Source organism: Pseudomonas sp. FG98 (genome assembly GCF_057808595.1).
This window is the reverse complement of the sequence record NZ_JBMDIJ010000023.1, coordinates 1-57,671: the sequence shown is the minus strand read 5'-3', so window position 1 is coordinate 57,671 and position 57,671 is coordinate 1. Positions and strand designations below refer to the sequence as shown.

General features: G+C 64.4%; 47 protein-coding genes (1 of these 47 running past the window's edge). 27 read left to right on the top strand and 20 right to left on the bottom strand.

What is annotated here, in order from left to right:
* Positions 1-1,544, bottom strand: the 5' portion of a protein-coding gene (locus ACODSK_RS16015; RefSeq protein WP_489017449.1) for a methyl-accepting chemotaxis protein. 373 nt of this gene lie to the left of the window's left edge; the window shows 1,544 of its 1,917 coding nt (coding positions 1-1,544); its start codon is at positions 1,542-1,544; the stop codon falls past the left edge of the window.
* Between the two features lie 206 nt (positions 1,545-1,750).
* Entirely contained in the window at positions 1,751-2,623 is an 873-nt protein-coding gene (ypfJ, locus tag ACODSK_RS16010; RefSeq protein ID WP_489017447.1) for a KPN_02809 family neutral zinc metallopeptidase, read from the bottom strand.
* Positions 2,624-2,819: 196 nt separating this feature from the next.
* Here ypfJ and pcaH point away from each other — a divergent pair, with 196 nt between their 5' ends.
* Together pcaH and pcaG are read left to right on the top strand one after the other, a co-directional pair.
* Positions 2,820-3,539: a protocatechuate 3,4-dioxygenase subunit beta gene (pcaH, locus tag ACODSK_RS16005; protein WP_489017445.1), complete on the top strand. Its 720-nt coding sequence runs from the start codon at positions 2,820-2,822 to the stop codon at positions 3,537-3,539.
* Positions 3,540-3,550: 11 nt separating this feature from the next.
* Positions 3,551-4,156, top strand: coding sequence for a protocatechuate 3,4-dioxygenase subunit alpha (gene pcaG, locus ACODSK_RS16000; protein ID WP_489017444.1), 606 nt, complete (start codon positions 3,551-3,553; stop codon positions 4,154-4,156).
* 134 nt (positions 4,157-4,290) lie between these two features.
* On the opposite strand, the gene ACODSK_RS15995 is transcribed toward pcaG, so the two are convergent.
* Positions 4,291-4,599 (bottom strand): putative quinol monooxygenase, encoded by a 309-nt coding sequence (locus tag ACODSK_RS15995; protein WP_489017442.1) that lies wholly within the window; start codon positions 4,597-4,599, stop codon positions 4,291-4,293.
* A gap of 60 nt (positions 4,600-4,659) precedes the next feature.
* Here ACODSK_RS15995 and ACODSK_RS15990 point away from each other — a divergent pair, with 60 nt between their 5' ends.
* Complete coding sequence (locus tag ACODSK_RS15990; protein WP_489017440.1) at positions 4,660-5,064, top strand: VOC family protein; 405 nt, start codon at positions 4,660-4,662, stop codon at positions 5,062-5,064.
* Here ACODSK_RS15990 and ACODSK_RS15985 read toward each other — a convergent pair whose 3' ends face one another.
* A complete protein-coding gene (locus ACODSK_RS15985) occupies positions 5,065-6,780 on the bottom strand; it encodes an FAD-dependent oxidoreductase (protein WP_489017439.1) in 1,716 nt (571 codons plus the stop codon). It abuts the gene before it with no gap.
* A gap of 163 nt (positions 6,781-6,943) precedes the next feature.
* Between ACODSK_RS15985 and ACODSK_RS15980 the strand changes: the two genes are divergently transcribed.
* The 3 genes from ACODSK_RS15980 (at position 6,944) to ACODSK_RS15970 (ending at position 9,652) form a co-directional block, all read left to right on the top strand.
* Complete coding sequence (locus ACODSK_RS15980; RefSeq protein WP_489017438.1) at positions 6,944-7,720, top strand: IclR family transcriptional regulator; 777 nt, start codon at positions 6,944-6,946, stop codon at positions 7,718-7,720.
* A gap of 238 nt (positions 7,721-7,958) precedes the next feature.
* On the top strand, positions 7,959-8,774 hold the full coding sequence (locus ACODSK_RS15975) for a sugar phosphate isomerase/epimerase family protein (protein ID WP_489017436.1): 816 nt from the start codon (positions 7,959-7,961) through the stop codon (positions 8,772-8,774).
* 17 nt (positions 8,775-8,791) lie between these two features.
* Entirely contained in the window at positions 8,792-9,652 is an 861-nt protein-coding gene (locus tag ACODSK_RS15970; RefSeq protein WP_489017435.1) for a DMT family transporter, read from the top strand.
* A gap of 61 nt (positions 9,653-9,713) precedes the next feature.
* On the opposite strand, the gene ACODSK_RS15965 is transcribed toward ACODSK_RS15970, so the two are convergent.
* Positions 9,714-11,051, bottom strand: a complete 1,338-nt coding sequence (locus ACODSK_RS15965; RefSeq protein WP_489017434.1) for an MFS transporter — start codon at positions 11,049-11,051, stop codon at positions 9,714-9,716.
* A gap of 287 nt (positions 11,052-11,338) precedes the next feature.
* On the opposite strand from ACODSK_RS15965, the gene quiC reads away from it, so the two are divergent.
* Together quiC and ACODSK_RS15955 are read left to right on the top strand one after the other, a co-directional pair.
* Positions 11,339-13,255, top strand: coding sequence for a 3-dehydroshikimate dehydratase QuiC (quiC, locus tag ACODSK_RS15960; protein ID WP_489017432.1), 1,917 nt, complete (start codon positions 11,339-11,341; stop codon positions 13,253-13,255).
* Positions 13,256-13,456: 201 nt separating this feature from the next.
* Positions 13,457-14,125, top strand: a complete 669-nt coding sequence (locus tag ACODSK_RS15955; protein WP_489017431.1) for a TetR/AcrR family transcriptional regulator — start codon at positions 13,457-13,459, stop codon at positions 14,123-14,125.
* Between the two features lie 40 nt (positions 14,126-14,165).
* Here ACODSK_RS15955 and ACODSK_RS15950 read toward each other — a convergent pair whose 3' ends face one another.
* Complete coding sequence (locus ACODSK_RS15950; protein ID WP_489017429.1) at positions 14,166-15,026, bottom strand: shikimate dehydrogenase; 861 nt, start codon at positions 15,024-15,026, stop codon at positions 14,166-14,168.
* A 157-nt stretch (positions 15,027-15,183) separates the two neighbouring features.
* On the opposite strand from ACODSK_RS15950, the gene ACODSK_RS15945 reads away from it, so the two are divergent.
* Positions 15,184-16,335 (top strand): alkaline phosphatase family protein, encoded by a 1,152-nt coding sequence (locus tag ACODSK_RS15945; RefSeq protein WP_489017427.1) that lies wholly within the window; start codon positions 15,184-15,186, stop codon positions 16,333-16,335.
* A gap of 96 nt (positions 16,336-16,431) precedes the next feature.
* Here ACODSK_RS15945 and trmA read toward each other — a convergent pair whose 3' ends face one another.
* The 3 genes from trmA to ACODSK_RS15930 all read right to left on the bottom strand — a co-directional run bounded on the left by trmA (position 16,432) and on the right by ACODSK_RS15930 (position 20,321).
* The gene (gene trmA / locus ACODSK_RS15940) at positions 16,432-17,517 is read right to left on the bottom strand and encodes a tRNA (uridine(54)-C5)-methyltransferase TrmA (protein WP_489017426.1); all 1,086 of its coding nucleotides are present in this window, start codon (positions 17,515-17,517) and stop codon (positions 16,432-16,434) included.
* Positions 17,514-18,809, bottom strand: coding sequence for an NCS2 family permease (locus ACODSK_RS15935; RefSeq protein WP_489017425.1), 1,296 nt, complete (start codon positions 18,807-18,809; stop codon positions 17,514-17,516). The genes trmA and ACODSK_RS15935 overlap by 4 nt, the downstream gene beginning before the upstream one ends.
* A gap of 279 nt (positions 18,810-19,088) precedes the next feature.
* Complete coding sequence (locus ACODSK_RS15930; protein ID WP_489017424.1) at positions 19,089-20,321, bottom strand: MFS transporter; 1,233 nt, start codon at positions 20,319-20,321, stop codon at positions 19,089-19,091.
* Positions 20,322-20,701: 380 nt separating this feature from the next.
* On the opposite strand from ACODSK_RS15930, the gene ACODSK_RS15925 reads away from it, so the two are divergent.
* Genes ACODSK_RS15925 through ACODSK_RS15915 form a run of 3 tightly spaced genes read left to right on the top strand, consistent with a single transcriptional unit; the run spans position 20,702 to position 23,314 of the window.
* Complete coding sequence (locus tag ACODSK_RS15925) at positions 20,702-22,135, top strand: cytochrome ubiquinol oxidase subunit I (RefSeq protein ID WP_489017423.1); 1,434 nt, start codon at positions 20,702-20,704, stop codon at positions 22,133-22,135.
* Positions 22,136-22,138: 3 nt separating this feature from the next.
* On the top strand, positions 22,139-23,146 hold the full coding sequence (cydB, locus tag ACODSK_RS15920) for a cytochrome d ubiquinol oxidase subunit II (protein ID WP_489017422.1): 1,008 nt from the start codon (positions 22,139-22,141) through the stop codon (positions 23,144-23,146).
* 12 nt (positions 23,147-23,158) lie between these two features.
* A complete protein-coding gene (locus tag ACODSK_RS15915) occupies positions 23,159-23,314 on the top strand; it encodes a DUF2474 domain-containing protein (RefSeq protein ID WP_489017421.1) in 156 nt (51 codons plus the stop codon).
* Between the two features lie 119 nt (positions 23,315-23,433).
* Here ACODSK_RS15915 and ACODSK_RS15910 read toward each other — a convergent pair whose 3' ends face one another.
* Both ACODSK_RS15910 and ACODSK_RS15905 read right to left on the bottom strand, forming a co-directional pair.
* Complete coding sequence (locus tag ACODSK_RS15910; RefSeq protein ID WP_489017420.1) at positions 23,434-24,558, bottom strand: methyltransferase; 1,125 nt, start codon at positions 24,556-24,558, stop codon at positions 23,434-23,436.
* Positions 24,559-24,643: 85 nt separating this feature from the next.
* The gene (locus tag ACODSK_RS15905) at positions 24,644-25,354 is read right to left on the bottom strand and encodes an autoinducer binding domain-containing protein (RefSeq protein ID WP_489017419.1); all 711 of its coding nucleotides are present in this window, start codon (positions 25,352-25,354) and stop codon (positions 24,644-24,646) included.
* 243 nt (positions 25,355-25,597) lie between these two features.
* Between ACODSK_RS15905 and ACODSK_RS15900 the strand changes: the two genes are divergently transcribed.
* Complete coding sequence (locus ACODSK_RS15900) at positions 25,598-26,374, top strand: ferredoxin--NADP reductase (protein WP_489017417.1); 777 nt, start codon at positions 25,598-25,600, stop codon at positions 26,372-26,374.
* Positions 26,375-26,473: 99 nt separating this feature from the next.
* Here ACODSK_RS15900 and mscL read toward each other — a convergent pair whose 3' ends face one another.
* Positions 26,474-26,887, bottom strand: a complete 414-nt coding sequence (mscL, locus tag ACODSK_RS15895) for a large-conductance mechanosensitive channel protein MscL (protein WP_489017415.1) — start codon at positions 26,885-26,887, stop codon at positions 26,474-26,476.
* A gap of 169 nt (positions 26,888-27,056) precedes the next feature.
* Between mscL and radA the strand changes: the two genes are divergently transcribed.
* From radA to ACODSK_RS15855, 8 genes are all read left to right on the top strand, one after another.
* Positions 27,057-28,427 (top strand): DNA repair protein RadA, encoded by a 1,371-nt coding sequence (gene radA / locus ACODSK_RS15890; protein WP_489017414.1) that lies wholly within the window; start codon positions 27,057-27,059, stop codon positions 28,425-28,427.
* 83 nt (positions 28,428-28,510) lie between these two features.
* Complete coding sequence (locus ACODSK_RS15885) at positions 28,511-29,014, top strand: RNA polymerase sigma factor (RefSeq protein ID WP_489017413.1); 504 nt, start codon at positions 28,511-28,513, stop codon at positions 29,012-29,014.
* 68 nt (positions 29,015-29,082) lie between these two features.
* Positions 29,083-30,084 carry a FecR family protein gene (locus ACODSK_RS15880; RefSeq protein WP_489017411.1) on the top strand — a complete coding sequence of 334 codons (1,002 nt, stop codon included), beginning with the start codon at positions 29,083-29,085 and terminating at the stop codon, positions 30,082-30,084.
* Positions 30,085-30,413: 329 nt separating this feature from the next.
* Entirely contained in the window at positions 30,414-33,089 is a 2,676-nt protein-coding gene (locus ACODSK_RS15875; RefSeq protein WP_489017473.1) for a TonB-dependent receptor, read from the top strand.
* A gap of 87 nt (positions 33,090-33,176) precedes the next feature.
* Complete coding sequence (locus ACODSK_RS15870; RefSeq protein ID WP_489017410.1) at positions 33,177-33,779, top strand: heme acquisition protein HasA; 603 nt, start codon at positions 33,177-33,179, stop codon at positions 33,777-33,779.
* A gap of 169 nt (positions 33,780-33,948) precedes the next feature.
* A complete protein-coding gene (locus ACODSK_RS15865; RefSeq protein WP_489017409.1) occupies positions 33,949-35,718 on the top strand; it encodes a type I secretion system permease/ATPase in 1,770 nt (589 codons plus the stop codon).
* A gap of 43 nt (positions 35,719-35,761) precedes the next feature.
* Positions 35,762-37,042 (top strand): HlyD family type I secretion periplasmic adaptor subunit, encoded by a 1,281-nt coding sequence (locus ACODSK_RS15860; RefSeq protein WP_489017407.1) that lies wholly within the window; start codon positions 35,762-35,764, stop codon positions 37,040-37,042.
* The gene (locus tag ACODSK_RS15855) at positions 37,042-38,388 is read left to right on the top strand and encodes a TolC family outer membrane protein (protein ID WP_489017406.1); all 1,347 of its coding nucleotides are present in this window, start codon (positions 37,042-37,044) and stop codon (positions 38,386-38,388) included. Before ACODSK_RS15860 ends, ACODSK_RS15855 begins: the two co-directional genes overlap by 1 nt.
* Here the strand turns inward: ACODSK_RS15855 and ACODSK_RS15850 are convergent.
* The 4 genes from ACODSK_RS15850 to ACODSK_RS15835 form a co-directional block, all read right to left on the bottom strand.
* Positions 38,298-39,122, bottom strand: coding sequence for a copper chaperone (locus ACODSK_RS15850; protein WP_489017404.1), 825 nt, complete (start codon positions 39,120-39,122; stop codon positions 38,298-38,300). The two genes, ACODSK_RS15855 and ACODSK_RS15850, sit on opposite strands and share 91 nt — an antisense overlap.
* A gap of 8 nt (positions 39,123-39,130) precedes the next feature.
* Entirely contained in the window at positions 39,131-40,681 is a 1,551-nt protein-coding gene (locus ACODSK_RS15845) for a tyrosinase family protein (RefSeq protein WP_489017403.1), read from the bottom strand.
* Positions 40,682-40,848: 167 nt separating this feature from the next.
* Complete coding sequence (locus tag ACODSK_RS15840; RefSeq protein WP_489017401.1) at positions 40,849-42,372, bottom strand: nucleobase:cation symporter-2 family protein; 1,524 nt, start codon at positions 42,370-42,372, stop codon at positions 40,849-40,851.
* Positions 42,373-42,635: 263 nt separating this feature from the next.
* Positions 42,636-43,001, bottom strand: a complete 366-nt coding sequence (locus ACODSK_RS15835) for a PilZ domain-containing protein (protein WP_489017400.1) — start codon at positions 42,999-43,001, stop codon at positions 42,636-42,638.
* A gap of 198 nt (positions 43,002-43,199) precedes the next feature.
* Between ACODSK_RS15835 and ACODSK_RS15830 the strand changes: the two genes are divergently transcribed.
* The 4 genes from ACODSK_RS15830 (at position 43,200) to ycaC (ending at position 47,518) form a co-directional block, all read left to right on the top strand.
* A complete protein-coding gene (locus tag ACODSK_RS15830; RefSeq protein WP_489017398.1) occupies positions 43,200-45,266 on the top strand; it encodes a carbon starvation CstA family protein in 2,067 nt (688 codons plus the stop codon).
* Between the two features lie 15 nt (positions 45,267-45,281).
* Positions 45,282-45,479 (top strand): YbdD/YjiX family protein, encoded by a 198-nt coding sequence (locus tag ACODSK_RS15825; protein ID WP_489017397.1) that lies wholly within the window; start codon positions 45,282-45,284, stop codon positions 45,477-45,479.
* 81 nt (positions 45,480-45,560) lie between these two features.
* On the top strand, positions 45,561-46,532 hold the full coding sequence (yjiA, locus tag ACODSK_RS15820) for a GTPase (protein WP_489017396.1): 972 nt from the start codon (positions 45,561-45,563) through the stop codon (positions 46,530-46,532).
* 359 nt (positions 46,533-46,891) lie between these two features.
* A complete protein-coding gene (gene ycaC, locus ACODSK_RS15815) occupies positions 46,892-47,518 on the top strand; it encodes an isochorismate family cysteine hydrolase YcaC (protein ID WP_330078103.1) in 627 nt (208 codons plus the stop codon).
* 181 nt (positions 47,519-47,699) lie between these two features.
* On the opposite strand, the gene glyA is transcribed toward ycaC, so the two are convergent.
* The gene (gene glyA, locus ACODSK_RS15810; protein WP_330073921.1) at positions 47,700-48,953 is read right to left on the bottom strand and encodes a serine hydroxymethyltransferase; all 1,254 of its coding nucleotides are present in this window, start codon (positions 48,951-48,953) and stop codon (positions 47,700-47,702) included.
* Positions 48,954-49,072: 119 nt separating this feature from the next.
* On the bottom strand, positions 49,073-52,921 hold the full coding sequence (locus ACODSK_RS15805) for a bifunctional diguanylate cyclase/phosphodiesterase (protein WP_489017394.1): 3,849 nt from the start codon (positions 52,919-52,921) through the stop codon (positions 49,073-49,075).
* Positions 52,922-53,253: 332 nt separating this feature from the next.
* Here ACODSK_RS15805 and ettA point away from each other — a divergent pair, with 332 nt between their 5' ends.
* Together ettA and gdhA are read left to right on the top strand one after the other, a co-directional pair.
* Positions 53,254-54,921 (top strand): energy-dependent translational throttle protein EttA, encoded by a 1,668-nt coding sequence (ettA, locus tag ACODSK_RS15800; RefSeq protein WP_489017392.1) that lies wholly within the window; start codon positions 53,254-53,256, stop codon positions 54,919-54,921.
* A 258-nt stretch (positions 54,922-55,179) separates the two neighbouring features.
* Entirely contained in the window at positions 55,180-56,517 is a 1,338-nt protein-coding gene (gdhA, locus tag ACODSK_RS15795) for an NADP-specific glutamate dehydrogenase (protein ID WP_489017391.1), read from the top strand.
* Here gdhA and ACODSK_RS15790 read toward each other — a convergent pair.
* A complete protein-coding gene (locus ACODSK_RS15790; RefSeq protein ID WP_489017390.1) occupies positions 56,514-57,017 on the bottom strand; it encodes a GreA/GreB family elongation factor in 504 nt (167 codons plus the stop codon). The two genes, gdhA and ACODSK_RS15790, sit on opposite strands and share 4 nt — an antisense overlap.
* Before the next feature lie 70 nt (positions 57,018-57,087).
* Entirely contained in the window at positions 57,088-57,435 is a 348-nt protein-coding gene (locus ACODSK_RS15785; protein ID WP_489017389.1) for a hypothetical protein, read from the bottom strand.
* Positions 57,436-57,671 lie beyond the last annotated feature (236 nt).

Below are 57,671 nucleotides of genomic sequence, written 5' to 3'. Positions count from 1 at the left end.
TGGGCCAGCCCGCGTACTTCGTCGGCGACCACGGCGAAACCACGCCCGGCTTCACCGGCGCGAGCCGCTTCGATGGCGGCGTTCAACGCCAGCAGATTGGTCTGCTCGGCCACCGACTTGATCACGTCCATGACGCTGCCGATCTTCTGGCTTTCCTGTTGCAGCTGGGCCATGGCCTCGGTGGAGCGCTGGACTTCACCGGCCAGCTTCTCGATCTGGGCGATGGCCTGGTTAACCACCTGGTCGCCGGCACGGGCCTGGCGGTCGGCATCGGTGGCGGCTTCCGAGGCGTGCTCGGCGTTGCGCGCGACTTCCTGCACGGTGGTGGCCATTTCATGCATGGCGGTGGCGACCTGGTCGGTCTCGGTCTTCTGGCTGTTGACCCCGGCACTGGTCTGCTCGGTAACCGCCGACAGTTCCTCGGCAGCGCTGGCGATCTGGGTGACGCCATCGCGAATGCCGCTGATCAGATCGCGCAGGGTCGTGCCCATGCGCTGGATGCCTTGTTGCAGCACACCCAGCTCGTCGCGGCGGGTGACCCGTTGTTCGTGGGTCAGGTCGCCGGCAGCGATGCGCTCGACCACGCCCATGGTTTCGCGCAACGGGCGAACGATCTGGCGGGTGATGATCAGCGCGGCGGCAATGCCGACCAGCAGCGCCAGCAGCGTAGCGATCAACTGCAGGCTGCGGGCGCTGGCGCTTTCCGAGTCGCGGCGGTCGAGCTGGATCTGGTACAGGGCTTCGCTGTTCTTGACGATGTCGTAGCCCTGGGTGGTCATTTCCTTGCGCGCCAGGGCGATGTCGGTATTGGCTGCCTTGACCCGGGTGACTGCGTCGCGATAGGCCAGCACCGACTGCTCGAACTGCTGCAGGCGCGCGCCTTCGTCAGGCAGTACGCGGGTCAGTTGGCGGGCCTGCTCCAGGGCGCTGTCGAGCTGGCGCAGGGTAGCCTGTTCGGTCTGCTCGGAAGGCTCGGACATGTAGCGGCGCACTTCCAGGCGCACCAGGATCAGTTGCTCCTTGGCGGCGCTGACGGCCTGGTACTGCTGCAGGCGGCCCGGGGCATCGGGGTTGGCCAGCAGTTCCTTGCCGATCGATTCGATCAGGCCCAGGGCGCTGTTGGCGGTCGTGCCCATGTTGTCGCGGGCGGCGTTGGCGGCTTTGTAGGCGGCGCGCATCTTGTCCAGCGATACCTGGTACTCGGCGCTGGTGCGCGCCTGTTGTTCCAGCAGCTTGACGTTTTCCGGGCTCTTGAAGGTCTTGAGCAGGTGCTGCTGTTGCTGGACGAATTCGTTGAGCTTGACCTGCACGTTGGCGGCGGTGGCGTCGTCGCCGTTGGCCAGCATGTATTGCAGGCGGGCGACCCGCAGTTCGGTCAGGTTGCTGTTGAGGCGGGTGATGTCGCTCATCCAGTTGCTGCGCTGGATAAGACTGCCGAGGCTGGTCCAGCCGGTGAGTGCCAGCAGGGCGGTAAGCACCAGGACCAGGCCGAAGCCAAGGCCGAGCTTGAGATTGACGCTGATGTTGGCAAACCAACTGTTCATGGGTTCCCTCCAGGAAAAGGTGTGATCGGCGGTCGCTGATGGTTGTTTTTCTTGGAGGCCAGCGGGCATTGAGGACGCTTTATCGGCGTAAAGACGGCGAGCTGAAACGCTTTTTCAAAAAAACCGACGGAAATGCTCAACAAAATGTGACAAGCCCCGCAAAGGCGGGGCTTGTCAGGGGGGGCTGCCAGGTTATGGATGCCGACTCAGAGCACCTTGGCCTTGAAGGTATCGCACTGGTTGATATCGCCCTTGTCGAAGCCGGCCTTGAACCATTTCACCCGTTGCGCCGAGGTGCCATGGGTGAACGAGTCCGGCACCACGCGGCCCTGGCCCTGCTGCTGCAGGCGGTCGTCGCCGATGGCATTGGCGGCATTCAGGGCTTCTTCCACATCCCCGGGTTCCAGCCAGTTGTGCCGCTGCTGCGCCTGGTAGGCCCAGACCCCGGCAAAGCAGTCGGCCTGCAATTCCTGGCGCACCAGCAGGCCGGTCGCGCCTTCGACGCGCTGGCCGCTGCGGCGGGCGTCGTTGACCTTGGCCGAGATGCCCAGCAGGGTCTGCACGTGGTGGCCGACCTCATGGGCGATCACATAGGCCTGGGCAAAGTCGCCGGCGGCGGCGAAGCGCTGCTCCATTTCGCGGAAGAAGCTCATGTCCAGGTACACCTGCTGGTCGGCCGGGCAGTAGAACGGTCCGGTGGCCGAGGTAGCAAAGCCGCAGGCGGAATTCACCTGGCCGCTGAACAGCACCAGTTTCGGGTCTTTGTACTGAAGGTTGGCCTGGGCGAAGATCGCCCGCCAGGTGTCTTCGGTGTCGCCGAGGATGCTGGCGACGAACTGGCTGCCCTCGTCATTGGCGGCGGGGCGTGGTTGCGTCTGGGTCGGCGTGCCCTGCTGCATCTGCCCGGCCAGTTGGCCGAGGATCTGCATCGGGTCCTGGCCGGTGAGCAGGCCGATGCCGACGATCAGCACCACCGCACCCAGGGTCAGGCCCTTGCCGCCGCCGATGCGCATGCCGCCCGGACTCTCGCCCCGAGCATCGACCACATTGTCGCTGCGTCTGCCTTTTCGCCATTGCATGGGTGTCTCTCCACGAGGGTGGTGTCATCGCCCTAAAGGGTAGCCCAACGGCGAGACATGCGGTTACACATAACCATATGGTTATGAATACCGTCGGACAATTCAGTTTTCGCCGGGGCCGGGAAGGGAGACACTTTGCCGCACCACCCGCCCGTCCTGATCGGGCTCTCCATAAATCCAAGAACAGGAGAACGGCATGTCTGCTACAGACAACAGTCGCTTCGTTATCCGTGATCGCAACTGGCACCCGAAAGCCTTCACCCCCGACTACAAGACCTCCATCGCCCGCTCGCCGCGTCAGGCGCTGGTGAGCATTCCGCAGTCGATCAGCGAAAGCACCGGCCCGGACTTTTCCCACCTGTGTTTCGGCGAGCACGACAACGACCTGCTGCTCAACTTCAACAACGGTGGCCTGCCCGTTGGTGAGCGCATCCTGGTCACCGGCCGGGTCTTCGACCAGTACGGCAAGCCGATCCCCAACACCCTGGTGGAAATGTGGCAAGCCAACGCCGGCGGCCGCTATCGCCACAAGAACGACCGCTACCTGGCGCCGCTCGACCCCAACTTCGGTGGCGTCGGCCGGGCCCTGACCGACAGCGAAGGGCGCTACAGCTTCCGCACCATCAAGCCGGGTCCGTACCCATGGCGCAACGGCCCTAACGACTGGCGTCCGGCGCACATTCACTTCTCCATCAGCGGCCCGTCGATCTCGACCCGCCTGATCACCCAGCTGTACTTCGAAGGTGATCCGCTGATCCCGCTGTGCCCGATCGTCAAGAGCATCGCCAACCCGGCTGCGGTCGACCTGCTGATCGCCCGCCTGGACATGAGCAACGCCAATCCGATGGACTGCCTGGCGTACCGCTTCGACATCGTCCTGCGCGGCCAGCGCGCCACCCACTTCGAAAACCGCTGAGGAGATCCGTCATGCCTATCGAACTGCTGCCGGAAACCCCTTCGCAGACCGCCGGCCCCTACGTCCACATCGGCCTGGCCCTGGAAGCGGCCGGCAACCCGACCCGCGACCAGGAAATCTGGAGCCAGATGGCCAAGGACGGCGCGCCGGGCGAGCACATCCTGGTGTTCGGCAACGTCTATGACGGCAATGGCCACCTGGTACGCGACTCCTTCGTCGAGTTCTGGCAGGCCGACCACAACGGCGCCTACCAGACCGACTACAACCTGGAAAACGCCTTCAACGGTTTCGGCCGTACTGCCACCACCTTCGATGCGGGTGAGTGGACCATGCAGACCATCAAGCCGGGCGTGGCCAAGAACGCCGCCGGCGTGCCGATGGCGCCGCATATCAACATCAGCCTGTTCGCCCGCGGCATCAACATCCACCTGCAGACCCGCATCTACTTCGATGACGAGGCCGAGGCCAATGCCAAGGACCCGGTGCTGAACCTGATCGAGCAGCCACAGCGCCGCGAGACCTTGATTGCCAAGCGCTGCGAAGTGAACGGCAAGACGGCGTATCGCTTCGATATCCGCATCCAGGGCGAAGGGGAGACGGTGTTCTTCGACTTCTGATGCCTGGCCTGGGCAGCTCTTTTGCTACCCAGGCCCTCATCGCCGGCAACGCCGGCTCCCACAGGTTCAGCGGTGCATGCGATCCTTGTGGGAGCTGGCGTTGCCAGCGATGAGGCCCTCAAATCCGCTACAAATCAGCCGGCCCGCTTGCCATTGAAGGCCAGCACCTCCCCCTCGATCACCTCCTGGCTCAGAATCAGCGGCTCCACCAATGGCCGGCTCACAAGAAAATGCTCTGTCAGCATATGCGCCTCGAACGCCGCCTCGCTTTCGTACACCTCGTACAACCACACCAGATCCGGATCACTGAAATCCCGGATCACATCGAACACCAGGCACCCTGGCTCATCCCGCACCGAACTGGCGGCATTGACCCGCATCGCCTCCATGAAGCGTTCCAGTCCACCAGGCTGCAATTGGGTCTTGAGTAGAAGGCTGTACACGTCGAACTCCTTTTTGTCTTATATTTGCGAAAAATTGTATACAAAAATGGAGCCGAAACCATGCCTGTCCGTCCAAGCCGCCTCAACGGCCTGCGCCATCTCGCGATCCTGGTGCCGAATCTCGAAGTCTGCGAACGCTTCTATGTGGATGTGCTGGGCATGCAGGTGCTGCATCGCGCCAACGAAGACCTGGTCTACCTGACCTGCGGCAACGACAACCTGTCCCTCGGTCGCGCCTTCGCCCCCAGCAGCGGCGTGCAGGCGGTGGATCACTATGGCTTCGTGGTCGACAGCATCGACGAACTGCACGCCTGGCATGCCTATCTCAAGGAATGCGGGGTGACCCTGCTGGACACGCCGTTCGCCCACGGCGACGGGACCTGGAGCTTCCACCTGCTGGACCCGGCGGGGAACAAGGTCCAGCCGATCTACCACCCGGCGATTTCCGGGCAGCGCTGCAACTGATCATTCGTAGGCCGTGGCCCCGGCGATATGGCGCGCGGCTATGTAGCCGAAGGTCAGTGCCGGGCCGAGGTTGATGCCGCCGGCCGGGTAGTGCCCGCCCATGATGCTGGCCATGTCGCAGCCTGCGGCATACAGCCCTTCGATCGGCTGCTTGCTTGCATCCAGCACCTGCGCGTGTTCGTTGGTGCGCAGCCCGGCGAAGGTGCCGAAGCAGCCGGCCTCGACCTTCACTGCATAGAACGGCCCTTGCTCGATGGGCGCCACGCAGGGGTTCGGCCCGTGCAGCGCATCGCCCTGCTTGCGGTTGTACAGGGTGCTGCCGCGGCCGAACTGCGGGTCTTCGCCAAGGCGGGCGTGGCGGTTGTATTCGCTGACCGTATCGACCAGCGCGCGGGCCTCGATGCCACACTGGTTGGCCAGTTCGTGCAGGCTGTCGGCGCGCTTCAGATAGCCGCGCCGCACCAGTGCGGCGGTCGGCAGCGGGAAGGGGCGGGCGATGCCGAGGCCGTAACGACGCTGGAAGGTGTGATCGCAGATCAGCCACGACTCGACCTTCTCCCCCGGCGCTGCCGCGACCATGGCGCTGACGTAGTCGTAATAGCCGCCGGCCTCGTTGACGAAGCGCTGGCCATTGCTCAGTACCCCGATGATCCCCGGCTTGCCGCGCTCGATGATGTGCGGGAAGTGGCCGCTGCTGCCGTCGGCGTAGGGCACCTTCGACACCGGCGCCCAGGCCACCGGGCTGTACAGGTCGTCGGCGACCTTGCCGCCGACGCTTTCGCCCAGGCGCAGGCCGTCGCCATTGGCGGCCTGCGGTGGCAGGGCCAGGTGCTCGTGGCCGGTGGGCGTACGCGGGAACATCGCCTTGCGCCGCTCGATATCGTTGGGGAAGCCGCCCGCGGCCAGTACCACGGCACGGGCCTTGATGGTCACCTCGCCCTTGGCCGTCTGCACCACGGCACCGACCACCTTGCCGTCCTCGTGCAGCAGGCGCCGGGCCGGTGCCGATTCCCACAGCAGCACGCCGAGGTCTTCGGCGGATTTCGCCAGGCGTGCCACCAGCGCCACGCCGTTGACCAGGTGCAGGGCGCGGCCATGGGTGACCAGGCCGAGCAGATGGCGGCTGACGCGCTTGGCCACATGCAGCAGCGAGCGCCACGAGCGGGTCAGGGTGAGGAAGGCGGTGAGGTCCTTGCCGGCCATGATCGGCATGCCCCAGAACGCGGTCTCGCGCATGGTCCGGCGCAGGCGCTTGAGCAGCTTGCCGGTCTCGCGGGCGTCATAGGGCGCGGCGATCACCGAGCGGCCGCCGGTGCCGGCGCCGGGGGTATCGCCGTGGATATCGGCGATACCGTTGCCGTCGGCGAACTGCAGGCGTGTGTGTTTTTCGAAGAAGCTCACCATGTTCGGTGCGGCATCGAGGAAGGCGTCGATCAGCGGCGCATTGAAGCGCTCGCCCAGTTCATGTTCCAGGTAAGTGCGCGGCGCCGAACGCTCCTCGACGATGCCGGCACGACGGGCCAGCGGGTTGCACGGCACCCAGGCCCAGCCGCCGGACCAGGCGGTGGCGCCGCCGAATACCGGGTCCTTCTCCACGACTATCACTTTCTGCCCGTGCCAGGCGGCGGTGACCGCTGCGCTGAGGCCGGCGGCGCCGGAACCTATCACCAGGACATCGCACTCGACGGTGCGGGATTGGGCGGGCAGAGCGGTCATGAAGGATCCTCGGGATTTTGTTTTTTGGAACTTGATTCCATAATCGCGCAATCGCGTCGACAGTGCCAAGCCTCCTTCGCCAAAGTTGGGCGAAGATCGAACAGTGGTTTGCGCTTTGTCCGGCGCTCTTTAGAATTCGCCAACATTTTCAGGGACCATGACCATGGCCGGCAGTCAGATCGAACGCGCGTTCAGCCTTATCGAAAGCCTTACCGGCGAGCCTCGCGGGCTGCCGATGCAGACGCTTTCCGAGCAACTGGACATTCCGAAGAGTGCGACCCACCGCATGCTCGCCGAGCTGATCCGCCTGGGTTATGTGCGGCAGAACCCGGAAAACAGCCGCTACCTGCTGACCAGCCGGTTGGTGGCCCAGGGCTTTCGTTACCTGGCCAACAGCGGTGCGGACATCGTCCAGCCGATCCTCGACGACCTCGCGCAAAAGACCGGCGAACTGGTGCGCCTCGGGGTGATCGATGGCGAACGCCAGACCTGGATCGCCAAGTCCCAGGGCGCCCGCTCCGGGCTCAAGTACGATCCCGACATGGGCCGTGATGCGCCGCTGTTCTACAGCGCCTCCGGGCATGCCTGGCTGGCCAGCCTGAGCGATGCCCAGGCCCTGCTGCTGGTAGAGCGCCAGGGTGTGGCGCCGCGCGAGGAGTTCGGGCCGAATGCGCCGAAGTCCAATGTCGAACTGCTCGAACGCCTGCGCCTGGCCCGAGAGCATGGTTATGCCTGGGTGGTGGAGAGTTCGGCGGTGGGCATGTCGGCGCTGGCGGCGGTGATCGCCGACCCGCAGGACGGGCATGCGCTGGGCGTGGTCAGCGTGGCCGGGCCGACGGCGCGGATGAGCGAGCCGCGCATGCACGAGCTGGCGCCTTTGTTGCTGGAGACGGTGCGGGAGCTGGCGGCGGCGAGTCCGGCTTCCGAGTTGTTCAGCTGAGATCCTCGTTGCCTTGGCCGGCCTCATCGCTGGCAATGCCAGCTCCCACAGGGATCGGCGGTGCACTCGGTACCTGTGGGAGCCGGCGTTGCCGGCGATGAGGCCCTGAAGAGCACCACAACCTTTGCAGAAGCCCATTGGACAGCAAGGCCTCCCTGTTTTTGTGCTTGCAATGAAACTGGAACCAAGTTCTAAATAATTGCAGTCAGAACAACAACCCCAAGAGACCCCCGCGAAAATGAGCCAACGAATCTTCTCCCTGGCTGCCCTGACCGTGCTCGAGCTGTCCCCGCCGGACATGGTCGAGGTCGCCGCCCGCGCCGGCTACAGCCATGTCGGCCTGCGCCTTGAGCCTGCCACCCCCGAGGAACATCACTTCCCCCTGGTCCGCGATGCCGACCTGCGCCGGCAGACTGCCGAGCGCCTGCGCGACACCGGGATCAAGGTGCTCGACATCGAGATCCTGCGCCTCAAGGCGGAAACCCGCGTCGCCGATTTCGATGCCCTGCTGGCAGTCGGTGCCGAGTTCGGCGCAACCGAATTGCTGGTGGCCGGCAACGATCCGGACCAGGCACGGATGACCGACAACTTCGCCGCCCTGTGCGACCTGGCCGCGAAGTACGGCATCTACCCGCATCTGGAGTTCATGCCCTGGACCGATGCGAAGAACCTTACCCAGGCCCTGGAAATCGTCAGCGCCGCCAATCGCGAGAACGGCTGCGTGCTGGTCGACGCCTTCCATTTCGACCGCTCCGCCTCGCGCCTGGAAGACCTGCGCCAGGTCCCGGCTTCGCGCATGCGCTACCTGCAACTGTGCGACGTGGCCGGGCCACGTCCGGACGATATGGCCGAGATCTTGCGTCAGGCGCGCAACGAGCGACGCTTCCCCGGTGACGGCGACTGCGATCTGCGCGGGCTGCTCGCCAGCGTCCCGGCCGACCTGCCCCTGAGCCTGGAAATCCCTACCCGGCAATTGCTGGAGCAGGGCGTGTCCGCGCTGCAACGGGCGCAGTGGGCACTGGACAAGACCCATCTCGTGTTGAGCCACCTCTAACGCTTCGAGCCGCGCCCATGCCCTCTGTCAGTCAACCGTTCAAAGGCATTCTCCTGGTCGTCCTGGCGACCTTCCTGTTTTCCAGCCACGACGCCATGTCGAAGTACCTGTCGGGGTTCTATCCGATTGTCTGGGTGGTCTGGGCGCGCTATCTGGTGCATACCCTGCTGATGCTCGGGATCTTCCTGCCCCAGGCCGGGCTGCGCGGGTTGTACACCCGCCGGCCGCGGCTGCAGGCGGCGCGGGCCCTGTGCCTGCTGGGTTGCAGCCTGCTGTTCACCAAGGCCCTGCAGTACCTGCCGCTGGCCGAGGCGACGGCGGTGAACTTCCTTGCACCCTTGATGGTGACGGCCTTGTCGGTGCCGCTGCTGAAGGAGTCGGTGAGCAAGGGGCAGTGGGCGGCGGTATTGGCCAGTTTCGTTGGCGTGTTGATCATCGTGCACCCGGGCGGGGCGCTGTTCACCCCGGCGGTGCTGCTGCCGTTCGGCTCGGCGACCTGCTTCTGCTTCTACCAGATCCTCACCCGCAAGCTCAGCCAGGTGGATAGCCCGACCGCCACCAACTTCTTCACCGGGCTGTTCAACACCTTGGTGATGACCGCGCTGGTGCCGTTCTTCTGGACCGTACCGAGCCTGACCCACGGCCTGATGACCCTGGCCCTGGGCACCTTCGGCATGCTCGCCCACCTGTTCCTGACCCAGGCGTTTCGTCATGCACCGCCGGCGCTGCTGGCGCCGTTCAGCTATTGCCAGATCGTCTTCGCGGGGTTGATGGGCATCGTGCTGTTCGGCCAGCGACCCGATCAGTGGGGGCTGATCGGTATCGCCATCGTCTGCCTGAGCGGACTGGCCGCGGCCTGGCTGCAACGGCGGCGCTGAAACGCACGCGGGGCCTGTCCCGGATCAGGACAGGCCCCGCGAGGGTGAAGCAGTAGAGCGATCAGTCGACCTTCGGCACCTTGCGCGGCGCCATGAAGTACATCCAGGTCAGGGCGATGAAGTACATCAGCGGGATCATGGTGAACAACACGCTGTAGTTGTTGTTGGTGACGGTCAGCACATAGCCGACGATCTGGGTCATGAACATGCCGCCGATGGCCGCGCACATGCCGCCGAAGCCGAACACCGTACTCATCATGTGCTTGGGCGTGTAGTCCATCACCAGGCTCCAGATGTTGGCGGTCCAGGCCTGGTGCGCGGCGATCGCCAGGGAGATCGCGATGACCGCGACCCACAGGCTGCTGGCGCCGGCGGCGAAGATCACGCCGATGATGGTTGCGGCGAACAGCAGCATCGACATCAGGCGCGCCTTGACCGGGGCCACACCGCGACCGATGAGGAACGAGGAGAGGATGCCGCCACCGACGCTGCCGAAGTCGGCGCTGAGGTAGATGACGATCAGCGGGATACCCATCTGGGTGACGCTGATGCCCAGGCTGTATTGCTGGTTGAGGAACGGTGGCAGCCAGTACAGGTAGAACCAGAACACCGGCGCGGTGATCGAGTAGGCCAGGGCGAAGGCCCAGGTGCCACGCATGCGCAGGATCCGCGAGAACGGCACGCCTTTCTGCTCAGGCTCCGCTTCGCCCATCACGTAGGCACGCTCGGCGGCGGTGACGGTCGGGTGGTCTTCAGGGTTGAAGTACTTCAGGCCCCAGAACAGCACCCACACCAGGCCCAGGGCACCCATGGCCATGAACGCGGCCTGCCAGCCCCACACGGTGAGGATCAGCGGCAGCAGCATCGGGGTGAACATGGCACCAACGTTGGTACCGGCGTTGAAGATGCCGGTGGCTACGGCGCGTTCGCCGGCCGGGAACCACAGGCGGGTAGTCTTGACGCAGGCCGGGTAGTTGGCGGCTTCGGTCAGGCCGAGAATGAACCGGCAGACCATGAAGCCGACCGCCGAGGTGGCCAGGCCGTGGGCGCCGGTGGCCAGGCTCCAGAGCAGTACGGCGCAGAAGAACACGCGCTTGACGCCGACGCGGTCGATCAGCCGGCCCTGCAGGACGAAGCCGATCGCATAACCGACCTGGAACCAGAAGTTGATGTTGGCGTAGTCCATCGCCGTCCAGCTCATCTCCTTGGCGAGGATGGGCTGCATGACGCCGAGGGCGGCACGGTCGATGTAGTTGAGGGTGGTGGCGAAGAACACCAGGGCCAGCATGACCCAACGGGTCTTGCCGACGGCCATGGCGCCGCGGATCTTGTCGCCGATACCTGCGTGCGGGGAACTGCTCAGCGGCTGAGCAGCGGGATTGCTGGTGCTGTGGATCATCGTGGGTTACCCGTATTTTTATGTTTATGGGTCGAGCCTTGGGTGACGCAAGAAAAGCGGGCATTGCGGGTTATTTGGCAGGATCGGCGTAACGGTTTGGCCAAGTTGCCTGCTTCATGGTTGGAAATGGTGCGCCACTGGTCAAAAAAGGGTCAATTCGTCTCAACGTATTTCGGGCGATAATCGCACACAAAACTAACCAGTTCGTACCTTTTTCTTGAGCGGATTTCCCCCCGGGCCAATAATTCTCACAAGTTTGGGCACTGCCTGCCCGTAGGAGACTGAAGATGCAGCGTTCGATTGCCACCGTGTCCCTGAGCGGCACCCTGCCAGAAAAGCTCGAAGCCATAGCCGCCGCGGGTTTCGACGGTGTCGAGATCTTTGAAAACGACCTGCTTTACTACGACGGCAGCCCTCGCGAAATCCGCCAGCGCTGCGCCGATCTGGGCCTGGATATCACCCTGTTCCAGCCGTTTCGCGACTTCGAAGGCTGCCGTCGCGACCGTCTGTCGCGCAACCTCGACCGCGCCGAGCGCAAGTTCGACCTGATGCAGGAGCTGGGCACCGATTTGGTGCTGGTGTGCAGCAACGTCGCCGCCGACGCCCTGGGCGACAAGCAGATCCTGGTCGACGACCTGGGCCTGCTGGCCGAGCGTGCTGGCGCACGCAATCTGCGCATCGGCTACGAAGCCCTGGCCTGGGGCCGTCATGTCAATCAATGGCAGCAGGTCTGGGACATCGTCCGTGAGGCCGATCACCCGGCGCTGGGGATGATCCTCGACAGCTTCCACACCTACTCGATCAAGGGCGACCCGAGCAGCATCGCCCAGGTCCCGGGTGACAAGATCTTCTTCGTGCAGATGGCCGACGCGCCGATCCTGGCCATGGACGTGCTGGAGTGGAGCCGGCATTTCCGCTGCTTCCCCGGCCAGGGCGAATTCGACCTGCCGGCATTCCTCGCGCCGATCCTCAAGGCCGGTTATCGCGGCCCGCTGTCCCTGGAAATTTTCAACGACGGCTTCCGCGCCGCGCCGCCACGGGCCAATGCCGCCGATGGTCTGCGCTCGCTGCTGTACCTCGAAGAAAAAACCCGCGAGCGCCTGTTGCAGACCGCGCCGGCCGTGGCCGACGAGCCGCAGTTGCTGTTCGCCCCGCCAGCGGCGGATGCCTATGACGGTGTCGAATTCCTCGAATTCGCCGTGGACGACGCCTCGGGCGCCAAGCTCGGCGGCTGGCTGGAAGGGCTCGGTTTTACCAAGGTCGGCCAGCACCGTTCGAAGGATGTCAGCCTGTTGCGCCAGGGCGATATCAACCTGATCCTCAATGCCGAACCTTATTCCTTCGCCCACAACTTCTTCGAAAGCCATGGCCCGTCGCTGTGTGCCACGGCGGTCCGGGTCAAGGACAGCGCCAAGGCCCTGGCCCGTGCCGTCGGCTATCACGGTCAGCCCTATCGCGGCCTGGTCGGCCCGAACGAGCGCGAGCTCGCGGCGGTCCGGGCGCCGGATGGCAGCCTGATCTACCTGGTCGACCAGGATGCCGACGGCCGTACCATCTACGACACCGACTTCAGCCTGCAGGGCGCGGCGCCGGGCAACAGCCTCGGCCTGACCCGCATCGACCACATGGCCATGGCTCTGCCGGCCGACGGCCTGGACACCTGGGTGCTGTTCTACAAGAGCCTGCTGGACTTCAAGGCCGACGACGAAGTGGTGCTCCCCGATCCCTACGGCCTGGTGAAGAGCCGTGCGCTGCGTAGCAAATGCAGTACCGTTCGTCTGCCGCTGAACATCTCGGAGAACCGCAATACGGCGATTTCCCACGCCCTGTCCCACTACCGCGGCTCGGGCGTGCACCACATCGCCTTCGACTGCGAGGACATCTTCACTGCGGTGAAAAAGGCCAAGGAAGCCGGCGTGGCGTTGCTCGATATTCCGCTCAACTACTACGATGACCTGGCTGCGCGCTTTGACTTCGACGACGAGTTCCTCAGCGAACTGGCCTATTACAACGTGCTGTATGACCGTGATGCCAATGGCGGCGAGTTGTTCCATGTGTACACCGAGCCGTTCGAGGAGCGCTTCTTCTTCGAGGTGATCCAGCGGCGCAATGGCTATGCCGGCTATGGCGCGGCCAACGTGGCGGTGCGCCTGGCCGCCATGGCCAAGGCCCGCGCGGGCGGCTTGCGTCACGCCAAGCTGTAAGGGTTGAGGGCCCTATCGCCGGCAACGCCGGCTCCCACAGGTTCAGTGTGCACCGCTATTCCTGTGGGAGCCGGCGTTGCCGGCGATAGGGCCATCAGCTTCACCCAGCAGGCCCCGGGAAATACCCCACAACCCCAAGGCTTTCTTCTGGTGCATGCGGGGCCCATAATTGCGCCGTTAACCGATGGCCACGAGCTCCGTATGACAACAACTACAGCACCTTACGCAGCACCGGACACCGCGCCGCGCAGAGGTCGCAAGAACAATCCGGAAAAAACCCGCGAGAGCATTCTCCAGGCGGCAATCACCGAGTTCGTCCAGCAGGGCCTGGCCGGTGCCCGGGTCGACGCGATCGCCGAGCGCACCCAGACCTCCAAGCGGATGATCTACTACTACTTCAACAGCAAGGAGCAGTTGTACGTCGAGGTGCTGGAGAAGCTCTACGGCGATATCCGCAGCACCGAGAGCAACCTGCACCTGGACGAGCTGGAACCGCGCCTGGGCATTCGCCGGCTGATCGAGTTCACCTTCGACCACCATGACCGCAACGTCGATTTCGTGCGCATCGTGTGTAACGAGAACATGCACCACGGCGAGTTCGTCAAGCAGTCGTCGGCGATCCGCTCGATGAACAACACGGTGCTCAAGGCGTTGAACGAGATTCTGCTGCGTGGGGCCAGCGAGGGCTTGTTCCGCGCGGGGCTGGATGCGCTGGACGTGCACCTGCTGATCAGTTCGTTCTGCTTCTACCGGGTGTCCAACCGCCACACCTTCGGTGAAATCTTCCAGATCGACTTCGAGGACCAGGCCGTCAAGGCCCGGCACAAGGAAATGATCTGCGAATCGGTCCTGCGCTACCTGCAGGCCTGATCCTCAAACACCGCGGGCTTGCCCCGCGGTGTTCTTCGTTTCAGTTGCCGAGGCTGTGGAAATGCTCGGTCATCCGCAGCGGATCCGGGGTAATGCCACTGAACAGCTCGAACGCCTTGACCGCCTGGTACACCGCCATGGTGGCGCCGTTCAGGGTGCGGCAGCCGAGGGCGCGGGCCTCCTTCAGCAACTCGGTTTCCAGCGGGAAGTAGACGATCTCCGCCACCCACAATTCCGCCCGCAGCAGGGCTTTCGGCACCGGCATGCCAGGCAGCTTGGCCATGCCCATCGGCGTGGTGTTGACCAGGCCGCAGGCGGCGCTCATCGCGCTCTGCAGATCGTGACCCACCTTGGCCCGGCTGCCTGCGAAGTGCTGGTTGAGGTTATCCACAAGGGCCTGGGCGCGTTCGCTTTCCACGTCGAAGATGCTCAGCTGCTCCACGCCTTCGCTGAGCAGGGCATGGGCCACGGCCGCTCCGGCGCCGCCGGCACCCATCTGCACCACGTGCCGGCGCGAAACGCCGTCCAGGCCGCGGCGGAAACCTTCGGCAAAGCCCAGGCAGTCGGTGTTGTGGCCGATGCGCCGACCGTCCTTCAGCACCACCGTGTTCACCGCGCCGATGCCACGGGCTTCCGGCGACAGGTCGTCGAGCAGCGGCAGGATCGCCTGCTTGCACGGGAAAGTGATGTTCAGGCCGGTGAAGCCCATGTACTGGGCGGCGGTCAGCAGTTCTTCGAGGGCAGTGCTGTCGAGCTTGAGCTGGTCGAGATCGATCAGGCGATAAAGGTAATTCAGGCCCTGGGCGGCGCCTTCGTGTTCGTGCAGCGCTGGGGTGCGCGAGGCCTGGATGCCCGCGCCGATCAGGCCGGCGAGAATGCCGGGCGGTTTGGCCAGATTCATCGGTAAGACTCCGTTGTTGTTCTTGGCGATTGGAAAAGGAGTTCCGACAAAATGTACCGTTTGGTTAACGTGAATCAAGCGCTGGCCGCGTTTAGTGTTCGCTGATCGAACAGGGTCGTGCTACACCTTCTGCTTCGACCACGGAGGAGGTTCGCAGATGGCGGCAGTAATGGACGTCACCCAGCGCAATACCTGGCCCGGACTGGCCAATCTGAGCCAGTCGATTCTGGCTGCGCTGGGGGCGGTGGGTTTTCGCAACAGCTTCGAACTGGCGCCGTCCTCGGCCACCTGCCTGCTGCTGGTCGACGGGCTGGGTCACGCATTGCTGCGCGAGCATGCGGCGCAGGCGCCGTTCCTGGCTGCCCTGATGCGCCCTGAAGGACACTTTCATGTCGGCTTTCCCGCCACTACCGCCTCAAGCCTGGCGGCGCTGGCCTCGGGGTTGGGCAGTGGGGCTCACGGCATCGTCGGTTGCAGTTTCGCCCTCGATGAGGACAGCGAGTTTTCGCCGTTGACCTGGACCTGCGCGCCCTTCGCCAGCAACCCGGTGGTCGGGGTGCCGCCGCCGGAGCGTTTCATCGTGCCGCAGACCGCCTGGGAACAAGCGACCGAGCAGGGCCTGCGGATCAGCACGGTGATGCCCGCGCGCTACGCCGACTCGGCCTACACCAGGGCCATCTACCGCGGCTCGCAGGTGCTCGGCGCGCCGTCCTACGCCGCCTACCCTGAACTGGTGCGGCAGGCCTTGAGCGTCAATGCGCCGGCCTACTGCTTCGCCTACTTCGCCGACCTGGATTTCGCCGGGCACCTGTTCGGCCCGGGTTCCGAGGCCTGGCTGGCGCAATTGCGCGTCGCCGACCGGCTGGCCGAAGCGATCTACCGGCAACTGCCGCCAGGGGCGCGGCTGATGGTCACCGCCGACCACGGCATGCTCGGCCTGGACAGTGCCGAGGTGGTGGACTTCGATCGGGAGAGCGGTTTGCAGGAGGAGGTGCGGGCGCTGGCCGGGGACATCCGGGCGCGGCATGTCTATGTCGATGGTGCGGCGCATGACCGGGTGCTGGCGCGCTGGCGGGACCGGCTGGCGGAGCACTACCAGGTGCTGAGCAAGGCGGACGCCATTGCCGGCGGGCTGTTCGGCGATGTGCTGCTGAGCCAGGCCGAGGCGCGGATCGGTGACCTGATCGTGGTGCCGAAGGAGGGCGGGGGGATCATTCGCAGCGAGGTGGAGCCGGCGGCGAGTCGCTGGCTGGGGCACCATGGGGCGTTGACCGATGCCGATCAGGTGGTGCCGTTGCTCATGTGTTGACCTTTCGGCCCTCATCGCTGGCAAGCCAGCTCCCACAAGGTGCGATGTGCACCAGTCCCTGTGGGAGCTGGCTTGCCAGCGATAGGGCCCGGAAGATCACCGCCGAACCAGCAGAACCCCACTCTCCATATGGTGGGTATAAGGGAACTGGTCAAACAACGCACACCGCTCGACCCGGTGCGTGTCATGCAACTGGGCGATGTTCGCCGCCAGCGTCTCCGGGTTGCAGGAGATGTACAGGATGTTGTCGAAACGCCGGGTCAGCTCGCAGGTATCCGGGTCCATCCCGGCACGCGGCGGGTCGACGAAGACGCTACCGAACTGGTAGCTCTTCAGGTCGATGCCTTCCAGGCGGCGGAACGGCCGCACTTCATTCAGCGCCTCGGTCAGCTCTTCGGCCGACAGGCGCACCAGCCTGACGTTATCCACAGCGTTGTCATCGAGGTTGTGCAGGGCAGCATTCACCGAGGTCTTGCTGATCTCGGTAGCCAGCACGTTGCGCACCCGGGTCGCCAGCGGCAGGGTGAAGTTGCCGTTGCCGCAATACAGCTCCAGCAGATCGTCCTCGCGTTGGCCCAGGGCCTCGTAGGCCCAGCCCAGCATCTTCTGGTTGACCTGGCCGTTGGGTTGGGTGAATGCGCCCTCCGGCTGGCGATAACGGAAGGTGCGACCGGCGACCTGCAATTCCTCCACCGCATAATCGCGACCGATCACCAGGCGCTTGCCTTTCGACCGGCCGATGATGCTCACGCCCAGCTCTTCGGCCAGTTGCTTCGCGGCGGCTTCCCAGGCTTCGTCCAGCGGACGGTGATAGCACAGGGTGACCATCGCATCGCCGGCCAGGGTGGTGAGGAACTCCACCTGGAACAGCTTGTTGCTCAGGGCGTCGCTGGCCTGCCAGGCGCTTTTCATCCGTGGCATCAGCTCGTTGATGCGCAGGCTGGCGATGGGGAAGTCGTCGATCAGGATCGGCGAGTTCTTCTCTCCCGGAGCGAACATCGCGTAATGCCGCTGGCCGTCCTGGCGCCACAGGCGGAACTCGGCGCGCAGGCGGTAATGCTCGCGCGGCGAGTCGAACACCGCCGGCTCCGGCGCGTCGAACGGCGCCAGCAGTTCGCGCAGGCGCTCGACCTTGGCCGCGAGTTGCTGGTCGTAGGTGGAGGGGTCGAAAACGGCACTCATGCGTTGAACCAGCCCAGCTTGATGACGAACAGGATGGAAAGGATCACCAGCGCCGGATTGAGGTCCTGGCGGCGGCCGGACAGCAGCTTGATGGCGGTCCACGAGATAAAGCCGAAGGCGATGCCGTTGGCGATCGAGTAGGTCAGCGGCATGGCCAGGGCGGTGATCATCACTGGTGCAGCTTCGGTGATGTCTTCCCAGTCGATTTCCGCCAGGCCCGAGGCCATCAGCACGGCGACGAACAGCAGCGCCGGGGCGGTGGCGAAGGCTGGCACGCTACCCGCCAGCGGGGCGAAGAACAGCGCCAGCAGGAACAGGATGGCGACCACGATGGCGGTCAGGCCGGTGCGGCCGCCGGCACTGACGCCTGCTGCCGACTCGATGTAGCTGGTGGTGGTCGAGGTGCCCAGCAGCGAACCGGCCATGGCCGCGGTGCTGTCGGCGATCAGGGCGCGGCCCATCTTCGGCATGTGGCCGTCCTTGCGCATCAGGCCGGCGCGCTTGGCCACGCCGATCAGGGTGCCGGAGTTGTCGAACAGGTCGACGAACAGGAAGGCGAAGATCACGCTGACCAGACCGACGTCCAGAGCGCCCTTGATGTCCAGTTGCAGGAAGGTCGGTGCCAGCGACGGCGGCATCGACATCACCCCGCCGAACGGGGTAACGCCCAGGGCGATGGCGGCGACGGTCACGGCGAGAATGCCGATCAGCACTGCGCCACGGACCTTCATGGCTTCCAGGGCGACGATCAGGAAGAAGCCCAGGGTGGCGAGGATCGGTGCTGGCTGCTTGAGGTCGCCCAGGCCCACCAGGGTTGCCGGGTTATCGACGACGATGCCCGCGTTATGCAGGGCGATCAGTGCCAGGAACAGGCCGATACCGGCAGCGATGGCCGAGCGCAGCGGTAGCGGGATGCTGTTCACGATCCACTCGCGGATGCGGAAGATCGACAGCAGGAAGAACAGCACCGCCGAGATGAATACCGCCCCCAGCGCCACCTGCCAGGTGTGGCCCATGTGCAGGACCACGGTGTAGGTGAAGAAGGCGTTCAGGCCCATGCCCGGGGCCAGGGCGATCGGGTAGTTGGCGATCAGGCCCATGGTGGTGGAGCCGATGGCCGCAGCCAGGCAGGTGGCGACGAACAGCGCGCCCTTGTCCATGCCGGTCTCGCCGAGGATGCTCGGGTTGACGAAGAGAATGTAGGCCATGGCCAGGAACGTGGTCACGCCCGCCAGGATCTCGGTCCGCACATTCGTATTGTGTGCTTTCAGTTGAAACAGCCTTTCCAGCATGTCCTGCTCCCCGTGGCGCGATCGGCGCCAGAAATTGTCGGCTCAGTCAGAAAAGCACAAAGCGCCTTGGCGCGCTTTCCCCTGGGCCGGAAAAAAAGCCGCGCATCATACCAGCATGGCTGGCAGAGGGTAATGCGTCCAACGGGAAGGGTAGGGGAACACCACCAACCCTGTGGGAGCTGGCTTGCCAGCGATTAGGCCGGCAAGAGCAATGATGTTGCCTGGTCTGGCCTCATCGCTGGCAAGCCAGCTCCCACAGGGTTTTGCAGTGTTCGGGGGTTAGGCGTCCGACCGTCGGGTATGCATATGATCCCGCCCCGCCAGGGTCGGGAACAGCTTGATCCACACCCCGGTCACTACCAGCGTGCCGACCCCGCCCATGACCACCGCAGGCACGGTGCCGAACCAGTGCGCGGTCACCCCCGACTCGAATTCGCCCAACTGGTTCGACGCACCGATGAACAACCCGTTCACCGCACTGACCCGCCCGCGCATCTCGTCCGGCGTCTCCAGCTGCACGAAGGCGCCGCGGATCACCATGCTGATCATGTCCGCCGCACCCAGCACGGCGAGCACCGCCAGGGAGAACCAGAACGAGGTGGACAAGCCGAAGGCGATGGTCGCCACGCCGAACACCCCGACCGCCGTGAACATCACCCGGCCGACCTTGCGCTCCACCGGGAAGCGCGCCAGCCACAACGACATCAGCAGCGCCCCCACCGCCGGAGCCGAGCGCAGCAGGCCCAGGCCCCAGGCGCCGGTAAGCAGGATGTCCTTGGCGAACACCGGCAACAACGCCGTGGCGCCACCGAGCAGCACGGCGAACAGGTCGAGGGAGATCGCCCCGAGGATGTCCGGACGGCTGCGGATAAAGCGGATCCCCGCCAGCAGCGACTCGATGCTGGCGCGGCCCTGGCTCAGCGGCACCTGGCGCGAGGTCAGGCTGAGGGTCAGGCAGCAGGCGATCACGTACAGGCATACGGTCGGGCCATACACCCAGACGCTGCCGAAGGCATAGAGAAAACCACCCAGCGCCGGAGCGACGATGGTCGCCGATTGCATCGCCGAGGCTGACGCCGCCACCGCCCGGGGGAACAGCTCCGGCGGTACCACGTTGGGCAGCAGCGCCTGGGTCGCCGGCATCTCGAAGGAGCGCGCGCTACCGAGCAGGAAGGCGAGGATGAAGATCAGCTCGCGACTCACCGAATCGGTGGTGCTGGCAATCGCCAGGGACAGCGCGATCAACGCCTGCAGGCTCTGGCACAGCGCGGCGACGCGACGCCGGTCGTAGCGGTCGGCGACGTGCCCGGTGTGCAGCATGAACAGAACCCGCGGGGCGAATTCCACCAGGCCCACCAGGCCGAGGTCGAGCACGTTGCCGGTCAACTGGTAGAGGTGCCAGCCGATGGCCACGGTGAGCATCTGGAAACCGCTGGCGGTAAACACCCGGGCCAGCCAGAACGACAGGAAAGGACGGTGATGACGCAGCAACAACGGAGCCTGGGCAGACATGGGTGAGCGCGGGGTCTTCATGGGGGAGGGAGGGGGCAGCGTACCACCGAGCTGTAACAAAAGGTTGCAAGCAAACATGAAAGCCGTGCGGTGAGCGCACCGTTTCACGTTTTCGTAAAGAGGGTGAGGCAACCGGTCACGCGGCAACGCACCACACAACCGACGGGCTGCTTCGGGACTATCCTTTCTTCCTGTCGTTGACCTGGATCAATAGTTGTTTTTGCAACTATCTCCGTCGCCAGCGGCAGGCCAGCAGGCCGCCAATCCCTGCGGTGGGAAATTTTCAGAACAAATCCAAATGGTCGCACTCCACCACCACAGGGGCAGTTGGCGTCAAGGCAACGGACCCTGACGCCGGTTTACCTGACAGAGGAAGCACCATGTTCGGATCAGAGGCCCTCGATCTCGCCCGAATGCAGTTCGCGTTCACCGTGTCCTTTCACATTCTTTTCCCTGCCATCACCATCGGCCTCGCCAGCTATCTCGCGGTGCTCGAAGGCCTGTGGCTGAAAACCAACGAAGCGGTCTACCGCGACCTCTACCATTTCTGGTCGAAGATCTTTGCCGTCAACTTCGGCATGGGGGTGGTCTCCGGGCTGGTCATGGCCTATCAGTTCGGTACCAACTGGAGCCGCTTCTCCGACTTCGCCGGTGCGGTCACCGGGCCCTTGCTGACCTACGAGGTGCTCACCGCGTTCTTCCTCGAAGCCGGCTTCCTCGGCGTCATGCTGTTCGGCTGGAACCGCGTCGGCCGTGGCCTGCACTTCTTCGCCACGGTGATGGTGGCGATCGGCACGCTGGTTTCGACCTTCTGGATCCTCGCCTCCAACAGCTGGATGCAGACGCCACAGGGCTACGAGATCATCGACGGCCGGGTGATTCCGGTGGACTGGCTGGCGGTGATCTTCAACCCGTCCTTCCCCTACCGCCTGATGCACATGGCTACCGCCGCGTTCGTCGCTACCGCCTTCTTCGTTGGCGCCTCGGCGGCCTGGCACCTGCTGCGCGGGCGCGATAACCCGGCGATCCGCAAGATGCTCTCGATGGCCATGTGGATGGCCCTGATCGTCGCGCCGATCCAGGCGGTGATCGGTGACTTCCACGGCCTCAACACCCTCAAGCACCAGCCGGTGAAGATCGCCGCCATTGAAGGCCACTGGGAGAACGTCGGCGACGAGCCGACCCCGCTGATCCTCTTCGGCATCCCCGACATGAAGGCCGAGACCACCCACTTCAAGCTGGAGATCCCGGCGCTGGGCAGCCTGATCCTCACCCATAGCCTGGACAAGCAGGTCCCGGCGATGAAGGACTTCCCGCCGGAGGATCGGCCCAACTCCACCGTGGTGTTCTGGTCGTTCCGCATCATGGTCGGGCTCGGCTTCCTGATGATCTTCGTCGGCCTGTGGAGCCTGTGGCTGCGCAAGCGCGGCACCCTGTACAGCTCGCGGCCGTTCCTCTATCTGACCTTGTGGATGGGCCCGTCCGGGCTGATCGCCATTCTCGCCGGCTGGTTCACCACCGAAGTCGGGCGTCAGCCGTGGGTGGTCTACGGGCTGATGCGCACCGCCGACGGCGCGTCCAACCACAGCTATGCGCAACTGGGCATCACCCTGATCCTCTTTGTGGTGGTCTATTTCGCCCTGTTCGGCGCCGGCCTGGGCTACATGATGCGCCTGGTGCGCAAGGGGCCGAAGACCGGCGAGGGCGAGGAAACCAACCCCGGCGGCCCCGGCCAGCCACGCACCCCGGCACGGCCGCTGTCCGCTGCCGACGACGACCAGCCGGAAGGCGCCCGCCTGAGCAAGGAGAACTGAATCATGGGTATCGATCTTCCGCTGATCTGGGCCGTGATCATCATCTTCGGGGTCATGATGTACGTGGTCATGGACGGCTTCGACCTCGGCATCGGCATCCTCTTCCCCTTCGTCAAGGGCGACAGCGACCGCGACGTGATGATGAACACCGTCGCGCCGGTCTGGGACGGTAACGAGACCTGGCTGGTGCTGGGTGGTGCGGCGCTGTTCGGCGCCTTCCCGCTGGCCTATGCGGTGGTGCTGGAAGCCCTGTACCTGCCGCTGATCCTGATGCTGGTGGGGTTGATCTTCCGCGGCGTGGCCTTCGAGTTCCGTTTCAAGGCCAAGGCCGACAAGCGCCACCTGTGGGACAAGGCGTTCATCTGGGGTTCGCTGGTGGCGACCTTCTTCCAGGGCGTGGCGCTGGGCGCCTTCATCGAGGGCTTCAAGGTGGTCGACCGCCGCTATGCCGGCGGTACCCTCGACTGGCTGACGCCGTTCGCCATCTTCTCCGGCCTCGGCCTGATCGTCGCCTACGCCTTGCTCGGCTGCACCTGGCTGATCATGAAGACCGAGGGCAAGCTGCAGGAGCAGATGCACAACCTGGCGCGGCCGCTGGCCCTGGTGCTGCTGGCGGTGATCGGCATCGTCAGCCTGTGGACGCCGCTGGCCTACCCGGACATCGCCCATCGCTGGTTCAGCATGCCCAACCTGCTGTGGTTCATGCCGGTGCCGCTGCTGGTGCTGGTGACCTTCTACGGCCTGCTCCGGGCGGTGGCGCGCAATGCCCACTACACGCCGTTCCTGCTCACCCTGGTGCTGATCTTCCTCGGCTACAGCGGCCTGGGCATCAGCCTGTGGCCGAACATCATCCCGCCGGCGATCTCCATCTGGGACGCCGCGGCGCCGCCGCAGAGCCAGGGCTTCATGCTGGTGGGCACGCTGTTCATCCTGCCGTTCATCCTCGGGTACACCTATTGGAGCTACTACGTGTTCCGCGGCAAGGTCACCCACGAAGACGGCTATCACTAGGAGGATCGGGGCATGACTGGCAAAGACACCTTCGAACCCGAGAAAAAGCCGCTGTGGCAGCGGCTCGGCTGGCTGGCGCTGATCTGGGGCGCCAGTGTCGCCACCCTGGGGGTGGTGGCGTGGCTGATGCGGATGTTCATGAGTGCGGCGGGGTTGAGCACGCACTAAGGCTGTTTGTTGTTGCTGATGGCCTCATCGCCGGCAACGCCGGCTCCCACAGGGATTGCGTGCACCGCGGAAACTGTGGGAGCTGGCGTTGCCAGCGATGAGGCCCTCAAATGCTCAGCCTACTTCCGCGCCTTGAGAATCACGAACTTCGGCGTCGCCGCCACCTGCTCCACGCCCCGGAACAGCCGCGCCAGCTTGGTGTGGTAACCCAGATGGCGGTTGCCGACGATATACAGGGCCCCACCCACCACCAGTGCCTCGCGGGCCTGCTGGAACATGCGCCAGGCGAGAAAATCGCCGACCACCTGCTGCTGGTGGAACGGCGGATTGCACAGCACCACATCCAGGGAGTTCGCCGGCTGGCCGTCCAGGCCATCGGCCGCGCGGATCTCCACCTCGCGATTCCCCAGCGCCGCCTGCCAGTTCTGCGCCGCCGACTGCACCGCCATATAGGACTCGTCCACCAGGGTGTACTGCGCCTGTGGATTGTCCAGCGCACTGGCGATCGCCAGCACGCCATTGCCGCAGCCGAGGTCGGCGACCCGGGCGCTGCCCAGGTTGCGCGGCAGGTGCGGGAGGAAGGCGCGGGTGCCGATGTCCAGCCCTTCGCGGCAGAACACATTGGCGTGGTTGACCAGTTCCAGCGCCGGCTTGTCCAGGCGGTAGCGGGTCGGGTAGGGCGACACGGCGAGGGGCTTGTCCTCGACGGTGGCGACCAGCAGCCGCGCTTTTTTCTGTGCCAGCGACGCTTGCATCGGGCCGATGTACTGCTCCAGCAGATCACCGGCGGCCCGTGGCAGATGCTTGATCATCGCCCCGGCAACCACCTTCGCGCCCGGGGCCAGGTGACCTTGCAGGCGAATCAGTTGTTCTTCCAGCAGCGCCAGGGTCTTGGGCACGCGTACCAGCACGTGGTCGAACGGCCCCTGCCAGGTCTCGCTGGCCGGGACGAAGGTCACGCCATCCCACGGCTGGTCATTGCGCGGCAGGTTCTTTTCCAGGCCCAGGCGGGCGAGGAAGGAGTCGCCGCTGCTGGTCACCGCAAAGTGCCCGCGCAGGCTGATGGCCAGGCCGCCGAAGCTGTCGTTGAGCACCAGCACCCGGGCACCGGCGGGCAGGCCCTGGGCAGCCAGGTGTTCCAGCAGGTATTCGTCGGCGGCGTCGAAGGCTTGAAGGGGATCGTTGGCGTAGTCGGGCTGGCGGATCAGGTCGAGCTGGGCGAAGGGGCTGGTCAGCAAAGGCATGGTAGGAGGCTCTGGGGCATGGCTGTGCACTGCCGGACAGCGGCAGTCGGGCGCCGATTCTACAGGGCTTTGGCGTCCAGCGGGGTCAGAGCAGCCCGTGCATCGCGGCGGCGGCCACGGCACCGGCCTTGTTGCTGGCGCGCATCTTGGTGATGACGCTGCGGATATGGAAGTTCACCGTGCTCTGCGACAGGGTCAGGATGCAGGCGATATCGGAGGCGGTCTTGCCGGCGGCGGACCACTTCAACACTTCGCGCTCGCGCTCGGACAGGCCGAAGCCATTGGGTTGCAGGGGATTGATGCGTTCGACCATGACCGTATGCATGACATTGCACAGCCACAGGGCCTGGCCGGTCTTGTCATAGAACTCGTTGAGGGTGATCGGGGTTTTGCTGCGCACCAGACTGAGTACGCTGTTGTTGCCACGGATATCGTGGGCCGCCTGGCTCCAGCCATGGGTCAGGCCGTGGGCCTTGGCGTCCTCGCGCAGTTGCGGCGACTCGCGGAATACGCTGTCTTCCCAGAGCAAGGGGATCAGCGAGTGACGGCAGTGGTAGAAGGTCGGGTCCTGGGTCAGGTAGTTGCAGGCCTGGTAGTGGGCGTTCCACTCGGCGGAGTAGTTGTTGAACATGATGATCTGCGGGGTCATGCCGCTGGCCTGGCTCTGTACCACCAGGCTCAGGTACTCCATGTCCAGTTGTTGCGCCAGGCATAGGGCGGATTCGAAGATACGTTCGGGGTCCTGCTGCGCGATCAGGTTTTCAAGCTGCTCCTGCTTCCAATGCGGCATTTGCATGTTGCTCCCTGTTGCATGGATCCAATCGAGCGGTTGACGTCAGCTGAGTATAGGAATTGTCCTACAAAGCAATTGGTTTTTTTCGCTATAAGTTGATCCAGGTCATGGTTAACAAAAGACAGTTGCGCTAAACGAATTGTGTATTCATTTCGTTTTCCTGAATCGGCAAGCCACTACAATCCGGCGGTGTTTATTCCTACGGCTTTGGGCGAAACTGGGCGAACCTGATTTGTGGAGCGAACCATGACTGCCAGTGCGGAGAAATACACCCGCCAGACCCTCCTCGACGTCCAGCCGCTGACCTCCAGCCTGTTCAGCCTGCGTACCACCCGCGATGCCGGTTTCCGCTTTCGTGCCGGCCAGTTTGCCCGCCTGGGCGTGACCAAGGCCGATGGCAGCGTGGTCTGGCGGGCCTATTCGATGGTGTCGTCGCCGTTCGACGAGCACCTGGACTTCTATTCCATCGTCGTCCCTGGCGGCGAGTTCACCAGTGAACTGAGCCGTTTGCGCGAAGGTGACGAGCTGCTGATCGACCGCCAGGCCTTCGGTTATCTGACCCTCGACCGCTTCGTCGATGGCCGTGATCTCTGGCTGCTGGCCACCGGCACGGGGATCGCACCGTTTCTCTCCATCCTCCAGGACTTCGAGGCCTGGGAACGTTTCGAAACCATCAAGCTGGTGTACTCGGTACGTGAAGCCCGCGAGCTGGCCTACCTGGACCTGATCGCCGGACTGGAGCAGCGCGAGTACCTGGCCGAGTACGCCGGCAAGCTGCAGTTCATCCCGGTGGTCACGCGCGAGCAGCATCCCGGTGCCCTGAACGGCCGGATCACTACCCTGATCGAGAACGGCGAGCTGGAGCGCGCAGCGGGTCTGGAACTGATTCCGGAGCATTCGCGAGTGATGCTGTGCGGCAACCCGCAGATGATCGACGACACCCGGCAGGTGCTGAAGGCCCGCGGCTTGAACCTGAGCCTGAGCCGGCGGCCGGGGCAGGTGGCGGTGGAGACTTACTGGTAAACCTGTGGGACCGCGTTGCGGTCCTTCGCGGGCAAGCCACGCTCCTACCGTAAGCGGGCCCTGCAGGAGCGTGGCTTGCCCGCGAAGAGCCCGGACTCTTCAGGGCTTGTTGTTCTGTTCCTTGAGCAGATCACGAATCTCGGTCAGCAGGGTCTCCTGCGGCGTCGGCGCTGGCGGCACGCTTGGCGCCACGGCCTCTTCGCGCTTCAGGCGGTTGATCACCTTCACGCCCATGAAGATGGCGAATGCCACGATCACGAAATCGATCACTGTCTGGATGAACTTGCCGTAGGCCAGCACCACTGCTGGTACGTCCCCTTGCGCGGCCTTGAGGGTGATCGCCAGGTCGCTGAAATCCACCCCGCCAATGATCAGGCCCAACGGTGGCATCACCACGTCGCCGACAAAAGACGAAACGATCTTGCCGAATGCTGCGCCGATGATGATACCGACGGCCATGTCGACCACATTGCCCTTGACCGCAAAGGCTTTGAATTCACTGATCATGCCCATGGTTTATTCCTTGTAACAATTGAAGGGGGTCGACGCAGTGTAATTCAGCCTGTGGCTTCATGCGCTGCGTCCGCTACAAATGACCCCGCTCATAGCCATTGGTTTGGTCGCGATTGGCGCCATTCCCGGCGCGGCGGCTATCATGGCGACTTTTTCCAGGAGATTGCCCATGGCCAAGGCCAAGCGCTTGTACGGCTGCACCGAGTGCGGTGCGACCTTCCCCAAATGGGCCGGCCAATGCAGTGAATGCGGCGCCTGGAACACCCTCACCGAAACCATGATCGAGAGCGGCGGCGCGGCCGCGCCCAGCGGTCGCACCGGCTGGGCCGGGCAGCAGGCGCAGATCAAGACCCTCGCCGAAGTCTCCATCGAGGAAATTCCGCGGTTCTCCACCGCCAGTGCCGAACTCGACCGGGTACTCGGCGGCGGCCTGGTGGACGGTTCGGTGGTGCTGATCGGCGGCGATCCGGGCATCGGCAAGTCCACCATCCTCCTGCAGACCCTTTGTCATATCGCTGCGCGCATGCCGGCGCTGTACGTCACCGGCGAGGAGTCGCAGCAGCAGGTGGCCATGCGCGGCCGGCGCCTGGGGCTGCCGCTGGACAAGCTGCGGGTGATGACCGAGACCTGCATCGAAAGCATCATCGCCACGGCGCGCAGCGAGAAGCCCAAGGTCATGGTGATCGACTCGATCCAGACCATCTTCACCGAGCAACTGCAATCGGCACCGGGCGGCGTCGCCCAGGTCCGCGAGAGTGCCGCGTTGCTGGTGCGCTACGCCAAGCAGAGTGGCACGGCGATCTTCCTGGTCGGCCACGTCACCAAGGAAGGCGCCCTGGCCGGCCCGCGGGTGCTGGAGCACATGGTCGACACCGTGCTGTATTTCGAAGGCGAGTCCGACGGCCGCCTGCGTTTGCTGCGGGCGGTGAAGAACCGCTTCGGCGCGGTCAACGAACTCGGCGTGTTCGGCATGACCGATCGCGGTCTGAAGGAAGTGTCCAACCCTTCGGCGATCTTCCTTACCCGAACCCAGGACGAAGTGCCGGGCAGCGTGGTCATGGCCACCTGGGAAGGGACCCGGCCGATGCTGGTGGAGGTCCAGGCGCTGGTGGACGACAGCCACCTGGCCAACCCGCGCCGGGTCACCCTCGGCCTCGACCAGAACCGCCTGGCCATGCTGCTGGCGGTGCTGCATCGCCACGGTGGCATCCCCACCCACGACCAGGACGTGTTTCTCAACGTGGTTGGCGGGGTCAAGGTGCTGGAAACCGCTTCCGACCTGGCGCTGCTCGCAGCGGTGATGTCGAGCCTGCGCAACAAGTCGCTGTCCCAGGGTTTGCTGGTGTTCGGCGAGGTGGGTCTGTCGGGTGAGGTACGCCCGGTGCCAAGCGGCCAGGAGCGCTTGAAGGAAGCCGCCAAGCACGGCTTCAAGCGCGCCATCGTGCCCAAGGGCAACGCGCCGAAGGAGGCCCCGGCGAGCTTGCAGGTGGTGGCGGTTACCCGTCTGGAACAGGCCCTCGACGCCTTGTTCGAAGAATAGGTCGGCAGGGAAGGGCTTCTTGCAAGTGATTCTCACTAACGAGTAGCATGGCGCCTCCTTCCCGATAGCCTCCTGGAGTTCGCGTGGCGGAGTCCGACCTCAAGCGCCTGTTCCTCAAGCACGCGAAAACCCTGCAGGGCCTGCTCACGCGCAAGGTGCGCGACCCGCAGCTGGCCGCCGACCTGGTGCAGGAAAGCTTCCTGCGCCTGGCCGAGCAGCAGGCCAGCGAGCGCATCGACAATACGCCGGCGTACCTCTACCGCACGGCGCACAACCTGATGATCGACCACATGCGCCAGCAACAGCGGCGCAAGACCGACCTGGTGCCCCACGAAGCCCTCGAAGGCATTGTCGAAGACAGCCCCGGCCTGGAAGACAGCACCGCCGCGGAACAGCATATGCGCCGCCTGCGCGCGGCGATGAACGACCTGCCGCCGCGCACCCGGGAAATCTTCCGTCTCAACCGCCTCGAAGGGCTGACCCACGCCGAGGTCGCCAGGCGCCTGGAGATCTCCGACAGCTCGGTGCAGAAGCACCTTTCCAAGGCGCTGGCCTATGTGATGCAGTGTTTGCAGGAACCCGGATGACGAACGGTTTACTGGGAAATGTGCCTTCAGACGTCAGCCTTTACATAAGCAGAATTCGAGAGAACCGTGTGAGCAGCCAGATCCCGCCAGAGCAAGCAATCCGCGAGCAGGCCGCCGAGTGGGCGGTATTGCTGGACGCCGGAGGCCTGAGTCCCGCGCAGACCCAGGCCTTGGCCGAATGGCGCGAGCGTGACCCACGCCATGCCCGGGCCTTGGCCTTCGCCCAGGCGACCTGGAGCGACCTGGGGCGCCTCGGGCATCTGGACGAGCCGCAGGTGACCCCGGCGGCATTGCCTGGCGTGCCTCGGCCAGTGGCCGGTCGCCGTCGGCGTTCGCGCCTGCGCTGGGTCGCCAGTACCGCCGCCGCGCTGCTGGTTGCGGTATTCGTCGTGGATCGCGGCCCGGAAATCGTCCTGCGCCTGAATGCCGACTACGTCACCGGGCGAGGCGAGATCCGCCAGGTCAGCCTGCCCGACGGCAGCAAGGTCGACCTCGACAGCGGCACCGCCATCAGCCTTGCCTACAGCGACAGCGAACGACGGGTGCGCCTGTTGTCCGGGGACGCGGTGTTCGAGGCCGCGCCGATGGCCGGCAAGGAGACACGGCCTTTTGTCGTCGAGTACGCCGGCGCGACCACCCGGGCACTGGGCACGCGCTTCGTGGTTGGCGGCGAGGGGCAGGGTGGCTGGGTCGGCATGCTCGAACACGCCACCCGGGTGAGCCTTCTCGAAGCGCCGGCCAGTGGTGTCGCCGAGCGAGTGCTGGAGGAAGGCAAGAGCCTGCGCTATGACCCGCAGCAGGGGATCCGCCCCTGGCCGGAGCAGGACCCGCGCCGGGCCAGCGCCTGGCAGCGTGGCTTGCTGATCTTCGAGCGCGAGCCGCTGGCCCAGGTGGCCGAGCAGATCAACCGCTACCGTGGCGGGCATGTCGTGATCACCGATGCCGCGCTGGCGCGACGGGAAGTGAGTGGCATGTTCCGTCTCGACAACCTCGACCAGGCGCTGGTGATGCTGACCGATGAGCTCAAGGTCAAGCGGGTCGATCTGCCTGGGTTGACCCTGATCTACTGAAAGACCTTCGCTGTTCTTCAGGACCTCATCGCTGGCAAGCCAGCTCCCACAGTGACCGCGTGCCGCTGACTCTGTGGGAGCTGGCTTGCCAGCGATGAGGCCCTCAAACCCCCTGCAAATCCTGCCTCCCGACCCCTCTCCCAGATTCCCCAAAAATTTATTTACTGACTTTTCCCACCCCGCTCGTCTGATTGTTGAGATTGATTTTCATTACTAGAAAACGCCAACACAGCGAGCAGCACGAAGTGACCACTCCACAACAACGACATTTGCGCCTCAACCGGATTGCCCTGACCTGCAATCTGCTGCTGGGTGCCTGCATCCTGCCGATGGGGATCGGTGCGGTACAGGCGGTCGAGCAGAACAGCGGATCGACCCAGCGCACTGCGCTGATTCGCTTCGACATCCCGGCCCAATCCCTGGACAGCGCCGTACTGGCCTTCGCCGAGCAGGCCAAGGTCCAGGTGTTCTTCGATAGCCGCAAGCTGGCCGGCCTGCGCAGCGAAGGGCTGCACGGCGAGCACACCTCGCAGGAAGGGCTGGCCGTACTGCTGGGCGGCAATCCGGTGCGCTACCGCTTCACCGGCAATGATCAGGTCGGCCTGGAGCGCCTGAGCGACGACGGCAAGTCCATGGAACTGGGCGCCACCCGCATCCAGTCCCGGGGCGACGGTGACTGGGTCTACACCACGCCGCGCTCGGTAGCGGTGATCACCCGCGAGCAGATCGACAAGCGCCCGCCACGCCATGCCGCCGACATGCTGGAAGAAACCGCCGGCGTCTACACCGCGGTCAACCAGCGCGACCAGGGCCTCTCGGTGAACATCCGCGGCGTGCAGGACTACGGCCGGGTCAACATGAACATCGACGGCATGCGCCAGAACTTCAACGTCAACGGCCACCAGCAGCGCAACGGCATCATGGTGGTGGACCCGGAGTTCATCAGCTCGGTCGACATCGAAAAGGGCTCGCAGTCGGGCATGGGCGGCGCCGGCGTGCTGGGCGGTATCGCCAGTTTCAACACCGTGCAGGCCAGCGAGTTCCTCGGGCCGGACAAGGAGTACGGCGGCCGCATCCGCGCCGGCCATGGCATCGGTGAACTGGGCAATGGCACCTATTTCAACGGCAGCGCGCTGTTCGCCTTCGGCAACGAAGTGGGCGACCTGCTGCTCGGTGTCAGCGAGCGGCACTTCGGTGACTACCGCGCCGGCAGCAACGACAAGGACAACCTCGGCACCCAGATCCGTGCCCGTGAACTCTGGCCGAAGGCCTGGAACGACTGGGTGGAAGACGAGGTGGGCGACATGGGCAGCGTGACCCGTTCGCGCCTGCTCAAGGTCGGGCTCAACCTGCCCCACGACCAGCGTGTGCAGTTCAACTACATCGAGACCGATACCGACAGCAAGGACTCCTGGACCTGGTTCGATTACGAGAATGACTCGTTCTACTACCAGCGCAGCGGCGCTACCGACCTCAACGCGAAGAATGCTTCGATCGACTACAGCTTCAGCCCTGACAACGATCTGATCGATGTGAAGGCGAAAGTCTACTTCGTACGTACCCGCATGGACCGCTGGAACGCCGCCAGCACCGCGAGCCTCAGCAGCGGCAACTGGTTTCCCGACTACAACGACCGCTTCCAGACCGACACCTGGGGTCTGCAACTGCAGAACACTTCGCGCTTCTATATTGGCGCCAAGGACAAGCTGACTCTGGAGTACGGCACCGAGCTGTTCCAGGACGAGTTCAAGCCGTCGACCGACCGGGTTCCGGCGGCCAACGAGCAGGCCTATCCCTATGTGCAAGGGGCTACCCCGGAGGGCAAGAAGCTGACCGCTAGCCTCTTTGCCCAGGCGCAGTATGAACATGACGACTGGCTGACCCTGGACGCCGGGCTGCGCTATGACCGTTATCGACTGAGTGGCGAAAGCGGCATGACGCTCTGGATGTTTCCCGAAGGCCCCTATGAGGCAGGTGGGGTAGTCAAGAGCCAGCAGCATCTGATCTTTGATGAAACCACCGAGCAGGGTCGCTTCTCGCCGACCTTCGGCATCGCCGTCAAGCCGGGAGTGGACTGGTTGCAGCTCTATACCCGCTGGGGGCGTGGCTGGCGTTCGCCGGCGGTCACGGAGGTGTTCATGACCGGTCGTCCGCATGCTGGCGGCGGCGCCGAGATGGTGTATCCCAACCCGTATCTCAAGCCGGAGACCTCTCACGATTGGGAGCTCGGCTTCAATATTTTCAAGGAATCGCTGCTGCGTGATGGCGACCGCTTTGGCTTGAAAGTGGCGTACTTCGATACGCGGATCGACAACTTCTCGTTTCTCGACGTCAACGTCAGCCTGCCGGACGAAACCGCTTCGGGCATCGGCCTGGGCCGGATGGCTTACCAGAACAACGAAGAGACCACCCGCTTCAGGGGTGTCGAATATTCCCTGGACTACGACGCAGGCCGCTACTACGGCCGGCTCTCCTACACCCACATGATCGGCACCAACGACTTCTGTTCGCAGCAGTTCTACATGGGCGGGGCGAAAAGCACCGTGCGCGTCGGTACGGTGACCCGCGCGGTCCAGGTCGGCAACCGCATCGTGATGCGTCAGTTCGCGGTCAACCAGGCGGTCCCCAACGACGCCATGAGCAACCAGATCACCTGCGGCAACATCATGGGCAACGCCACCTACATGCCGGCCGATCGCGGCTCGCTGACCCTGGGCATGCGCTTCCTCGACAACACCCTCGATGTCGGCGGCCGCCTGCGCTACAGCAAAGGCAACGGGGCCAACCTGGACACCCCGACCTACGCCAACCTCGACCAGGCCCTTTGGCCGAAATACAAGGTCTACGACCTGTTCGCCAGCTACTGGATGACCCCGCAGGTCAACCTGACCCTGGCCCTGGAGAACGCCACCGACCAGGCCTATTTCGTCGCCATGGGCGACGTCAACAACCTGTCCCTGGCTCGCGGGCGCACCCTGACCGGGATGCTGGAATACAAGTTCTGATTTGTTGCAATCAACGATTTTGTCCTTCAGGACAAAAACGAGGGCAGGAGCCTTCGTCAAACCACCAAAACGTTCAGAGGAACAGTTATGAGCCTTTCCGTTACTTACGATGCCGTCTTCGCCAACTACACCGTCGACCAGTACCTGTCGGAGTGGGCCACCGGATTCGCTACCGCAGGTCATGGCACCAGCAACACGGGTGGCTTCAACACCGGCACCTACGACGGCAGCGAGTACGCCACCCATGGTGCCAACGGCTCCGACTACGCATTCATTGCCGGTAGCGATACCGCCAATGGCCTGCACTATGTGTTCACCCCTGGGGTTCCGTCCGGCAGCAACTTCAACCACTACCTGTGGGGTGCACTGGACGAGGTGTCGCTGGGCTATGAACTGGGTGGCGGTCAGGGTAGCGATTTCACCCTGCAACAGGACGTGGTCACCTTCGCTGGTCTTGACCTGGATTCCGCGCTGGGTGCCGGCCGTACCGGCAACGAAGTGCACCAGACCATTTTCGGCCTGATGCAGGGCAACACTTCTGCCCTGGAAGGCGTGCTGGACACTCTGCTGGCTACCTATGGCGTGTCCACCGACAACACCTTCGCCGACATCACCGCAGCCATCAACGCTGCTTCGGCCACCGCCGTCGGCGTCCAGTCCCAGGTCGACGACCTGGCCCTGGCTGCCTGATAGCGGGCAATAAAAAGCGAATGGCAGGTCACCCTGGCATTCGCTGATCTGCTGCATTCACCCCGCAGCCCGTGTCTTTGCCGGGCGCTGGCTGCGGTGGTGCGAATTCTGTGACGAGGGTGCGCCGATTGCAATCGCCCACCGTCGTCGTCTGCGAGGAATCCAAGCAATGGGAACCGCTCCCGTTTCCGGCGACGAAGTGCGCCAGGCGCTCAAGGCGTGCCGCGCCGGCTTTGCCAACGTCGGCATGTTCAGCGCGGTGATCAACCTGCTGATGCTGGCGCCGGCCCTGTACATGCTGCAGGTCTACGACCGGGTGCTGTCCTCGGGCAACGAGATGACCCTGCTCATGCTCAGCCTGATGGTGGTCGGCCTGTTCGGCTTCATGGGCCTGCTGGAGTGGGTGCGCAGCCTGGTGGTGATCCGCCTGGGCACGCGCATGGACCTGCGCCTCAACCCTCGCGTGTTCCAGGCGGCCTACGAGGTCAGCCTGGCCGGTGGCAAGAGCGCCGCCGGCCAGGTGCTGGCGGACCTGACCAGCCTGCGTCAGTTCGCCACCGGCCAGGCGCTGTTCGCCTTCTTCGATGCGCCCTGGTTCCCGGTGTACCTCGCGGTGATGTTCATGTTCAGCCCATGGCTGGGCCTGATGGCGCTGGTTGGCGCGATACTGCTGGGCGCCTTGGCCTGGCTGAACGAACGCCTGACGCAGAAGCCCTTTGCCGATGCCGGGCGCCTGTCCCAGCAGGCTGGCGTGCAGGCCAGTGGCAACCTGCGCAATGCCGAGGCGATGGAAGCCATGGGCATGCTCGATGCGGTGCGCCAGCGCTGGACCGCGTTGCACCATGGCTTCCTCGGCCTGCAAAACCATGGCAGCGAGCGTGCCGCGGCGGTGGCGGCGGTGTCGCGGACGCTACGCCTGACCCTGCAATCCCTGGTCCTCGGCCTCGGCGCCTGGCTGGCCCTGGAGAAGCAGGTGAGCCCGGGCATGATGGTGGCCGGTTCGATCCTCATGGGCCGGGTGCTGGCGCCCATCGACCAGTTGATCGCGGTGTGGCGTCAGTGGGGCTCGGCGCGCCAGGCCTATACGCGGCTCAACGAACTGCTGCTGGCCCAGCCGCCGCGTCCCGAAGGCATGCCGTTGCCGGCCCCGAGCGGGCGGCTGGTGGTGGAGCAGGTCACCGCGATGCTGCCCGGCACGCGCAAGCCCTGCCTGAGCAACCTCGCCTTCGCCCTTGAGGCCGGCGATTCGCTGGGCATCATCGGCGCCTCCGGCTCGGGCAAGTCGACCCTGGCCCGCCTGCTGGTCGGTGCGGCCAACCCCTTCGACGGCAAGGTCCGCCTGGACGGTGCCGACCTGCAGCGCTGGGACAAGGTGCTGCTCGGCCAGCACCTCGGCTACCTGCCCCAGGACGTGCAGTTGTTCGCCGGCAGCATCGCCGAGAACATCGCCCGCCTCGGCGAGGTGGATGCCGATGCGGTGATCGCCGCGGCGCAACTGGCCGGGGTGCACGACATGATCCTCAAGTTCCCGGCGGGCTATGACACCCAGTTGGGTGAGGGTGGCAGCGGTCTTTCCGGCGGCCAGCGCCAGCGCGTCGGCCTGGCCCGGGCGCTGTACAACCTGCCCGCGCTGATCGTCCTCGACGAACCCAACTCCAACCTCGACGAAGCCGGTGAGCAGGCACTGCTCGCGGCCATCGCCAAGGTGCGCGAACAACGCCGCACCCTGGTCCTGATCACCCACAAGCCGGCGCTGCTGTCCGGGCTGGAAAAGTTGCTGGTGTTGCAGAACGGCCAGTTGCAGGCCTTCGGCCCGACCGCGCGGGTGCTCCAGGATCTGCAAAAGGCCGCCCGGCCCGCCGCTGTACCGACGCCCGCACCTACCGCCTTGCGCAGCCCTGCCACCGTCAGCATGAGCTACGGCACACCGAGAGCCTGATTCGATGAAAGCAACCGCTCCCCTCCCTGCCAATGTGTTGAGCATGGACGATCGCCGTCCCGCCCGGATCGGGCGCTGGCTGGTCATCGCCGGCTTCGGCGGCTTCATGCTCTGGGCCGCCCTGGCGCCGCTGGACAAGGGCGTGCCGCTGTCCGGCAACGTGGTGGTCGCTGGCAGCCGCCAGGCAGTGCAGCACCCCACGGGCGGGGTGATCGAGCAACTGCTTGTGCGCGATGGTGACCAGGTCACGGCGGGGCAGGTGCTGTTGCGCCTCGACCCGACCCAGGCCCGGGCCCAGTACGAGTCGCTGCGGGTGCAGTTGCTCACCGCCCGGGCCATGCAGGCCCGCCTGGTCGCCGAGCGTGACGGGCAGGCGACGGTGCAGTACCCGGCCGAGTTGCAGAAGGACGCCAGCGAACCCTGGCTGGCGGCGATCCTGGAAACCCAGCGGCAATTGCTGAGCAGTCGCCGCCAGGCGTTGGAAATGGAACTGGGCGGGGTGCGTGAAAGCATCGCCGGGTCCCAGGCCAGCCTCGACGGCCTGCAAGGTTCGCTGTCCGCCAAACAGGACCAGCGCGCCGCCTTGCAGGAGCAGTTGCAGGGCCTGCGCGAGCTGGCCCGAGACGGCTATATCCCGCGCAATCGCCTGCTGGAAAGCGAGCGCCTGTATGCCCAGGTCAACGGTTCGATTTCCGAGGACCTGGGCAATATCGGCCGCACCCGTCGCCAGTTGCAGGAACTGAAGCTGCGCATTGCCCAGCGTCAGCAGGAATACCAGCGCGAGGTCAGCCAGCAACTCACCGAGGCGCAGTCCAGTGCCGCCGATCTCGACAACCGCCTGCGCAGCGCCGCCTTCGACCTGGCCAGCACCGAGGTCAAGGCGCCGGCCAGCGGCACGGTGGTGGGCTCCAGCGTGTTCACCAATGGCGGGGTGATCGCCCGTGGCCAGTCGCTGATGGAGATCGTCCCGCGTGACGTGCCCCTGCTGGTGGATGCCCGGGCTTCGGTGGAGCTGGTCGATCGACTGCATCCGGGGCTACCGGTGGAGCTGCTGTTCGTCGCCTTCAACCAGAGCACCACGCCCCGGGTCGAGGGCGAGGTAACCCTGGTTTCCGCCGACCGCCTGCTCGATGAGAAGAACGGCCAGCCGTACTACCAGGTGCGCGTGCGGGTCAGCGAAGAGGGCCTGCGCCAACTGGTCGGACAGGACATCCGTCCGGGCATGCCGGTGGAAGCCTTCGTTCGCACCGGCGAGCGCTCGATGCTCAATTACCTGTTCAAGCCGTTGACCGACCGGGCCCATGTCGCCCTGGCGGAGGAATGATGCGCCTGTTGTCCTGCGTGATGCTGCTGGGCCTGAGCCTGCCGGCCATGGCCGTCGACCTGAGTGACGCCCTGGCCCTGGCCTTGCGCAACGATCCGACCTTCCACGCCGCCATCGCCGAGCGCGATGCCGGCCTGGAGTACCGCGCCATCGGCCGGGCCAAGCTGCTGCCCAACCTGTCGTACCGCTACAACAATGCGCGCAACGACTCAGAGGTGACCCAGTCGACCACTGCCGGCAACATCACCCAGCAGCGCGACTACCGCAGCTACTCCTCGACCCTGACCCTGCAGCAGCCGCTGTTCGACTACGGCGCCTGGGCCGAATACCGCCAGGGCGTGGCCAGGTCATTGCTGGCCGATGCGCAGTTCCGCGGCCGCGGCCAGGAACTGGTGGTGCGTCTGTTCCAGGCCTACAGCGAAGCGCTGCTGGCCAGCGAGCAGATCGCCCTGGCCCAGGCTCAGCGCCGTGCCTATGCCGAACAGTTGACCCTGAACGAACGCCTGCTCAAGGGCGGCGAGGGCACCCGTACCGATGTGCTGGAAACCCGTGCCCGCTACGAGCTGGCCAAGGCCCAGGAAATCGAGGCGACCGACAACCTGGATGCCGCGCTGCGCGCCTTGCAGGCCATCGTCGGCGAGCCGCTGGAAGTGGAAGATCTGGCGCCGCTGGCGGCGGGCTTCAAGGTCGATCCGCTGGCGGGCAGCTTCGAGCATTGGCGTAGCCAGGCGGTGAGCAACAACGCACAACTGGTCGCCCAGCGTCATGCGGTCGAGGTGGCGGACCAGGGTGTCGAGCGCAATCGCGCCGGGCACCTGCCGAGCCTCAGCGCCTACGCCAGCACCGGGCGTTCCAGCTCCAGTTCGGAGAGCACCTATAACCAGCGCTATGACACCGACAGCATCGGCATCCAGCTGAGCGTGCCGCTGTTCGCCGGTGGCGGCGTGTCGGCGGCGACCCGCCAGGCCGCGGCGCAACGCGACCAGGTGCAATACCAGTTGGACGGCTTGCTTAACGACACCCTCAACGAGCTGCGCAAACAGTTCAACCTGTGTGCCAGCAGCGTGGCGAAGATCCGCGCCTATGAACTGGCTGTGGAGTCGGCGGACCGGCTGATCGATGCCACGCGCAAGAGTGTCGCAGGCGGTGAGCGGGTCAACCTCGATGTACTCGATGCCGAGCAGCAGCTGTACGGTGCCCGGCGTGACCTGGCCCAGGCCCGCCATGACTACTTGCGGGCCTGGTTGCAGGTGCACTATCTGGCGGGGACTCTGGAAGCCAGCGACTTGCAGCGACTGGACAGGTACTTCGCCAGCCGTGGCAGCCCGGCGACCGCCAGTCGCTGAGGCAGCGGCCAGCGCCAGCGTGGTGGCAGCGACATGCGCCAGCGCACGGCCCGCGCCATGCGCTGGCGTTCACTGACCAGCCAGAGCATGGCCAGTAGCATCACCAGCAGGTGCCCCTGCTGGACCAGCATCGGCAACAGCATCGCCGGCCAGCACGAGAGCACGCACCAGCCACCGTTGCTTATCCCGTAGCCCAGGCAATCGCGCACCACCGGCCAGCCGAACGCGGAAATCCGCGGCGCGTTATGGCAACGGTTGAGGGCGATCTGCTTGAGCGGGGCGGCCTGCCATAGCAGGGTTGCCGGCAAGGCCAGGGTCGCCAGCAGCCACAGGCGGTCGCCGGCCAGCAACTTCAGGCCGATCGACAACAGAGTCAGTACGAGCCCGGCGATGCTCCATACCGCTACGTAGCCCGCCAGAAACACCAGGATCGCCAGCGGCCGCCGTCGGGGCAGACTGCGGTGCCACAGGGTGAGCAGCGGTTCGGCGAGCAGCAGCGGCATCATGGCCAGGAGCATCAGCAGCCACGCTTGCCATAGCCCGAGCGGATCGAGGACCAGGGCCTGGGTCAGGCCCCGCCAGCCCAGCCCCGACAGCAGATCGGCGATGGAGCCGCAGAACGCTGGTAGCGCCGATTGTGTCGGCGCCGCCAGCAATGCAGCCCAGCCGGCCAGGCTGGCGGTTGCCAGCCATGGCCAGGGACCGTGCAGCCAGGCGTGGCCGTTGTGACTCACGGCCATCCTTACTCGCCCTGGCGGTAGATGCTGATGCGGCCTACCGAGAGCTCGTCGTCGGCGCTCAGGTCCTTGTCCGGGACCAGGTCGATCTGCACCTGCGCCAGGTCCAGCGCCCCCTTGGCCCGCAGGGCGTTGACGATCTCGGTGATCTCCAGCGAGGCATTGACTCCGTTGCCGCCGTGGGGATCGGCGGGATCGCTGGCCGCCGCGACACCGAACAGCGAGACACCGCCGGCGCACAGTTCCGGGTGCGCGTCCGGCTGGGCTCCAGCGGGCAGGCCGACGTAGACCTCGATGAACACGTTGTTGCGCTGGCCGCGGATGCTTTCCAGGTTGAGGAACACACGCTCGTGGCTGGGGGCGGCGACGTTGTTCGCAACCAGGCCCTTGGCGGCCAGGTGCTTCGCCACTTTCGCCACGCCAGGCTTGTCCAGGCGTACCTGGCTGACGCTCTTGCGGCCCACCAGCTTGAGGCTGCTGCTGTTGGCTCCGATCAGTTCGACGACGGGTTCCTTCACTGCGGCCACCGCTGCTTTGGCGGCGAAGGCGGCGACCTGCTTGGGTGCGGGCGCGGCTTTCGGCACGGGATCATGGAAGCTTTCATAGGTATAGCCGAGCGTCTTCAGGTCGAGCGTCTCGCCGACTTTCCAGAAGCGGCTGTCGCCATTCTCGTCCGGGAACACGAAGGGGCTGTCCTGGGGCGGGCCGTTGACGAAGTCCGGCTCCTTGGGGTTGTGATGGTGCGGGTCACGGTTCAGCCAGATCTGCCAGAGCCGGTCGATATTGGCGTGGTGCAGCCAGAACACCGGGTCGAGGCCTGCGGTACGGGTGTCCGCCATCAGGCCCTCGTGGTTGGCCTTGCCCGGCTTGCCATTGTCACCGCCGACCATGTTGTGCACCTGGTTGTGCGGCATGCTTTCCAGCAGGCCGAAGACCAGGTCTTCGGCGGGAGTGGTGACCGGATTCTGGCCGCCGAAGCCGGCGTTGCCCTTGGGCGTGCCCTTGTAGAGCAGTTCGTTGGCGGCGTCGGTGAAGTCGATCTTGGCCGGCGTCAGTTCGACCTTGCCTTTGCCGTCCGTGCCGTAGCGCAACCGGGTTGGCAGGGCCAAGGGGTTCGGGCTGCCATCTGGCAGGGTCTTCTCGTAGAACGCCTGGGGCAGGCCCAGGGTCTCGGGCCGTTCCAGGTAATCGTCGTAATCCCAATAGGGCAGCGCCCAGTCCGACGGGCCGCCAAGCTTGACCACCGCCGCGCGGACGATCTGCTCGAACGCCAGCAGGTAAGGGCGGTGCCAGGGCAGGAAGAACCAGGTGCGATGCTGGCAACGGCCCCAGTACAACTCGCGGACCGAGGCCGGCGGCAGTTCCTCACCTGGGCGGTAGTAGCCGTCGTTGGCCCAGAGTTCGGCCTTGAAGCCGTGGATGGCGGCGAGAAAGCGCCAACTGGTGGGGTCGGTGATCGGGCGCTTCTGCAACTCGTGGACGGCCTTGGCGTACCACAGCAGGGTCGGGTTCCAGGTCTCGCCGAGCTTCCACAAATCCTTGCGTATGTAGGTCATGTCCACACCCTCCTTGATCCTTGTTGGGAGAAATCCATACGGCCGGTTGACGATAGAACATGGCCATTAAATTGCCATGGCACTGTGTCGGAATCTTCGGCAGTCGCTGCAACGCCCATGAAAAAGGGCCGGTGCTTGCGCACCGGCCCTTGTGGACTGCCGTGTTATCAGTGTTCCGCGACGGCTGATCGTCGTGGCGCTGTCCCGGCATGTTCTCCATCGGCGACCATCGGGATTTCCTTCCCTTCGGCATCGAACAGCTTGCCGTCCTTGAAGTAGTCGCCATCACGCAGGGCGGAGATATCGGAGTAGATGACGGTGCGCTCGTAGCCTGCGGCAAATACCGATTGCTGGTCCGAGTTGCCCGTCTTGAAGTGGTTGAACAGCAGGTTCAGGGAGATCGCCATGATCGCCGCCGAGCTGATGCCCGAGTGGAAGATGGTCTCGAACCAGTTCGGGAAGTGATCGTAGAAGTTCGGTGCGGCGATCGGGATCATGCCGAAGCCCAGGGAGGCGGCGACGATGATCAGGTTCATGTTGTTCTTGTATTCCACCTTGGACAGGGTGCGGATGCCGCTGGCTGCCACGGTGCCGAACAGCACGATGCCGGCGCCGCCAAGGACCGAGGTCGGCACTGCGGCAATCACCCGGCCCATGATCGGCAGCAGGCCGAGGATCACCAGGATCACACCGCCGGTGGCCACCACGTAGCGGCTCTTCACCCCGGTCACGGCGACCAGGCCGACGTTCTGGGCGAAGGCGCTTTGGGTGAAGGAGCCGAAGATCGGTGCCAGGATGCTCGACGCCATGTCGGCGCGCAGGCCGTCGCCGAGGCGGCGGGAGTCGACCTTGGTGTCGATGATTTCACCGACGGCGAGGATGTCCGCCGAGGTTTCCACCAGGGTCACGATGATCACGATGCACATCGACAGGATCGCGGCGATGTGGAAGGTCGGCATGCCGAAGTGGAACGGCGAGGGCAGGGCGACCAGCGGGCCTTCCAGCACCTTGCTGAAGTCGGCCATGCCCAGCGACCAGGCGATCAGGGTGCCGATGACCATCGCCAGGAGAATCGACAGGCGCGAGATCGACGCGCTGCCGAGCTTGCTCAGGGCCAGCACGATGGCGAAGGTCAGTGCGGCCAGGCCAATGTTTTCCATGCTGCCGAATTCCGGCGACTTGCTGTTGCCGCCCATTACCCAGCGTGCGGCGACCGGCATCAGGGTCAGGCCGATGGTGGTGATGACGATACCGGTCACCAGTGGCGGGAAGTACTTGGTGATGCGCGAGAAGATCGGCGTGATCAGGAAGCCCAGGAACGAGGCTGCCATCACCGCGCCAAGCACGCCTGGCAGACCGCCGCCGCCTTCGGTGGTGAGGATCGCGCCCATGGTCGCGACACCGGCGAAGGACACGCCCTGGACCAGCGGCAACTGGCAACCGAAGAACGGCAGTCCGAGGGTTTGCAGGAGCGTCGCCAGGCCGCCGGCGAACAGCGACGCGGCGATCAGCAGGCCGATCTCGGCCGGGCCCAGGCCGGCAGCCTGGCCCAGGATCAGCGGCACCGCAACGATACCGCCATACATCGTCAGAACGTGTTGCAGACCATAAGCGACGTTGGCACCCAGGCCGAGGTTTTCGTCTTCCGGACGAGGCGCGGTGGAAGACGTGCTTGGTGAGGACGTATTCATGGGAGCAGGATCTCGGTATTTATTGTTGTGCCGCTACTGTAGACATCTGTTGCCAAACATTGCCAGAGAAATTGTATACAATTTATCGATTGGCGCAGGAACAGTAAGGCCATTGATTTGGCCTGATCCGGGTTGCAGTAATCGTTCCAAATACGCAAAAGCGCTGTATCACGGCGAGATAAAAACCGTGTACAGCGCGCAGGAAGCTGTCGGAGTGGACAGGAAATGTCGCGAGGGCGAGAAGGGTAGGAGGCTAAAAGATCTTAAACTTCGATCAATTCGTGGAATTCACGCTCCAGTTCGGTGCGGTCGGCCAGGTTGAGCTCTATAAGGCGGCGCAAATGCTCCATCGATGGCATGTCGATGTGCAGGCAGATAAAGCCCAGCTGGGTGTCCTCGACATGGCGCAACTGCACCTGCATATTGACCACCGCTTCCGGGCTCAGGCGGATGGCGGCATCGAACAGCTGTTCGGCATCGGCGTCCCAATTGGCCGGGGACTCCACCAGCAGGCCCTTCAAGGAGATGTCGATCAGGTCCACCGGCCAGCGCCGGTTGCCCTGGACCAGTTCGGTGGGGGCATCGAAGGCAATGCGTTTGAAGCGTCGACGTTCGTTCTGCTCGCTCATGGTCGGCCCTCCGGGGGTGCACTCGACAACTATAGACCAGCGTCTGTTGCGCAGTGCTTGCCAGCTCCGGCCAAGGGGCGCAATCTCGCGTGGTGGCCATGGGCTCTGGAGGCTCTAGACCAACGTTGGGCTGGCCTTTCCGGCCAGTGTCGCTAGACTCGAAACGCTACCTTTTAATCCATTAGCTGGAAGCGAACCATGAACAACAATAATAGCCTGGCCCGCCATATCCCATGGCTGGTGCTGGCAGTACTAGGGGCCTGTGCGCTCGGGGTGGTTGCCCTGCGGCGTGGTGAAGCCATCAATGCCTTGTGGATTGTCGTCGCCTCGGTGGCGATCTACCTGGTCGCGTACCGTTACTACAGCCTGTTCATCGCCACCAAGGTGATGCAACTGGACCCTCGTCGGGCGACCCCGGCGGTCCTCAACAACGATGGCCTGGACTATGTCCCGACCAACAAGCACATCCTCTTCGGTCACCACTTCGCTGCCATCGCCGGCGCCGGTCCGCTGGTCGGCCCGGTACTTGCCGCGCAGATGGGCTACCTGCCCGGCACGCTCTGGCTGATCGCCGGCGTGGTCCTGGCCGGTGCGGTCCAGGACTTCATGGTCCTGTTCCTCTCCACCCGTCGCAACGGTCGCTCCCTGGGCGACATGGTGCGCGAGGAGATGGGCCGGATCCCGGGGACCATCGCCCTGTTCGGCTGCTTCCTGATCATGATCATCATCCTCGCGGTGCTGGCGCTGATCGTGGTGAAAGCCCTGGCCGAGAGCCCATGGGGCATGTTCACCGTGATGGCGACCATCCCGATCGCGATGTTCATGGGCATCTATATGCGCTACATCCGCCCGGGCCGCATCGGCGAGATCTCGATCATCGGCGTGGTCCTGCTGCTGCTGTCGATCTGGCTGGGGGGCCAGATTGCCGCAGATCCGGTGTGGGGCCCGGCGTTCACCTTCACCGGCGTGCAGATCACCTGGATGCTGGTGGGCTACGGTTTTGTCGCCGCCGTGCTGCCGGTATGGCTGGTGCTGGCGCCGCGTGACTACCTTTCCACCTTCCTCAAGATCGGCACCATCGTCGGTCTGGCCATCGGCATCCTGATCATCGCCCCCGAGCTGAAAATGCCGGCGCTGACCCAGTTCACCGACGGCACCGGTCCGGTCTGGAAGGGCACCCTGTTCCCGTTCCTGTTCATCACCATCGCCTGTGGCGCGGTGTCCGGCTTCCACGCGCTGATCTCCTCGGGGACCACGCCGAAGCTGCTGGACAACGAAGTCAACGCCCGCTACATCGGCTACGGCGGCATGCTGATGGAATCCTTCGTCGCCATCATGGCCATGGTCGCCGCTTCGGTGATCGAGCCGGGCGTCTACTTCGCCATGAACAGCCCGGCCGCCGTGGTCGGTGCCGACGTCGTCTCGGTGGCGCAGACGGTCAGCAGCTGGGGCTTCACCATCACCCCGGAACAGCTGGAAGCGACCGCCCGTGACATCGGCGAGCACACCATCCTGGCCCGTGCCGGTGGTGCGCCGACCCTGGCGGTGGGTATCGCGCAGATCCTTCACCAGGTGCTGCCGGGTGAAAACACCATGGCCTTCTGGTACCACTTCGCGATCCTGTTCGAGGCGCTGTTCATCCTCACCGCGGTGGACGCCGGTACCCGTGCCGGGCGCTTCATGCTCCAGGATCTGCTGGGCAGCTTCATCCCGGCGCTGAAACGCACCGAGTCGTGGGGCGCCAACCTGCTCGCCACTGCTGGCTGCGTAGCGCTCTGGGGCTACCTGCTGTACCAGGGCGTGATCGACCCGCTGGGTGGTATCAACACCCTGTGGCCGCTGTTCGGCATCTCCAACCAGATGCTGGCCGGTATCGCCCTGATGCTGGGTACTGTGGTGCTGATCAAGATGAAGCGCCAGCAGTACATCTGGGTCACCCTGGTGCCGGCTGTCTGGCTGCTGATCTGCACCACCACCGCGGGCCTGATCAAGCTGTTCGACCCGAACCCGGCGGTCGGCTTCCTGGCCCTGGCCAAGAAGTACAGCACCGCGCTGGACGCTGGCCAGGTTCTGGCTCCGGCCAAGGACATCGGGCAGATGCAGCACGTGATCTTCAACGCCTACACCAACGCTACCCTGACCGTGCTGTTCCTGGTCGTGGTCTTCAGCGTGCTGTTCTTCGCCATCAAGGTCGGCATCGCCGCCCTCGGCAAGAAAGAGCGCAGCGACAAGGAAACCCCGTTCCAGGCCCAGCCTGATGCCTAACCGAGGAATGCAGTGATGTTCAACGACCTGGGTCGACTGGGTAAGTACCTGGGGCAGGCAGCCCGCCTGATGGTCGGCATGCCCGACTACGACAACTACGTCGAGCACATGCAGAAGAAGCACCCGGACAAACCGGTAATGAGCTACGAGGAGTTCTTCCGCGAACGCCAGGAAGCCCGTTACGGTGGCAAGGGTGGGCCGAAGTGCTGTTGAGCCGAGGCCGGTAGCAACAAACCTGTGGGAGCCCGGGGCACCGGGCTCCCACAGTCATTTTCAGCGTCTGGAGAATTCCCCGTGCAGTCCCCCATTCCCGTGACCGTGCTCAGCGGTTTTCTCGGCGCCGGCAAGACCACCTTGCTGCGCCATATCCTCAAGGCCGAGCACGGCCTGAAAATCGCCGTCATCGAAAACGAATTCAGCGATGCCGGTATCGACACCCAACTGCTGGGCGACCAGCCCGTGCAGGTCATGACCCTGGCCAACGGCTGTGTCTGCTGCAGCATCCACACCGACCTGACCAAGGCCCTGTTCCTCCTGCTGGAGCGTCTCGACAGCGGCGAGATCGCTTTCGACCGCCTGGTGATCGAGTGCACCGGCCTGGCCGACCCGGCGCCGGTGGCGCAGACCTTCTTCATCGACGAAGAACTGCGCGAGCGCTACATCCTCGACGGCATCATCACCCTGGTCGATGCCGCTCATGCCGACCTGCACCTGACCCAGGCCATCGCCCAGGCCCAGGTCGGTTTCGCCGACCGCCTGCTGCTGAGCAAGACCGACCTGGTTGATACGGCGACGGTCGAAGCGCTGACCGCCCGGCTGGGCCGGATCAACCGCCGCGCGCCGGTGCGGGTGGTGGATCACGGCCAGATTGACCTGGCCGAACTGCTGGATGTACGCGGCTTCAATCTCAATGCCGATCTCGGTGGCGGGATGAGCTTGCGGCCGGTGCAAGCCACGACCACGCCGGACCGTATTTCCAGCCTGGTGCTGCGCACCGCCACGCCGCTGGACATCGATCGCCTCAGCGACTTCATGAACGAACTGCTGGAGGAACACGGCAAGCAACTGCTGCGCTACAAGGGCGTGCTCAACATCGCCGGCGAAGACCGCCGCCTGGTGTTCCAGGGCGTGCTCAAGCTGTATGGCTTCGACTGGGATACCGAATGGGCCGAAGGCGAGGATCGGGAAAGCGTGATGGTGTTCATCGCCGACCAGTTGCCGGAGGAGAAGATCCGGGCGGGGTTCGAGGCGTTGAGTCAGGTGTAAATTTCGCAGCCTTCTGCTGGCCCTGTGGGAAACGCTATGGTGCAGGCAAGCAGATTGTTGTTGTGACTGCTGGCCTCATCGTCGGCAAGCCGACTCCCACAGGGTTCTGGGCCGACCGCAGAATCTGTGCTCGACGCGGTCCCTGTGGGAGCTGGCTTGCCAGCGATAGCGCCCGACCTGACAACATTCATTGCCCAGGCTGGCCTAATAGCTGCTACAGGGCCCACAATCAGATTGTCTACTCTAGCGGGACAGTAATACCGTTTTCAGCCGATTTATCCCTTTTCGAGAACCCCCTAATCTGGCCACACCTAGCGGCAACCACCCAAACAAACTTCTCGAACAAAAGGATCTTCGCCATGACCAACGCCACCTACAACCGCCTGAACAAAGACGACGCCGTAGTCCTGCTGGTCGACCACCAGACCGGTCTGATCTCCCTGGTGCAAGACTTCTCGCCGAACGAGTTCAAGAACAACGTGCTGGCGCTGGCCGATCTGGCCAAGTTCTTCGACCTGCCAACCATCCTCACCACCAGCTTCGAGCAAGGTCCCAACGGCCCGCTGGTTCCCGAGCTGAAAGAGATGTTCCCGGACGCCCCCTACATCCCGCGTCCAGGCCAGATCAACGCCTGGGACAACGAAGACTTCGTCAAGGCGATCAAGGCCACCGGCCGCAAGCAGTTGATCATCGCCGGTGTGGTGACCGATGTGTGCGTAGCCTTCCCGACCCTGTCGGCGCTGGCGGAAGGCTTTGATGTGTTCGTGGTGACCGATGCGTCCGGTACCTTCAACGAGACTGTGCAGCAGGCGGCATGGAACCGCATGACCCAGGCCGGCGCGCAGATGATGAACTGGTTCTCGGTGGCCTGTGAGCTGCACCGCGACTGGCGCAACGATATCGAAGGGCTGGGCAACCTGCTGTCGCAGCGGATTCCCAACTATCGCAACCTGATGAACAGCTACTCGGCGTTCACTGCCAAGTAAGGGATGGTGTTGCTGATGGCCTCATCGCCGGCAACGCCGGCTCCCACAGGTTCTGCGGTGCACGCGATACCTGTGGGAGCTGGCGTTGCCAGCGATGAGGCCATCAGCCACACCCCAGATTCCAGGCACAAAAAAACCGATGCCAGTCACCCGGCATCGGTTTTTTCATTTCAGCCCTGAATCAGTTGCCGTAGACCGGCAGCTTCTTGCAGATGGCCTTGACCTTCTCGCGAACGGCGTCGATCACCGCTTCGTTGTTCAGGTCAGCCAGGATGTCGCAGATCCAGCCAGCCAGTTCCTTGCACTCTGCTTCCTTGAAGCCGCGAGTGGTCACGGCCGGAGTACCGAAGCGCAGGCCGGAGGTGACGAACGGGGAACGTGGGTCGTTAGGCACGGAGTTCTTGTTCACGGTGATGTAGGCGCGGCCCAGGGCGGCGTCGGCATCTTTACCGGAGATCTCCTGCTTGATCAGCGAGAGCAGGAACAGGTGGTTCTGGGTGCCGCCGGAAACCACGTCGAAACCGCGCTCGATGAACACGCTGGCCATGGCCTGGGCGTTTTTCACGACCTGCTGCTGGTAAGCCTTGAACTCAGGCTGCAGCGCTTCCTTGAAGCAGATGGCCTTGGCGGCGATCACGTGCTCCAGCGGGCCACCCTGGGCGCCAGGGAAGACGGCGGAGTTCAGCTTCTTCTCGATGTCGGCGTTGGCGCGAGCCAGGATCAGGCCACCACGTGGACCACGCAGGGTCTTGTGGGTGGTGGTGGTGACGACGTCGGCGAATGGAACCGGGTTCGGGTACACGCCAGCGGCAACCAGGCCGGCAACGTGGGCCATGTCGACGAACAGGTAGGCGCCAACCTTGTCGGCGATTTCGCGGAAGCGGGCGAAGTCCAGGACCTGCGAGTAGGCCGAGAAACCGGCAACGATCATCTTCGGCTTGTGCTCGACCGCCAGGCGCTCGACTTCGTCGTAGTCGATCAGGCCGTTGCCGTCGATACCGTACTGGATGGCGTTGTACAGCTTGCCCGACGAGCTCACGGCGGCGCCGTGGGTCAGGTGGCCACCGTGGGCCAGGCTCATGCCGAGGATGGTGTCGCCAGCCTGCAGCAGGGCCAGGTAGACCGCGGCGTTGGCTTGCGAACCGGCGTGCGGCTGGACGTTGGCGTAGTCGGCGCCGAACAGTTCCTTGGCGCGGTCGATGGCCAGTTGCTCGACGACGTCGACGTACTCGCAACCACCGTAGTAACGCTTGCCTGGGTAGCCTTCGGCGTACTTGTTGGTCAGAACCGAGCCCTGGGCCTCCATCACGGCTGGGCTGGTGTAGTTTTCCGAAGCGATCAGCTCGATGTGCTCTTCCTGGCGCTGAGCTTCCTGCTGCATGGCTTCGAAGAGCTCGGCGTCGTACTTGGCAATGGTCAAATCACGGCTGAACATGGCGGTCCTCAAGGATCGGGCTGAAATAGGCGGGCATTCTACCCCATAGACTTTTGTCTGGCATATGAAAGGGGATCATCTGGCGGACAAATGGGATTCAAGCAGCTTGAATCCGGCGGCTACTCGAGCATGAACAGGGTTTCGTTGCTGAATTGCGCCTCGAACTGGTTGGCCGGCATCGGGCGCCCGAACAGGTAACCCTGCACTTCGTCGCAGCCGTGCTCGCGGAGGAACTCCAGTTGCTCGTGGGTTTCCACGCCCTCGGCGATCACCGCCAGGTTGAGGCTGTGGGCCATGGCGATGATGGCCCGGGCGATCTGTGCGTCCTGTTCGCCTTCGGGCAGGCCGTCGACGAAGGTGCGGTCGATCTTCAGCACGTCGATGGGGAACTGCTTGAGGTAGTTGAGCGACGAGTAGCCGGTGCCGAAGTCGTCGACCGCGATGCTCAGGCCGAGGTTCTTCAGGCTGTCGAGGATCTGCATGGCCTCGTGGACTTCACGCATCAGGATGCTTTCGGTCAGTTCCAGCTCCAGGCACGCCGGTGGCAGGCCGGTGTCCTTGAGGATATTGGCGATGCGATTACCCAACTGGCCGTCGGAGAACTGTCGCGCCGAGATGTTCACCGAGACCTTCGGCACCCGCACCTTGGCCTGGTGCCAGGCCTTGAGCTGACGGGAGGCCTCCGCGATGACCCAGTCGCCGACATCCACCACCAGGCCCAGCTCCTCGATCACCGGGATGAACTCGCCCGGCGGCACCAGCCCGCGTTGCGGGTGACGCCAGCGCAGCAGCGCTTCGGCGCCGGTCAGGCGCTTGCCGTCGCCGCTGAACTGCGGTTGGTAATAAAGGATGAATTCGTTCTGCTCCAGGGCGTGGCGCAGGTCGCTTTCCAGTTCCAGGCGCTCCAGGGCGCTGGCGTTCATGTCGGCCTGGTAGAACTGGAAGTTGTTCTTGCCGCGTTCCTTGGCGTGATACATCGCCGTGTCGGCGTTCTTCATCAACTGGCTCAGCTCGCTGCCGTCCTGCGGGCTGAGGGCGATACCGATACTGGCGGTGACGAAGAACTCGCGATTTTCCAGGACGAACGGTCGCACCAGGCTGGAGAGGATCTGCTCGGCCACGTGGATGGCCCGGTTCAGCGCCATTTCCCGGGTCGCCCGCGGTTGCAGGAGCAGGGTGAACTCGTCGCCGCCCATGCGCGCCACGGTGTCGTCGTCATCGACGCAATCGAGCAGGCGCTCGGCCATGTCCTTGAGCATGCGGTCGCCGGCGGCATGGCCGAGGGAGTCGTTGATCGGTTTGAAGCGGTCGAGGTCGAGGAACATCAGCACCACCCACGACTTGTGCCGCTCGGCCTGTTGCAGCGCGGTGTGCAGGCGGTCCTGGAACAGCGTGCGGTTGGGCAGGTGGGTGAGGGCGTCGTAGTAGGCCAGGCGGTGGATGCGCTGTTCGCTGGCCTTGCGCTCGCTGATATCGGTGAAGAAGCACACGTAGCTGGCCAGGTCGCCTTCGTCGTCGAGCACCGCGGTGATGCCGACCCAGGCCGGGTAATGCTCGCCGTTGCGGCGCTTGAGCCAGACTTCGCCTTCCCAGCTGCCGCGCTGGTGCAGTTGCTTGAGCACGTAGCGCAGGTGCGAATCCTGCTGGCCGTCGACGGTGAGCATGCTCGGCACCTGGTCGAGCACGTCGCGCACGGCATAGCCGCTGACCCGGCTGAAGGCTTCGTTGGCCTGGACGATATAGCCGGCCGGGTCGGTGATCAGGATCGCCGAGGTGGAATGCTCGAATACCGTGGCCGCCATGCGCAGGTCTTTTTCCGCGCGGCGCTGCTGGCTGATGTCACGGCCGACGCCGAGGATGCCGCCGAACTGGTCGTGCTCGTCCCACACCAGCACCAGGCGCAATTCGATGGGGATCTTGCGGCCATCTGCGCGCAAACAGTCGAAAAGGAACAACTGGGTCGGCACCTGGGTGCGCAGTGCGGCTAGTTGCTCGGCATCGCCCAGGGCGCGGTTGACCCGTTCGACCAGGGTGTACAGCCCGGCCAGCTGCGCCGGGTTGGCGATGGTCGACTGCCAGCCGTTATTGAAGATCCAGTCGACGTCGTAGCCCAGCACCGCCCGCACCGAGGGGCTGACATAGTTCAGGTGTAGCTGGTCGTCGGTGGAGAAGATCACGTCGCTGATGCTCTCGGCCAGCATGCGATAGCGCTGCTCGCTGTCGCGCAGGGACTCGCTGGCTTCGAGCTGGTCGGTGACGTCCTTGGCCACGCCGATGATGCGCGTGACATTGCCGGCGGCGTCACGGGTCAGCACCTGTTCGCGGATGTCGTAGCGGCGCCAGCGCTGGTCGTGATGGCGGAAGCGCAACTGGCAGTGCAGTTGCTCGACATAGCCGCTTTCCCGTTGCTGGCGGCGCAGGCCGCGGTACAGCTCGGCGTCCTCCGGGTGCAGGAGGATTTCCCAGAAGAACTCGCCCATGCGTGCCAGCTCGTGGCGCTCGTAGCCCAGGGTCTGGCCGAGGTGGCGGTTGCTGAAGATCATCCGCAGGCTCTGCACGTCCTGCACGTAGAGCTGGTCCGGCACGGTACGCACCACGTCGGACCAGAAGCTCTCGCGTTCCAGCAGCGACAGTTCGACGCGTTTGCGGCTGGTGATATCGCTGATGCTGAGGATCACCGCCTGGTAGTCGCGGCGCTGCTCGGGGAAGCGCACCATCAGCCACAGGTGCTGTTCCAGGCCGTGCTCGGTGGGCAGGCGCACTTCCAGTTCCAGGCGCGCCTGGCGATCCAGCAGGGCGGCCACCAGTTGCACGCCGACACCGCCGTTTTCCAGGGCATTGCCGGCGATCAGATGGCGCCAGGCACCTTCGCTGCAATCGACGCCGAGCAGTTGCAGGGCGACCTGGTTGACTTCGGTGACCTTGAGCTCGCGCAGCAGCAGGTCGCGCAAGGCCGGGTCGGCCTCCAGGCGCTGCTCCAGTTCGAAGCGGCTGCGCAGGCGCAGGCGATCGAGAATCGGGTCGAGCCCGGACAGGTCCAGCACGCACAGGGCCACGCCGGTGCTTTCGAAGATGTCCTGATAACGCCGCCGGCCGGCCTGCAGCATCAGGTTGCGCCGGCGCATGTTGAACAGTGCCAGCAGCGGCAGCAGGGCGCAGAGCAGGCCGAGCATGGCCTTGCCGACCAGCGCCGGGAGCAGTTCGCGACGGCTGCGCTCGTCGTCGTGGAAACCGCGCAGTTGCCAGTCGCTGTTATCGATGAAGGCCAGCATCACGCTTTGCAGCGGGGCCTGTTCGGTATTGGCCGACGGCGCCGGGTGGCTTTCCAGATGCTCGCTGATGACCTCTGCGGTCTGGCCGTTTTCCAGTTTCCATTGCGGGTGGGCGGCGTGTTCGAGGCGCTCGGCGAGTTGCTGGTACCAGGCCGGTTCGAAGCGCAGCAGCCAGTAGCCGCGGTTGGTTTCGTCGCCCTGGCGCAGCAGCAGGTAGACGAAGGCATTGCCCTTGGCATTGCTGAAATGGTGGTCCTGGTCATGGTTCAGGCGCAGCAGTTCGCTCATTTCGGCCTGGTCGGGGGACGCGTCCAGGCTGTCGCGCAGAATGCGGCCATCGCTATCGAGCCAGGCGACGCTGTCGAGGGCGGGCAGGCGCTGGTGCAGGCGGCTGAACAGGGACGGCAGGCTGTCCGCGCTGGGCGGCGTGGCGCCAGGGGGCAGCAGGTTGCGTGTGCTTTCGGCCTCCAGGGCCAGGCTCAGGTTGAGCCGGTCGGCCAGTTCGGCGCTGGCATCGATGCTGTGCTGGCGGCGATCGGCCAGGGTATGGCGGTATTGATCGAAGGTCTGCCAGAACAGCAGGCCCAGCAACAAGAGGACCAGGATCGCCAGGGCACCCTTCAGCGAGCCGCGCAGGGACTGACCCGACGCAGCGGTGGCTTTGCGCGAGGAAGACGGCTGAGTGAGATCGGTCAAACGGTGTTCCTGCGGTATGGCTGGCTTGGTCGTCGCAGCGCGCACTATAAGCCGGACGCCCGAAGGGCGGCTAGCATGCCCTGAGTTGTGGCAAAGTGCCAGCCCTGTTCGTCACTGCGCCACCCTCCGTCGATCGCTTGCCCGCCGCTGTGACATCGCCTCTGGCGGCGAGCCCCTGCCCGGCGGCGTCCACTTCGGGTAACCTTGGCGGTTCCGATTTATCCGTAACCCGAGGCGCGATGCCGGCGCAGGCCGCCGCCCTCGAGACCCGGTTTTGTCCAGCCCTGTCCCGCTGACGGGGCTTTTCCAACGATTCGAGCGAGGTCCGCATTTTGGCTCAATACGTTTACACCATGCACCGGCTGAGCAAGGTTGTTCCGCCCAAGCGTGAAATTCTCAAGAACATCTCCCTGTCGTTCTTCCCGGGCGCCAAGATCGGCGTCCTCGGCCTGAACGGCTCGGGTAAATCCACCCTGCTGAAGATCATGGCTGGCGTCGACACCGAGTTCGACGGCGAAGCCCGCCCGATGCCGGAGCTGAACGTCGGCTACCTGCCCCAGGAGCCACAGCTGGATCCGTCCAAGACCGTGCGTGAAGTGGTCGAGGAAGCGGTCAGCGTGATCAAGGACGCCCAGGCCCGCCTGGACGAGGTCTATGCCGCCTACGCCGAGCCGGATGCCGACTTCGACAAGCTGGCCGCCGAGCAGGCCAAGCTGGAAGCCATCCTGCAGGCCAGCGATGGCCACAACCTCGAGCGCCAGCTGGAAGTTGCCGCCGATGCGCTGCGCCTGCCGGCCTGGGACGCCAGGGTCGAGCACCTGTCCGGTGGTGAAAAACGCCGTGTCGCCCTGTGCCGCCTGCTGCTGTCCGCCCCGGACATGCTGCTGCTCGACGAACCGACCAACCACCTGGACGCCGACTCCGTCGCCTGGCTGGAGCACTTCCTCCACGACTTCCCGGGCACCGTGGTAGCGATCACCCACGACCGTTACTTCCTCGACAACGTCGCCGGCTGGATTCTCGAACTCGACCGCGGCGCCGGCATTCCTTACGAGGGCAACTACTCGGGCTGGCTGGAAGCCAAGTCCGACCGTCTGGCCCAGGAATCCAAGCAGCAGTCGGCCCACGAGAAGGCCATGAAGGAAGAACTGGAGTGGGTGCGCAAAGGCGCCAAGGCCCGCCAGTCCAAGTCCAAGGCCCGTCTGGCCCGCTTCGAGGAAATGCAGTCGCAGGAATTCCAGAAGCGCAGCGAGACCAACGAGATCTACATCCCGGCCGGTCCGCGCCTGGGCGACAAGGTCATCGAATTCAAGAACGTGTCCAAGGGCTATGGCGATCGCGTGCTGATCGACAACCTGTCGTTCGTCATGCCAAAAGGCGCGATCGTCGGCGTTATCGGTGGTAACGGTGCGGGTAAGTCGACCCTGTTCCGCATGCTGATGGGCAAGGAACAACCGGACTCCGGCAGCATCGAAGTCGGCGAAACCGTGCAACTGGCCTGCGTCGACCAGAGTCGCGAGGACCTGGACGGCAACAAGACCGTGTTCCAACAGATCTCCGACGGTTCCGACCAGATCCGCATCGGCAACTACGAGATCCCGTCGCGCACCTACGTTGGTCGCTTCAACTTCAAGGGCGGCGACCAGCAGAAGTTCGTCAAGGACCTGTCCGGTGGTGAGCGTGGCCGTCTGCACCTGGCGCTGACCCTGAAAGAGGGCGCCAACGTCCTGCTGCTCGACGAACCGTCCAACGACCTGGACGTGGAAACCCTGCGTTCGCTGGAGGAAGCCCTGCTGGACTTCCCGGGCGCCGCCATCGTGATTTCCCACGATCGCTGGTTCCTGGACCGCGTCGCCACCCACATCCTGGCTTACGAGGATGACTCGCAGGCGGTGTTCTTCGAAGGCAACTACACCGAGTACGAAGCCGACCGCAAGAAACGCCTGGGTGAAGCTGCTGCCCAGCCGCACCGGGTACGGCACAAGAAGCTGGCCCAGTAAGGCCGGTTATTGATGCACAGGAATGGGGCCCTTGGTGGCCCCATTTTTGTGCCTGGAATTCAGCCTGGTGTTGGCTCCATCGCCGGCAACGCCGGCTCCCACAGGTCTGGGCTTGGCCTGAAGCTTTGTGTATACACTTATAGAAATGCACCAAAAAAATTCATAAAAACGACATTTCGCCCTATTCCAGTGCGATTGCTTCTTGGTAAAGTCCCGAAAAAACCAAAAAGTCCAACTCCCTCGGTGAGATGTCTACTCATGACTGAATCTGTCGATCACTTCCTCGCGCGCCTGAAACAGCGCGATCCTGCCCAACCCGAATTTCACCAGGCTGTCGAAGAAGTTCTGCGCAGCCTGTGGCCTTTCCTTGAAGCCAACCCGCACTACCTCGACGCCGGCATCCTCGAGCGCATGGTCGAGCCCGAGCGCGCGGTGCTGTTCCGTGTGTCGTGGGTCGATGACGCGGGCAAGGTCCAGGTCAACCGCGGCTATCGCATCCAGATGAGCAGCGCCATCGGCCCGTACAAGGGCGGCCTGCGTTTCCACCCGTCGGTGAACATCGGCGTGCTGAAGTTCCTGGCCTTCGAGCAGGTGTTCAAGAACTCCCTGACTTCCCTGCCCATGGGCGGCGGCAAGGGCGGCTCCGACTTCGATCCGAAGGGCAAGAGCGACGCTGAAGTGATGCGTTTCTGCCAGGCCTTCATGAGCGAGCTGTACCGCCACATCGGTGCCGACCTCGACGTGCCGGCCGGTGATATCGGCGTTGGCGCGCGGGAAATCGGCTTCATGTTCGGCCAGTACAAGCGCCTGGCCAACCAGTTCACATCGGTGCTGACCGGCAAGGGCATGAACTACGGCGGCAGCCTGATTCGTCCGGAAGCCACCGGCTACGGCTGCGTGTACTTCGCCGAGGAAATGCTCAAGCGTGAAGACAAGCGCATCGACGGCCGTCGCGTGGCCATCTCCGGCTCGGGCAACGTTGCCCAGTACGCCGCGCGCAAGGTCATGGACCTGGGCGGCAAGGTGATCTCGCTGTCCGACTCCGAAGGTACCTTGTTCGCTGAAGCCGGCCTGACCGACGAGCAGTGGAACGCGCTGATGGAGCTGAAGAACGTCAAGCGCGGTCGCCTGAGCGAGCTGGCGACCCAGTTCGGCCTGGAGTTCCGTGCCGGCCAGCGCCCATGGAGCCTGCCGTGCGATATCGCCCTGCCATGCGCGACCCAGAACGAGCTGGACCTGGCCGACGCCCGTGCCCTGCTGGCCAACGGCTGCATCTGCGTAGCCGAAGGCGCCAACATGCCGACCACCCTGGAAGCGGTCGACCTGTTCATCGAAGCGGGCATCCTCTTCGCTCCGGGCAAGGCCTCCAACGCCGGTGGCGTGGCAGTCAGCGGCCTGGAAATGTCGCAGAACGCCATGCGCCTGCTGTGGACCGCCGGTGAAGTGGACAGCAAGCTGCACAACATCATGCAGTCGATCCACCATGCCTGCGTGCACTACGGTGAGGAAAACGGCCGCATCAACTACGTCAAGGGCGCCAACATCGCCGGCTTCGTGAAAGTCGCCGATGCCATGCTGGCCCAGGGCGTGGTTTAAGTTTCGGGCTCAGGCTCGATGGTGACGATCTCGATCATCTGATCTCCCGCCGGTCGTCGCCACACTACCTCGTCACCGGGTGCCGCTCCCAGCAGCGCCCGGCCCAACGGGGAACCCCAGTTGACCAGGCCGGCAGCGATGTCGGCCTGGTCTTCCCCTACCAGTTGCACCCGGTGCTCGTTGTCCTGCGTGTCGACGTAGGTGACCCGGCTGCCGATCTGCACCTTTTCCCTTGAAGTTGCCGCAGGGACTACCTGGGCGCTCTGCTGCCTCGCGCTGAAGTAGCGCAGGTCGCGTTCGGTATCGGCCAGGCGTTGCTTGTCGCCCCGTTCGCCCTGGGCGAGCAGCTCGCTGCGCAGGCGATTGAGTTCGCCGACCCGTCGCTGAAGCTCGGCGAGTCCGCGGGCGGTGACGTAGTTGGGTTGATCGCTGATGCTGCGCTCGACCGGCTGGCTGGCCTGGTTGGCGGCCTGGTCTTCGTTGACGAATGCTCGGCTCATGAAGGTCTCCTTTGCCAGAAGACCATGCTGACAGCGTCGCGGTTGCAATGGATGTCCGATTGCGACCTGTTCAGCGTCGATACGCCCTGGCGGCGTCGCGGTCCTTTTCCTGTTGCCACTGTTCTTCCCGTTCGTCCCAGTGACGGTTGTAGTAGTTCTGCTGGTCCTGACTCTGGCGCATCGCCTGGCACTGGCGGAAGCCGTCGTCCCAACCGGTTTCGTATTGGCGCTCGTGCAGGTAGCGCGGTACGTCCTTGCGGAATTCTCCCGCCATCACCCCGGCCGCCTGGCGGCCACTACCGCAACCGTCGCGGAAGCCATCGGCGTAGGCCGGTGGATAACCCTGTTCGAGCAACTGCTGGTGGGTCGACTGGCAACCGGCCAGCAGCAACACTGCAAAAATCCAATACCGCCGCATCGCAACACTCTCCGCATGATGGGGAAAGTCTAGGAGGGGGATTGTCAGTGTGCTGTCAAAAGGGCGTGAAACTCTCGCTGTCTGGAAGGGCCTCATCGCTGCGGTGCGGCGGTCCGACAAGCCAGCTCCCACAGGATGAGAGTCGCCGCAGAAATTGTGGGAGCTGGCTTGCCAGCGATGAGCATAGGTATCTACACAACTTCAGATCAGCCATGAAGCCACAGGCCGCCGAGTAC

Excerpts from the sequence above, each read along its gene's own strand:
- ACODSK_RS15830 (WP_489017398.1), top strand. The coding sequence starts at position 43,200 with ATGAACAACAATAATAGCCTGGCCCGCCATATCCCATGGCTGGTGCTG.
- ypfJ (WP_489017447.1), bottom strand. The coding sequence starts at position 2,623 with ATGCAATGGCGAAAAGGCAGACGCAGCGACAATGTGGTCGATGCTCGG.
- trmA (WP_489017426.1), bottom strand. The coding sequence starts at position 17,517 with ATGAGTGCCGTTTTCGACCCCTCCACCTACGACCAGCAACTCGCGGCC.
- ACODSK_RS15900 (WP_489017417.1), top strand. The coding sequence starts at position 25,598 with ATGACTGCCAGTGCGGAGAAATACACCCGCCAGACCCTCCTCGACGTC.
- ACODSK_RS15970 (WP_489017435.1), top strand. The coding sequence starts at position 8,792 with ATGCCCTCTGTCAGTCAACCGTTCAAAGGCATTCTCCTGGTCGTCCTG.
- ACODSK_RS15945 (WP_489017427.1), top strand. The coding sequence starts at position 15,184 with ATGGCGGCAGTAATGGACGTCACCCAGCGCAATACCTGGCCCGGACTG.
- ACODSK_RS15855 (WP_489017406.1), top strand. The coding sequence starts at position 37,042 with ATGCGCCTGTTGTCCTGCGTGATGCTGCTGGGCCTGAGCCTGCCGGCC.
- ACODSK_RS15875 (WP_489017473.1), top strand. The coding sequence starts at position 30,414 with ATGGGGATCGGTGCGGTACAGGCGGTCGAGCAGAACAGCGGATCGACC.
- pcaH (WP_489017445.1), top strand. The coding sequence starts at position 2,820 with ATGTCTGCTACAGACAACAGTCGCTTCGTTATCCGTGATCGCAACTGG.
- ACODSK_RS15930 (WP_489017424.1), bottom strand. The coding sequence starts at position 20,321 with ATGTCTGCCCAGGCTCCGTTGTTGCTGCGTCATCACCGTCCTTTCCTG.
- ACODSK_RS15845 (WP_489017403.1), bottom strand. The coding sequence starts at position 40,681 with ATGACCTACATACGCAAGGATTTGTGGAAGCTCGGCGAGACCTGGAAC.
- ACODSK_RS15955 (WP_489017431.1), top strand. The coding sequence starts at position 13,457 with ATGACAACAACTACAGCACCTTACGCAGCACCGGACACCGCGCCGCGC.
- ACODSK_RS15785 (WP_489017389.1), bottom strand. The coding sequence starts at position 57,435 with ATGCGGCGGTATTGGATTTTTGCAGTGTTGCTGCTGGCCGGTTGCCAG.
- ACODSK_RS15965 (WP_489017434.1), bottom strand. The coding sequence starts at position 11,051 with ATGATCCACAGCACCAGCAATCCCGCTGCTCAGCCGCTGAGCAGTTCC.
- ACODSK_RS15905 (WP_489017419.1), bottom strand. The coding sequence starts at position 25,354 with ATGCAAATGCCGCATTGGAAGCAGGAGCAGCTTGAAAACCTGATCGCG.
- ACODSK_RS15985 (WP_489017439.1), bottom strand. The coding sequence starts at position 6,780 with ATGACCGCTCTGCCCGCCCAATCCCGCACCGTCGAGTGCGATGTCCTG.
- ACODSK_RS15910 (WP_489017420.1), bottom strand. The coding sequence starts at position 24,558 with ATGCCTTTGCTGACCAGCCCCTTCGCCCAGCTCGACCTGATCCGCCAG.
- gdhA (WP_489017391.1), top strand. The coding sequence starts at position 55,180 with ATGACTGAATCTGTCGATCACTTCCTCGCGCGCCTGAAACAGCGCGAT.
- ACODSK_RS15860 (WP_489017407.1), top strand. The coding sequence starts at position 35,762 with ATGGACGATCGCCGTCCCGCCCGGATCGGGCGCTGGCTGGTCATCGCC.
- ACODSK_RS15915 (WP_489017421.1), top strand. The coding sequence starts at position 23,159 with ATGACTGGCAAAGACACCTTCGAACCCGAGAAAAAGCCGCTGTGGCAG.
- quiC (WP_489017432.1), top strand. The coding sequence starts at position 11,339 with ATGCAGCGTTCGATTGCCACCGTGTCCCTGAGCGGCACCCTGCCAGAA.
- glyA (WP_330073921.1), bottom strand. The coding sequence starts at position 48,953 with ATGTTCAGCCGTGATTTGACCATTGCCAAGTACGACGCCGAGCTCTTC.
- pcaG (WP_489017444.1), top strand. The coding sequence starts at position 3,551 with ATGCCTATCGAACTGCTGCCGGAAACCCCTTCGCAGACCGCCGGCCCC.
- ACODSK_RS15840 (WP_489017401.1), bottom strand. The coding sequence starts at position 42,372 with ATGAATACGTCCTCACCAAGCACGTCTTCCACCGCGCCTCGTCCGGAA.
- ACODSK_RS15980 (WP_489017438.1), top strand. The coding sequence starts at position 6,944 with ATGGCCGGCAGTCAGATCGAACGCGCGTTCAGCCTTATCGAAAGCCTT.
- ACODSK_RS15870 (WP_489017410.1), top strand. The coding sequence starts at position 33,177 with ATGAGCCTTTCCGTTACTTACGATGCCGTCTTCGCCAACTACACCGTC.
- cydB (WP_489017422.1), top strand. The coding sequence starts at position 22,139 with ATGGGTATCGATCTTCCGCTGATCTGGGCCGTGATCATCATCTTCGGG.
- ACODSK_RS15825 (WP_489017397.1), top strand. The coding sequence starts at position 45,282 with ATGTTCAACGACCTGGGTCGACTGGGTAAGTACCTGGGGCAGGCAGCC.
- ACODSK_RS15865 (WP_489017409.1), top strand. The coding sequence starts at position 33,949 with ATGGGAACCGCTCCCGTTTCCGGCGACGAAGTGCGCCAGGCGCTCAAG.
- ACODSK_RS15835 (WP_489017400.1), bottom strand. The coding sequence starts at position 43,001 with ATGAGCGAGCAGAACGAACGTCGACGCTTCAAACGCATTGCCTTCGAT.
- ACODSK_RS15790 (WP_489017390.1), bottom strand. The coding sequence starts at position 57,017 with ATGAGCCGAGCATTCGTCAACGAAGACCAGGCCGCCAACCAGGCCAGC.
- ACODSK_RS15935 (WP_489017425.1), bottom strand. The coding sequence starts at position 18,809 with ATGCTGGAAAGGCTGTTTCAACTGAAAGCACACAATACGAATGTGCGG.
- ycaC (WP_330078103.1), top strand. The coding sequence starts at position 46,892 with ATGACCAACGCCACCTACAACCGCCTGAACAAAGACGACGCCGTAGTC.
- ACODSK_RS15990 (WP_489017440.1), top strand. The coding sequence starts at position 4,660 with ATGCCTGTCCGTCCAAGCCGCCTCAACGGCCTGCGCCATCTCGCGATC.
- mscL (WP_489017415.1), bottom strand. The coding sequence starts at position 26,887 with ATGGGCATGATCAGTGAATTCAAAGCCTTTGCGGTCAAGGGCAATGTG.
- ACODSK_RS15950 (WP_489017429.1), bottom strand. The coding sequence starts at position 15,026 with ATGAATCTGGCCAAACCGCCCGGCATTCTCGCCGGCCTGATCGGCGCG.
- ACODSK_RS15975 (WP_489017436.1), top strand. The coding sequence starts at position 7,959 with ATGAGCCAACGAATCTTCTCCCTGGCTGCCCTGACCGTGCTCGAGCTG.
- ACODSK_RS15925 (WP_489017423.1), top strand. The coding sequence starts at position 20,702 with ATGTTCGGATCAGAGGCCCTCGATCTCGCCCGAATGCAGTTCGCGTTC.
- radA (WP_489017414.1), top strand. The coding sequence starts at position 27,057 with ATGGCCAAGGCCAAGCGCTTGTACGGCTGCACCGAGTGCGGTGCGACC.